Raw genomic sequence first — 57,671 nt, forward strand, 5'->3', positions numbered from 1 at the left:
CGCGGCGAAGATTTCGGATGTCGTTCAATGCGTCGAAGACGCGGAAGACATCCATCCCGTTCTCGGCCGATTTGTCAACGAAGCGGTCGACGACGGTGTCTTCGTAGTGACGGTAGCCGAGCAGGTTTTGCCCGCGGAGGAGCATCTGCAATCGGCTGTTGGGCATAAGTTTGCGGAAAGTGCGCAGGCGTTCCCAGGGGTCTTCGTTGAGGAAGCGGATGCAGGAGTCGTAGGTCGCCCCTCCCCAGCACTCAACACTCCAGTAACCGGCCTGGTCGATGTCTTCGCAAATGGGTGTCATGTCCTCAAGAGCCATCCGGGTGGCCAGGAGGCTCTGATGACCGTCTCGGAGGGCGAGCTCCGTGACCTCGACCGTTCGTGGCATCGTTCGGGGCTCCAATCGAGGAGATGGGGGGTTAATCATTCGGAAGAGAGGAAGGGGGGAGAGCAGCGTCAGGCTCGACGTCGGTCTATAGGCGGGGGGGAGCGCCCGGGAGGCCGAGGGCATCGATCAGCCGATCTGCGGCGGCCGAGGCGGTGAGCTGGCCCTCGCGGACCTCCGACTCAAGCTCCGCCGCCAGTTTTGCGATGCCCGGACCTTCCTTCAGGATACGCTGCAAATGGTCGTTCACCAGATCCCACATCCAGCGAATTGCCTGGCTCTGCCGTCGTTGGTGGAAGACCCCGACACGTTTGAGGGTCTCACGATGTTTGAGCACTGCATTCCAGATCGCGTCGAGTCCGAGATTCTCCAGGGCGCTGCAGGCCAGGACCGGCGGTTGCCAGGGGCTTTCGGGCGGGTGCATGACGCGCAGAGCATTCTGATACTGGTTCACCGCGCGGAGGACATTCGGCCGGTTGCTGCCGTCGGCCTTGTTGACAGCGAGCAGATCGATCATCTCGATCAGCCCTCGCTTGATTCCCTGCAACTCGTCTCCGGCTCCGGCGATCAGGACCGCGAGAAACGTATCAACCATGTCGGCAACAGTCGTCTCGGACTGGCCGACGCCGACGGTTTCGACCATCACAACATCGAATCCGGCGGCTTCGCAGGCGAGCATCGTTTCCCGGGTACTACCGGCCACACCGCCGAGGGTTGCCCCGCTCGGGGAGGGGCGGATGTAGGCGTTCGGTTCGAGGCTCAGGCGTTCCATTCGAGTTTTGTCGCCGAGAATGCTGCCCCCGGTCACTCGGCTGGACGGGTCGATCGTCAGCACGGCGACTCGGTGGCCGGCAAGGATCAGGTTGAGGCCCAGGGCATCGATCAAAGTGCTCTTGCCCGCGCCGGGGACTCCCGTGATTCCCAGGCGGATCGATTGACCGGCGTGCGGCAGCAGCTTGTTGAGAACGCGGCGAGCCAGCTCTCGATCTTCGGCCCGTCGCGATTCGATGAGGGTGATGAACCGGCTGAGCACGCCTCGCGATCGTGCCAGAACCCCCTCGACGTACTGCTCGGCGGTCAGACGTCGTCGTGGGGGGGGAATCGGGGGCTCGGGCGGGAGCGTCATGGTGGGCTCAAGGTCAGGGCGCGGGCCATCGGTCATGGTCCGGATGCGTCAAGCAGCGCCGGCGGGTTCCTCGTGGTCCTGCGGATCGAGCAGGTTGAGCAGCTTGAGGGCCGCGTCGGTGATCACGGTCCCGGGACCGAAGACGGCGACTGCGCCCGAGCGGTACAGTTCCTCGTAATCCTGAGGAGGAATCACCCCGCCGACGACCACAAGAATGTCGTCGCGGCCAAGGTCGTCGAGCGCTTTGCGAATCGCTGGGACGAGCGTCAGATGACCGGCCGCGAGGGAGCTGACGCCGACGAGATGGACATCGTTGTCCACGGCCACTCGGGCGGCTTCCTCGGGGGTCTGGAACAGGGAGCCGACATCAACATCGAAGCCGAAGTCGGCGAAGGCGGTAGCCACGACCTGCTGGCCGCGGTCGTGGCCGTCCTGACCGAGCTTGGCAATGAGAATCCGGGGGCGTCGCCCTTCGTGTTCGAGGAACTGCTCGACCCGCTGCTGCACGCGAGCAACGGCCCCATTCCGCTCGCCGAACTGGCGGGCATAAACGCCGCTGATCTCGTGCATCTCGGCCTTGTGGCGGCCGTAGATCTTTTCGAGGGCGAGGCTGATCTCGCCGCCGGTGGCTCGGGCTCGGGCTGCGGCAATCGCCAGTTCGAGCATATTACCCGAGCCGGAGCGAGCAGCCTCGGTCAGGGCGTTGAGCGCGGAATCGACGACACCTTGATCGCGGTTCGCTCGCAGCTCGGCCAGGCGGCGGACCTGAGCCTCACGGACGGCGTGATTGTCGACCTTAAGAACCTTGATTGGATCTTCGCGCTCAAGAATGTACTTGTTTACGCCAACAATAGTTTGCACGCCCGAATCGATGTCGGCCTGGGTCCGTGCGGCGGCCTCCTCGATCCTCATCTTGGGGATGCCGGCCTCCAGGGCCTTGGCCATGCCGCCAAGCTGCTCGACCTCGTACAGATGCGCCCAGGCCCGGTGGGCCAGTTCGTGGGTCAGACGCTCGATAAAATAGCTGCCTCCCCAGGGATCGACCACCATGTCGGTGTCGGTTTCTTCCTGAAGGAAGAGTTGAGTGTTGCGAGCAATTCGGGCGGAAAAATCGGTCGGAAGCGCAAGTGCTTCATCAAGCGAGTTGGTGTGCAGACTCTGGGTGTGTCCCTGAGTCGCGCCCATCGCTTCAATGCAAGTTCGGATGACGTTGTTGTAGACGTCCTGCGCGGTCAGGCTCCAGCCGCTGGTCTGGCTGTGGGTGCGGAGTGACATGCTCTTGGGGTTCTTCGGGTCGAACCCCTTGACGATCTTCGCCCAAAGGAGGCGAGCCGCGCGAAGTTTAGCGATCTCCATGAAGATGTCTTTGCCAATCGCCCAGAAGAAGGAGAGGCGAGGGGCAAACTCATCAATACTCAAGCCTGCCCGGATGCCAGAGCGGAGATACTCGAGCCCATCAGCCATCGTATAGGCGAGTTCGAGGTCGGCCGTTGCACCGGCCTCCTGCATATGGTATCCGCTAATGCTGATGCTATTGAATTTCGGCATGTGAGCCGAGGTGTATCGGAAAATATCGGAGATGAGCCGCATGCTCGGCTCGGGTGGATAGATATAGGTGTTTCGAACCATGAACTCCTTGAGGATGTCGTTCTGAATCGTTCCAGCGAGTTTTGCCTGAGGAACCCCCTGTTCCTCGGCGGCGACAATGTAGAGCGCCATCACCGGAAGGACTGCGCCATTCATGGTCATCGAAACGCTGATGTCGCCCAGGGGAATGCCGTCGAAGAGGATCTTCATGTCGAGGATGCTATCGACGGCCACGCCGGCCATGCCCACGTCGGCGGCGACTCTGGGGTTGTCCGAGTCGTAACCGCGGTGGGTCGGCAGGTCGAAGGCGACGGAGAGCCCTTTCTGACCGGCCGCGAGGTTGCGGCGGTAGAAGGCGTTCGACTCCTCGGCCGTCGAGAACCCGGCGTACTGCCGGACGGTCCAGGGGCGGACGACGTACATCGTGGTGTACGGCCCCCGGACGAACGGCGGGAGGCCGGGCATCGTCTGAAGGTGGTCCAGTCCGTCGAGGTCGCTTGACGAGTAAAGCGGCCGGACGGGAATTCCCTCGGGCGTCGGACGGGCGAGGGAGTCGATTGGTCGACCGGCCTCGGCCTCGGCGGCGGTTTGCCAACTTCGTCGATCGACCGAAGCTGACGAGCCACCCTGCCAGGGAACGTCCTTGAAGTTCGGGATCGTGCTCATTGCAGGGCCCCTTCCTCACGCAGCAGATCCCGGAGCGTCCCCAGGACATCGCATCGAATGAAAATGAATCGATCAACCCCCGCCGCGCGGTATCGGGCCTCGCCCGCTCCCGGATTGCCCGCCAGGACGACGGTTCGAGCCCCGGCGGCTTTCAAGGACACGGCCAGAGGTTCGGCCAAAGCGTCGTAGTTCACATCGGTTGAGCAGATGACGGCAATCTTCGCTCCACTCTGGGTGAAGGCGTCGACGGCAGCCTGTGGATCCGTGAACCCGCTGTTGTTGACCTCCTCGAAGCCACCGGCCTGGAAGAAGTTGACAGCGTAGGTCGATCGGGCGATGAACTCGGCTGGCTTCCCCAGGTTGGCCAGGAAGACGCGGGGACGCTGGCCGGTCTGCTCGGCGAGCTGGTCTGCGGCCGCCCGGAGTTCTTCGAACGCGGCGGCGTAGGGATGAACAGCCAGGGGAGTGACCTGGGCCGGTTCGCGCCCGGACGAGGCCCCCACGAGGGTCGAGTGGATTTGGCCAAGCGTCGCCCCTTCGAGCGCGGCTTGCACGGCGGCCTCGGTCAGTGAGCCGGGTGCGCGGTTCGTATCGCGAGCGATCTCGGCAACGATCCTCAGCGCATCGCCGCACTGATGGTCCCGACGCCAGGCGACGAGCCGGGTCGAGGCCTCGGCCCGGAGCCGGGCGTAGTCGGGGCGGGTGCGGACGAGCCGTTCCTCACGCACGTCGGGGTGCTCGGTCACGCCAGTCACGACGAGCTTGCGAGTGGCGATGTCCTTGCCTCTCGCGGTTTCAACGGCCGCAATCTGCTCGGCGACCCAGCCGTCGAGGCAGGCGGCAATCATCCCGCCTCGTCCTTCGACCTGCTGAAGAATTCCCCAGGCCGATTCCGCCAGTTGGTCAGTCAGGGTTTCGAGGAACCAGGACCCTCCGGCCGGGTCGATCACGCGGTTCAGATGCGATTCTTCCTGCAGGATGATCTGCGTATTGCGGGCCAGGTGCCGGGTAAACTGGTCACTCAGGCCGATGGCGGCGTCCATCGGCGCCGTGCCGATGGCGTCGGCACCACCCACGGCTCCAGCGAAGCAGCAGACTGTGTTTCGCAAGAGATTAACCCAGGGATCGACGCTCGTGAGCACGCGACGGCTGGTCCGTGCTCGAAGTTGCATTGTACGGCCAGAATCGGGATTGCCCCCGCACTCGGCGACCACGCGGGCCCACATCGCCCGCAGCGCACGGAGCTTGGCGATCGCCCGAAAGAACTGAGTGCCGAGGCTTACCCCGAAGGCGATTTGCCGGGCTGCCGTATTCACATCGAGCCCGGCAGCCGTCATAGCCCTCAGGTATTCGAGCCCCGTGGCCACGGCGAAGGCGAGGTCCTGGGTGCTCGACGCGCCGGCATGGTGGTACGGGCCGGTGCCGACCTCGACGGCCGTGGCGTTCGGATACTTCGACGCAGTCCAGACGGCCAGATCAGCCAGGTCGCTCAACGCCGAGTCGAGCGGGGCACCGAGCCGACCTTCTCGCATCAATGCGCCGATCGGATCGGCATTGAAGGCACATCGGACGGACGCCGGGTTGATCGCTCGCCGTTGGAGTTGAGCGGCCAGCAGGGCCGCACCGGGAAGAAACGCTCCGCCGCAGTCGATCGAGATGGGAGCAATGTCGAGCCGCACGGCTTCAAGGACGCGGTCGAAATCGACGAGGGAATACGCCATCACCCCATCGTGCCCAGCGAGGCCGATGGCAGCGCGATCATCGGCGTCGAGCCCGGCGCAGGCGGCGGCATCGAGCCGAAGCTGAATCGAGCTGACGCCGTGTTCCAGATCGTCGAGAATTGCCCGGTTCGCTTCGACCGGGTCGGGATGCAGGTGCTCCTGGCGAATATCCCAGCCCGAGACGGCATTGCCGAGCACGCGGTCGCCCCGGGTCAGAGGGGCGAAGCCGGGGAACCCGGACGGGTCGCCGTCCGACGACCAGTGGTCGGCGGTATAGAGCGGCTGGATGTCGATGCCTTCAAAGGTCCGGCCGACGAGTTTTTTCTCGAACGGAGCACCTTTGAGTTCGGCTTCGGCATTGGTCCGCCATTGCTCGTACGAGCTGGGGGGAAAATCGGCAGTGATGTTCAGACTTTTCTCGATCATGATCGTTCTCTCCTTTCGGGCCAAAGGGCGGCCCTTGCCGTGTCAGCGAGGCCCGAACTGGGAGAGGTCGAGGTCTGGCAGCATGGCGCCGTGTTCGAGGAAGTTCGTATGCAGCTCGAAGCACCGTTGCAGGTTGTGGCGGATGTGCCCTTGCGGGCTCGATTCGAGATAATGGTGTAAATAATCGCGGAAGGCCGGGTGGGCGCAGTGGTCGATGATCCGCCTGGCTCTTGCCACGGGAGCCAGGCCTCGCAGGTCGGCCAGGCCTTGCTCCGTGACGATGATTTGCACCGAATGCTCGCTGTGATCGACGTGCGAGCACATGGGGACGATGGTCGAGATTTTCCCCCCCTTGGCGACCGACGGGCACATGAAGATCGAGAGAAACGCGTTTCGCTCGAAGTCTCCGCTGCCCCCCAGACCGTTCATAACCTGGGTGCCGAAGAAGTGAGTCGAGTTGGCGTGGCCGTAGATGTCGACCTCGATCGCCGTGTTGGTGGCGATGACGCCGAGGCGGCGGGCGATGCCGGGATTGTTCGAGATTTCCTGCGGTCGCAGGACAATGCGATCGACGAATTCGTCGAAGTGGTCGTACAGCCAGGTCAGTTTTTCGTCGGAGAGAGTCAGCGAGCAGGTGCTCGCACCCAGCACGCCGCCGGCGGCGATCAGGTCGAGCATCGCGTCCTGAAGGACTTCGGTGAAAACCTTGAACTTGGGAAAGTCAGAGCTTTCCGCCAGACCCGCGAGCACGGCATTGCAGACGTTGCCGACGCCGCTTTGCAGCGGCAGGAATCCGCTCGGAATCCGACCGGAGGCCATCTCGTCGAGCAGGAACTGGGAGACGTGCGCCGCGATCCGTCGGCTGGTTTCGTCGGGAGGGGCAAAACCCCGGCCGCCATCGGGTTCATCGTTGTGAACGATCCCGATGACCTTCTTCGGATCGACCAGGGCGTGCGGGGTGCCAATCTTGTCGAGCGGGTCGTGAATCGGGATCGGGCGGCGGTTCGGAGGCGGCGGGAGCATGAAGATGTCGGTCATCTCACGGAGCCTCGGCGAGTGCCGGGCGTTGAGCTCGATGATGACCTTGTCGGCATACTGCAGGAACGTCGGCGCGTTGCCGATGCCAGTCGTCAGGTAGACCTTGCCGTCCGGGGTAATTTCGGTCGCCTCGACCACGGCCACGTCAATCGGGCCGAGGAAGCCTTCGAGCACCACCTGCGAGACGTGCGAGAGGTGCATGTCGACAAAGTCGAGCTTCCCCGAATTCGCCTGTTTTCGGAGTGGCGAGGAGGTCAGGTAGGGAGCCCGCCAGCTTACCGCCTCGGCCAGACCCAGTTCGTCGTCACACGCTTCTCCCGTCGAGGCGCCGCTGAGCAACCGCACCCGGTAGGGTTGTCCCGATTCGTGAAGCGCCCGAGCGCGCCGGGCAAGCGCGCGAGGAACGGCCTTGGGAGAGCCGGCCGGAGTGAAGCCGGAAACGGCGAGCATCGCGTCATGAGGAATCAGTTCGGCCGCATCTTCGGCCGTCAGTTCCGGGAACGGAGTTCCAGTCGTCATCGTCTCACCGACTCTCCGTCGAAAACCTTGGCTCCACGGCGGGGTCCGACTTCACGAGTTGCATCGTGCTGGATCGAGGCATGGAGGCCACGATCAGCTCGATGTATCCCGGTTGCGGTCCCTGGAGGGCTTGCGTAAGGCCGGATCACACGAGATCCGACCGGAAGCTGCCAGAGCCTGACCATCCGGGGGACCGATCGGGCGATCGAGTTCCACTCGATGCCACGTTCCACAGGAGGAGCCTTGAGATCCTGTGGCGAACGATCGGACGCCATTGGCCAATCGGAGTCGAACCTGGCCGGGCCTGGAATCGTTGGTCCCTTGCAACGGTGGCAAGGTCTCCCCCGAGGGTGCCCGGCAATTCCACTCTACCCAGGGGACGGCAGAGGTCTTCGCTCTACCGCAAGGGCTTCTAGTCTACGCTCGCAGCCCGAACTCTCCAAGCAAGATCGCTCTGCTCTCTGGTCGATTCCTCCTCAAGTCCCTCGACCGTGTCGCGCAGTGCAAGGCCGAAACGATCCGGCTCCGAGAATCAATTTCCCGAAGATTCCTGAGAACGAGGCTCCACCGAATGCTTCTGGGACCCGTCCGTGGAGCCGCTTGCCCATCACCGTCGGCGGTCCCGCCCTTTGACCCCACTGCTCGCAGGAGAGAGAATCACTCGTCATCACGGAGCCGCAAACGCAACGAGTTCCAATGAAACGACGCTTCACGGTCGAATCATGATTGGTTGGTCGGGTGTCCTCGTCGGGTGGTCATGGCGTTCCTACCCATGTATACCCTGGAGCTGGGTTCTGGAGGACTTTGGACGTGGCCGAGCCCATCCTGTTCGAATTTCCGATCCGAGTCGATCCCAAGGACATCGACCGGATGGGACACGTCAACAATGTCGTCTACCTCCGATACGCACAGGATGCGGCCGTTGCGCACTGGATCGCCGTGGCCACGCCGGAGTATGCCGAGTCGCTCCTCTGGGTGGTCCGACGCCACGAGATTGACTATTTGCGGCCCGCCCTCCCCGGCGACCAGTTACTTGCGATCACCTGGGTCGGCGAGGCCGATGGGGCAACCTTCGAGCGCTTTGTCACCATCACTCGTCCTGGGGATCAGCAGGTTCTGGCTCGGGTTCGCACCGTCTGGGTCGCGATCGACGCGCAAAGGCTCCGCCCCCGACGGGTTCCCGAAGCCTTGCGACGCCTGTTCGACAACGATGCGTCCCCAGGCGACTGAGCATGTTCCCGAACTTGTGAATGAGAGACACGCCGGATTGAGCGCTCGAGCACCACGTCTGTCGACATGGGAACGGACGCTCCTTTGCTGGTCAGCCCGGCTTTCCCGGAACATCTTCCTGAGGTCTTCATGTCACTTAACCGGTACTCGCAGTCCCAGACGATCCCGCGCGCGATTCTTGCGGTGCTTGGCGTTTTCATGGCCTCGGCCGCTCAAGGGTCCGAAGGCCTCGCTCCCGACCGACCCAACGCCTCCGCGCTTGACGATCGGGTTCACGCCTTACTAGACCCGCTTGGAGCGGGGCTAGGGGTCAGCGTCTGGGTGGGGCCTGCCCAGGGAGCACCCTGGTATGTGATCGAACCGGAGGTCGCCCGTCCCTCGGCCAGTGCGATCAAGACGGCTTATCTGGTTGCCCTGTTCGCACGGTTCGCCGAGGATCTCGACGCCTCGCCCTCGGGCCTCGACGACGCCCTGAGCGACGATCACCCGGCGATGGCTCCCTATTCACCTGCCCAGCGCGACGAGATTCGAACGGCGCTTCTGGGAGCCTCGGTCCGGACGATCGGCGGGGTGATGATGGGATCGATCGACGCGCCGAATCATGTGTACAACGCCGCGGCCAGTGCCTCGACGGCCATCCTTGGCGGGCCGGACGCCCTGACGGCCGCCATTCACGGGATCGATCCGGCGTTTGACGGTATCGTCGCACGACGCTACATGCTCGCACCGCGCGATGTGACCGGAGACAACGAAGTCTCGGCCGCGTCGCTGGCTGCGGTCATGGCTCGCCTGGCCAGTGGCGAGCTTCCCGGTGTGGACGCCGAGACGCTGACCGCCATGCGGAACGCGGTCATCCGTCGCGAGGCGGTGTTCGACCTCCCAGGCCGCCATTTCCTGAAGGGAGGGGCACTGAACTCTGATCCCATCACCCGAGTCAAATCAGGCTGGTGGGAGCGTCCCGAACTCGAGCCGATCGTCTACGTTGTCATGCTGACTCAGCCGGCTCCCGCCCCGGAGTCGCTCACCGAGGCGGCCGACCGGCTCGACGCCACCGCCTCGGCGCTTTCGGCAATGCTGCTTGAGGCCATGAACGCGGCAGACAATCAGCCCCAGCCGTGAACAACGCCCATCATCGGCCCGAGGCTTCGGTCATCTCGCGAAACGTTCGCCAGGTGATGACCCGGATCCCGAGCCGCTCAATCTCGGCAATGGTTTCGGGGTCGGTGAAGACCCTTCGATCACCGTCTCGACGTTCGGCGCTGGTCGTCACGGCACGTAGTTCGTCATCGTTGTAGCCGCAATGGATGATGAGCTGCGAGACCCCGGGGGGCAGGTTTCGCAAGGTTTCGAGATAGTTGTCGACTCGCTCCTCGTGCGAGTCTCCGCCGTAGAACTGGGCCAGCCCATCAAGGACCGGCAGGCGCTGTTGATCGAGCGCGGCCAACCATTGCTTACCTCGTTCGCGGAGGGCGGGATAGGCCTCAACGACAGGCCCTTCCACCTCTCGGACAAAGAGAATGGGCAGGTCGTACTTCAACCCCATCGAAACGTAGACCTCAATCAGGTCGGGCCTGCTCACCAGGGCTCCCATGTGGGTATCAAGGTGAGAGATGGGGATCCCCAGCTCGATTGCACGCTCGATCTGAGCGGTCAGCTCGATTTCCACCTCCTCAGCGACCGCAAGACGGGCCACGGCATCGACGCTCCGATGCAGATAGCCATCCTCATCCACCAGGCTCGGCACACGATCTCGTCCGGCAACCGGACCCCAGCGGTAGTGTACCCACTCGGAATTCAAGGTCAGGTGAACGCCGTAATCCTTTTCTGGGTTTGCTTTCGCATACTCCGCGAATTCCTTCACCCACGGACAGGGGATCATGATGCTGCACGACGAGACAATCCCTTGCTCCATCGCGTCGATGGTCGCCCGATTCACCGAGTGGCACATTCCTGCGTCATCAGCGTGGATGATCAGGTAACGCGTTTCGTCGTCCGCCCACGTCGGCCCCGCCGACACCAGAAGGACACCCACACCGATCAGAGTCGTGAGGCTGGCAACACGCATGGCAAGCGATCTCGTTGAGAACCGGACCTGGCCTGGATTGTACAGGGGACAGCGCCCCTGCTTCCCACATCCAGCATGTGATGGTCTACGCAATCCTGCAAGCGGTGTGGTTTCCTGTTTGGTATCCAATGCGGTGAGGAGCAGTCGGGGTTCGACCGCCCTTGCAAGCACCTTCCACTGCTTCAAGACAGACCGGAATCGCCAGTCGCCTGACCGCCTGCCCGTCGAAGCGCCTATTGGCTGGTCTGTCGGCCCCGAGCGTCCTCAGCCGGCCGAAGCAGTCGCAGATCAAGGAAGAGAAAAGTACCAAAACTCTTCCATCAAAGATACTCTGGATGATTGAGAATCGTGTTCGTTCTGATGAGACATCTGAGGACGCGACGATCGATGGCTTAACGTAGCCGCTTCGATCAAGAATTCGCAGGTGGGTTGTCCATTCGAACGGCTACGTTGGAATGGTACTCTGGGAAGAGGACCATCCGGTCGGATCGGAAAACGGAATGCGCAATTCGAGACAGATTCAGTGCCAAGAGAAAAACACATGAAATTATGTTCGCTTTCCGTTGTTCTGGTCTGTCTTCTGGGAATGGCCATGCCTCAGACCGGTTTTTCCGATGAGCAAGCCCTGACTCTCGACCGTGATCGGGCCTCTGGCTTCGCCCGAATTGCGCTGGAGGCGATCGTCCGCGAGTATCCGAACAAGCCCGAACACGTGCTGAGCGGGCTGGAGGATCTCGATTCCCCACGCGGACTTCATCCCGCGTTTTATGGAGCGTACGACTGGCATTCGGCCGTGCATGGCCATTGGATGCTTGTTCGATTGCTCCGGCAGTTTCCCGACCTTCCCGAGGCCGCCACGATCCGCGAAACCCTCAGCGATCACCTGACGGCCGAGAACCTGCAAGCCGAGGCCGACTACTTCGACCATCCCGATCGCCGGTCATTCGAACGCCCCTACGGCTGGGCCTGGCTGCTCAAGCTGGTCGAGGAACTGGACGGCTGGAACGATCCCGACGCCTCAACCTGGCGGGCGAACCTCCGACCCCTCGAAACGGTGATCGTCAACCGATACCTCGACTACTTCCCGAAACAAACCTACCCGATCCGCACCGGGGTCCATCCCAACACCGCCTTCGGCCTCGCCTTCGCGCACGATTATGCAACGGCCGTCGGTCACGACAGGCTGCGATCGCTCGTCGAGGAGCGTGCTCGGGCCTACTTCGACTCCGATACCGACGCCCCAGGCCGCTGGGAGCCGAGTGGGGCGGATTTCTTCTCCCCTTCCTTGATGGAAGCCGACCTCATGAGGCGTGTGCTTCCCACCGCTGAGTTCCGGCCCTGGTTCGCCCAGTTCCTCCCGAACGTGGCTCAGGGGGAACCTGCCTCCTTGCTCCAGCCTGCCGAGGTGACCGACCGTACCGATCCGCAGCTCGTTCACCTCGACGGCCTGAATCTGAGCCGCGCATGGTGCATGCGGAGCATCGCTGAAGCGTTGACCGAAGCCGATCCCGCACAGGCGGTCCTCCGCGCTTCGGCCGACCAGCACGCCCGCGCCGCCCTCGATCACGTCGCCAGCGGCGACTACGTGGGAGAGCACTGGCTCGCCTCGTTTGCCGTCTTTCTCCTGACGGAGAGCGGAACGCAGTGAACGCCCCTCGTGTCCGTTGGCGATCCCTCTTGAGCGTATTTCTCTGAGGGATCGCCAGCGGATGTGCCAGCCTCTCGATCAATCAGTCGTCTCGCTCGCGGCGTTGGGTGCTTCTTGCGTCGGAAGTGATGCGGCGAGCCCGGCCTTGATTGCAAGGTACTCTGGAGCGTCCGCCAGATTGTGCCACTCCATCGGGTCGGCGTCGTGATCGTACAGTTCTTCCGAGCCGTTGGCATAGCGGATGTATCGCCATCGTTCGGAGCGGACGGCGTGATTCCCGCGTCCGTGAGTGGTCAGGGCCGGGTGATCCCAAGGGCTTGCCGGATCGCGGAGCAAGGGGGCCAGGCTTCGTCCTTCGAGCTCAGGACGTTCGGGCAGGCCGCACAACTCGATCAAGGTGGGGTAAACATCCATCAGGGAAACGGTCCGTCCACAACGAACGCCGAGGGGGCTGACCCCCGGCGCACTGATCAGGAACGGCACCCGCGTGGCCTCTTCCCACAGGGCAAACTTCCGCCAGTGCTGCTTCTCGCCGAGATGCCACCCGTGGTCCCCCCAGGTCACGATGATCGTGTTCCTGGCGATCGGGCTGCGGTCCAGCGCGTCGAGCAACCGGCCGACCTGATGGTCGGTAAAGGCAATGCTGGCCAGATACCCCTGAATTGCCCGGTCCCATTGCTCGTATTCAAGAACGTTGCGGTGGTCTCCCTTCGGCTTCGCCATTGCGATTCCGGCCGGAGGGATGTCGTCGAGGTCGTCGTCGGGAACCTCCGGCCGTCGGATGGTCTCGATCGGGAAGGCGTCGAAATACGCTTTCGGGACGTACCAGGGCAGGTGAGGCCGGTAGAGCCCCACGGCCAGAAAGAGCGGGGTCTCGCGGTCCCTCTCAAGCTGCGTGATGGCCCAGTCGACCACCTGATGATCCCCCATCGCCTCATCTGGTCCCTCCACCGGCCCCCAGTCGAAGTGGGCGGTTCGAGGAATGCCGTTGACCGGAGTTTCCCGAGGTTTCGGGTCGCCCGGCCGCTCGAAGTACTCGTGCCAGGATGCCGGATCATTGAACGGACCGTGGAAGATCTTGCCCCCGCCCAGCACTTCGTAACCGCCGGCCATAAAGTGCTGCGGCAAGGTCATGGCGTCGGGCATCGCCGCTCGCCAAGGTTGCGGATTATGGTACACCCCGCTGGTTGACGGTCGGATTCCGGTCAACAACGCCGCCCGAGACGGATTGCAGGCCGGGGCCGCGCAATAGGCTCGCTCGAAGATCACCCCTCGGCTCGCCAGCCGGTCGAGATTCGGCGTGCTTGCCTGAGGATTCCCCCCGAGGAATCCCGTCCAGTCATTCAAGTCATCGATGGCCAGGAACAACACGTGAGGACGCTCGTCCGCCCCCCGATTCCCGTTCGTCACGGGCGGCGAGGCCACGGATCCTTGAAACGTGAAGCCGACGCCGGCTGTAACAAGCATCCATGCAGTGAGTCGAGGCAGGGGCATGTCGAACCTCCTCCGGATGAGGGGCGTAAGTGCTGTCCTGGGCCTATCTTTCAGAACGGGCCATTGAGCTTACTTCCTCCGGCGTACCTGGGGCCAGTGTCGGGCGGATCAGCCCAAGTTCGATGGGTTCGGTAACGCTCGCAAGCCAGCCTCGGACTTTTTCTCAAAAGTCTGGAAGAACTCTCCGAATGATTTCGGCGACTCGGCGAATCTGTTGGTGGAATGGACACGATCCGACCCTGACCGGAGACGCATTTCCCGGTCTTCGGTGATCGATTCTCAGGAAGGGGTCGGTCGGGTGTCGGATGCGAACCCGCAATTCTGAGCCGAGGTTCAGGGATCGGGAACGAGTGTCGCTGACGATTGAGGTGGTGGTTTATGGCTTTGCACGCACGTCATCGGTCAACGGAGTCGGAGATGAGCAACCCCACGGACGCCTCTCGGTCCCGGTCCGGTTCATGGTCCAGAGGCATTGGCGTTTGCCCAACCCTGGCAGTGCTGCTTGCCCTGGGAGCGGCGGTCGCCGTGCCGCTTCTCCAGCAACCCCAAACGCCCCGATCACAAATTATGTTGCCAGAGAATGGCCTGGTTTCTTCGGTGGCCTTCAACACTCAAGGCGATCGGATCTACTCCGATCACAAGGCCCTTGGCCCGACGGTTCTCCAACTCGGCCAAGAAGGAAAACTGTATCAGGAACCCTCGGTCGGCCTCGGTCGATGTTCCTTGATGACGCTCGACCCCAGCGGCCAATCGCTCTTCGTCGCCAGGGAATCCGGGGCGATTGAGGTCCGCGACGCGGAATCATTCGACCTGCGACAAACCCTTCCCGGTCCCAGCCGAAGCCTCAGTCTGGCCGTTTCAACCGATGGCCAGAGGCTGATCTCGGTCGACCCGTCCAATGTCTGCCGCTGCTGGTCGTTGACTGAGCAGAACGTCGCGTGGCAATACTCCGAGCAGTCCGGAATCAGTCAATGCACCTTCTCCCCCGATGGAAGGTTCGTGATCCTGGGCTTCCGGCACGGAGAGATCGCCGTGCTCGACGCCTCGACCGGCGTCGAACTCACGCGATGGGATGGTCACGGGTATGGTGCGCTCCTCCTCGCACTGGCCTTTACCCCGGACGGACAAACCCTGGTCAGTGTCGGACTCGAAGGACGGCTGCGAACCTGGGATGCCCTGAAAAACTGGGAAATGCATCACGACATCTCGATGCCAGGAGGGACCTCCCGGAGCCTGGCCATCGCTCCCGATGGTCAGACCTTGGCAACCGGGCACAACGATGGCTACGTCCGAGTCTGGGACCTCTCCACAGGATCGTTGCTGGGAGAGGCGGCGATGGCGAACATTCAGCTGAGTTCGGTCTGCTTTGCGCCGGGGGGACAACAGCTGGCTGTCTCTTACGGATCAACGGTCGCATTGATCTCGACGCCGGGGTCGGTCTGACCGACCCGACCTCCGGGTCTTGATGCGCTTGGTCCTCCGAGGCGATCACGCTGAGTTCAATGGCCCGGCCTTCGCGATGTCAGGGCTAATTCCTTCGAAACGCTCAAAGTTCTTCCGGAATCGCTCGGCGAGCTGTCGGGCTGCAATGTCGTAACCCTTCGGGTTCGCCCAGGCCGATCGCGGTTCAAGGATGGTCTGGGGAACTCCCATGCAGGTCTCAGGATGACTGAGACCGAAGACCGGATCGGTCTTCAGCGGCGCCTCGTCGAGGCGTCCTGAGAGTACGGCATCGACCATCGCCCGCGTATACGGCAGCGGAATTCGCCGGCCTTCCCCGAACCTGCCGCCGGTCCAGCCCGTGTTGAGCAGCCAGGCCTGGGTCCCGTGCTGTCGCATCTTCTTCCCGAGCAGTTCCGCATAGCGCTGGGGCGGAAGTACCATGAACGGCTCTCCGAAACAGGCACTGAAGGTCGCCGACGGCTCGGAGCCAAGACCCCGCTCGGTACCCGCAATCTTGGCGGTGTAGCCCGAGAGGAAGTGGTACATGGCCTGCTCCGGCGAGAGCCGGGAGATCGGGGGAAGGATGCCGAAGGCATCACAGGTGAGAAAGATGATGTGTTTCGGATGGCCGGCTCGCCCGCTCGGGACGTAGTTCGGGATGAAGTCGATCGGGTAGGCCGCTCGGGTGTTTTCGGTCAGGCTTGCGTCGTCGAACTGGCAGATCCGGGTCTCAGGATCAAGCACGACGTTTTCCAGCACCGTCCCGAAACGGATCGCGCCGTATATTTCTGGTTCGTTGATCCGATCAAGGCGGATGCACTTGGCGTAGCATCCTCCCTCGATGTTGAACACGCCCGCGTCGGACCAGCCATGCTCGTCGTCGCCGATCAGGTGCCGACGGCGGTCGGCCGACAGGGTCGTCTTGCCCGTCCCTGAAAGGCCGAAAAAGACGGCCACGTCTCCCGAGTCTCCCACGTTCGCCGAGCAATGCATTGACATGACATCGCGTCTTGGCAACAGGTAATTCAAGATCGAGAAGACTGACTTCTTGATCTCTCCCGCGTACAGCGTTCCGCCGATCAGGACCATCCTTCGAGCAAAGTTTACCAGAATAAACACCTCGCTCCGCGTGCCATCACGCTCGGGATCCGCCTTGAAGTCGGGCACGGCGAGGATGGTGAACTCGGGCCGAAACGCACGCTGTTGCTCGGATGATGGCATGAGGAACAGTTGGTGGGAAAAGAGCGCGTGATAAGCACGTTCGCAGATCACCCGAACCGCCAGTCGATGATCCGGATCGGCCCCGGCAAACGTGTCGCTCACATACACCGGCCGTCCTTGAAGATGCTCCTGCACCCGGACGAGCAGGCGATCGAACACATCCGACGGGATCGGCCGATTCACCGACCCCCAGGCAATTTCCCCCTCCGAGTCTGGCTCTTGCACGATGAACTTGTCTTGCGGCGATCGTCCCGTATAGGCCCCCGTTTGAAACACGGTGGCGCCGGAGTGTGCCAGCTGGCCTTCGCCTCGACGTAGCGCATGCTCAACCAGCACGGCTTGCGGAAGATTCCAGAACGTCTCCCCGAGCCCAATCAGCCCTTGATCTTCGAGCGTGACGGTAAGGGACAGGGGGGGCGGTTCGTTCGATGTCTCGAAGCTGGCAGCCATCGGGGCCTCGGCAAGGTAGGGCTCGGGTGGCAAGGTCGATCTCCCTGCCTCCGGACGATCATGGAGAATTCCACAGGTACACGATCGGTAGCGTGTGACCAACAGGTGACTTCCAACAGCAGGCGGCACACGCCATGCCGGGCACCGAAAAGGGCCATCCGGCCTCGGGCCGGCGTCTCGGCAATGACGATCAACGCTCGCGATCACCTCCTGCCCAACGAGACACGCGATCGACGAGCAAACGGGCCAGGTCGCCGTCTTCCGGTCCCAACGTTTCGACCGGAGCATTGGGGCGTACCAGGGCAATTGTATGCCGTCCGGCCCGATAAAGGCGTAGGTCGTTTGCCACGGTCAGGTCCGTCCGGTTGATGCGGTACGCCTCCTCGGCGGCTCGGATCAATTCCGACTCCGCTGATCCCGATAGGAGCTTGAATCCCACCAGAAACGCTTGTGGTGCCCAGTCCCGTACCGATTGGATGACCTTCTGCGTCCTTTGGCAGTGAATGGTCAGCACCTCGGCTTCCGAACCGATCTTGCCCGAGGCGGCGATCGGCTCGTAATCCGAGGCGGCCATGGCCAGCATCACCACATCCACGGGCTTGGACCGAAGCACCTCCTCCAGCGTCCGAGCGTACTCGGCGACGGTTCCCTTCGAGAGCGGTACGAGATGAAGCCGATCACGCTGGACTTGCCAGCGATCGGCCAGAGTCTCCAGGTCATGCCGAAGCTCCTCAACCGGCCTAGCCAGGTCGATCGCACTGAGATGCCGACGGATCGGCAGTTCTGCCATCGGCGCATGCAGGTGCCAGACCGTCGCGCCTCGGTCGAGCCACGCTTCGGTAATGGCTGCCGAGAACCGACCGGTCGAGGCGTTGGCAATGTGCCTCACGTCATCGATCGGCGCGATCGTACCTCCGCCGGTTACGACGACGTTCCAGGGTCTCGATCCGCCTCGCTCACTCACCCTCTCGCCGCTCCTCGCCCCGGACCCGAGGCACCAGCTCGTCCCGGACCCAGGCCCTCAGCCGGAGGAGCCAATGAGACTCGATGACCGAATGGGGCTGATTGATCCATGAGAAGACCTCCGCTGATGACAGAAATGGAAAGGCCGAACTAATCGGTGTTTCAATGGAAGCCCGGTCTCCTCCGAGTCGGAAAAATCGCAATCGCGATTGTGAGCAGACCCAGACCTCGGGCACTCCGAGCCGTCGGTCAATCTCGATGGCCCGTTTCGCGCTGTGCGTCACGATCACTTCGATCGCCAGGTCCGGAGGCGGGTCGACGTTCAGGTCGAGTTCCATCTTGCCGACCATTTGATCCGCGTTCGCGAGGTAGAAGTTCTCGTCCCCCTCAACTGCGATGTTCAGGTCGTCTCGGGAAAGCGTGGTGGCTCCAATCGGAGTACAGGGCATCTCCAGTCCGGTCGAACTCTCCATGACAAAGATCCCAAGCCGCCGCGCCGATCGCTCATGAGGCATTGAGGGTGACACCAGCGTCAATCTCCCGTCGAGATACCAGATCCGGGGCGATCGCCGTTCGCCTCGCACCTTGAGCATCCGCTTGAACCCCGACCAGGACACGTCGATCAGGTCGATTTGTGAGTCCCTTGCCTTCTGCCTCGTCGCGGACGCCATCAACACCCTCCGTTTCGCCGATCGCCTGACCGCCTCTTTGCCGTCCCGAGGGGATTCCGTAAGCTGTGCAGTTCACTCAACGACGCCAGTCTCCGTTTCGAGTCGAGACGACCGAGGTTCCCGCGATGAGCACCACATTCCCCCATGACCCCCAGGCCAAAGCGTTGTTCGAACAAATCGCATCCTGGCCGATCTACGATCCTCACTCACACATCGACGCTCACAGCCCGGCCTCTCGAAACCTCGATGAAGTCCTCGGCTACCACTACTATACCGAACTCGCCCACTCGGCCGGGATGCCAGCTGCCGAGGTCGATCCCGGCCTCGATCCCTTCACCCGGGCCCGCAACCTCTCCCGCCACCTCCACCGGATTGACAACACAGTCCAGTATTCCTGGCTGCTCGAAATTGCCCGGACCTTTCACGGCTTCGAAGGCGACCGCATCGACGCCGACACCATCGACGACCTGTACCGGCGGGCTGACCACTCGCAGGACGGCGAGGCCTGGGACCGCTCCGTCTGGCAAACCTCTCAGCTCGAAGCCGTCTTCCTGACCAACGACTTCGACGACCCGCTCGAAGGCTGGGATACCTCAACCTACGTCCCTTGCCTTCGCACCGACGACCTCGTCCTCAAGCTGCACGAACCGAGGACCCTGCAGCGTCTCATGGCCTCGACAAACGTTGATGTCGAGGACGTGAAGTCGCTCCGCTTGGCGATCGCCTCGCTCTTCGAGTACTTCGTCGAGCACGGGGCAAGAGCCTGCGCGATCAGCTTGCCGCCGGACTTCATCCCCAGAAAAGCCACGCCGATCGCCTCGCAGAATTCCGTCCGACGTGCCTTGAAGCACATGGACCTGCGGCCCGACGAGCACGAGGAGATCCGGTCGCTCGTCTTCTGGACCCTCGCAGAACTCTGCGCCGAGTGGAAGCTGCCGTTCGACCTGATGATCGGCCCGATCCGCAACGTCTATCCCGCCGGCGTGACCGGGGGCCGCGACCTGTTCGATCGCCGCGTCAGCCTGCATGACTACGCCGCGCTGTTTAACCACTTCTCCGAGGTCACGTTCCCCGTCTCAACCCTTTCTCCCGATGCCGGGGCTGAGCTGGTCGCCTTCTCGTGGATCCTGCCGAACGTTGTGCCCAACGGCCACTGGTGGTATTCGAATGTGCCGGCCTTCATCGCCGCAGACCTGAAAGCCCGGCTCCAGGCCGTCCCCAAGACCAAGCAGGTCGGCTATTACTCCGACGCCTACAAGCTCGAATTCATCTTGCCGAAGTTCAACATGTATCGTCGCCTACTGGCCGAGTATCTCGCCGAGGATTGCATCCGAGGCCGCGGCTGGACCGAAGACCGGGCCCTCGAACTCGCCCGGTTGGTCCTGCTCGACAACCCCCGTCGCATCTTCGCCCGCCCCAACGAGAGTTAGACGGAAAGCGAAACCCTCGCCGTTGAGATCGATCTCTCACAACCCTTCGTCAGATCCGCTAACCCCGGGTAGATCGGTTGATTCCGAGGGATCGGACCCGGAAGGTCCTTCCCTCGATTTGACCCGCCGCCGATTGCGAGGAACTCTTAATGATCGACGGGATACGGGCGTTGGAGCGTTCGTATCAAGGAGTCGTCTGTGCGCCCACAGAGGGGCAACGCAGTCCGGTCGTGCACCGGAAAAGGTGGAGCACCCATGTCCAGACAGCGCTACGACTCGCGACGAATCGCAACCCTGGGACTTGGTGTCCTGCTCGGGTCTTCGTTTGGTCTCATTGCCTCAGCCTCGGCGTTTCCCCCTCCTGCCGATCTTGACGTTCCGATCGCCGCGACTGAGTCGTCCGCGGCACTTCTGACTCGACAAGATGTGGGTCGTCCCCCCGGCGGCGTGATGCGGCCTGGCTTCGGTTCCGGATTTCAAGTGCCCGGCACCGAGCTGTCTCGCGAAGAGATCGAAAAGATCGACGCCCAGCTGCTTGAAAATATCCTGCTCATCAGCGATCCGACCGAACGATCCCTCGCTCTGGTTCAGGCCGCTCGTTACAAGATCGTTACCCGAGAGTTGGAAACAGCTCGAAGGGCACTCGACCGGGCCTCCGAGTCGATCGATCAAATGACCGATCCGGTCCGACGCGATCTTCGTCTTATCTCAACCAGCAAGACCTTTGTCGAACTCGCCCAGGAATCGATTAACGCCGCTGTTTCCGGGGTTCCTGGCATCCTCTCGTTGGAACAAGAACTCACCCCTGAAGAGCGGATCAACGCACTGAGAGACGGCCTCGACGCCTTCACCCGGGCCAATCAGTTGGCCGCTCAGATTGGTTCCGTCGGCTATCGACCGCAGACGATGTATTTCGCCGCCGAGCAGCAGGCGATCGGCGGGCAGGCCATCGGCGTCGTTGCCTTCCGCAATCCTGGTCGCCTGGCTGATCAGCCCGATGTTCTTGCCGATCTTCGCCGCATTTCGACCGACTACATCGAGCGGGCCGCCTCCTACGCCCAGACCATCGACTCTCCGGTCTGGCGCGATGTGACCCTCTCGGCTGTCACCTCCGCCGCCGCCAACTCGAACCAGTTCGCTCTGGCTCGTCGGATCGCCCGCTCGGTTCCCGAACTCGAAATTCGCTTCCAGGCCCTGTTGACCGTCGCCGAGGCCGAGGTCCGCCGCGGATCGTCTGACCAGGCCACCACCGACTACGCGGAGGCCGCCCGCACCGTCGCGTCCATCCCGATCGCCGACCTTCGCTCCACGCTCAACAACGTCCTGATCGAGAGTCTCATCGCCGCTGGCCGCTTCCCCGACGCCCGTCGCTGCGTCGTCTTCTACCCGACCGACATCGACCGCCTCGAAGCCCTCGGGGCCGTCGCTGAATCAATGGGCTCTCGCGGCCTCTCCGACGAAGCGCGCGACTGGATCTTCCGCGAGGTACGCCCCGAGTACCGTGACCAGCTCTACCGCCGCGTGAATGACGGTGTCCTGAGTACCCTCGAACGCTACGGCAATGACTCCTACCTCACCAGAGACGCTGTGCCCTTCTGAGTCAATCGCCCGCTCTCCTTCCTCACCGGAACTCCAGGCGGGCTGGCTACGCTTCCGCGACGGCTAGCCCACTCTGTTTGGTTCGAGTTCCTGCTTTCTTCCGATCAGAAATCGTTCCCGCTGATGACTTCGCCCCCCGAGATCGTCGTCAGGGCCTTGAGCACCTCGGGCGAGATCGCCTTGCGGAAGGTGCGAGCGCTCCCGTCCATGAAGAGTGCAATGAAGCCCGCGGGTTGCTGACGGACTAGCACAGCCGGGTCGATCCCTTCCTGCACCTCCCAGTCGTCCGGCTTCGTCCAGACGACGGCGTTTGACGGATGAGCCTCGACGACCATGATCGTGTTCGAGGTCCCATCACGGACATCCCGGAACGTAATCGAGTCGGTTCCAGGGAAGGCAGTCTCGCCCCCACGGGGGACGAGATACGCTGTCATCCCCTCCCCGGAAACGCCCGGCCCGCGATAGGTTTCGGGCATCTGATCGATCAATGCCTTGTTGTGCGGACTGTCCCAGGGCTCGTCGAGGTGGAACTGGTCGTAGAGCGACTTCTGCTCGATGTAAGGGAGAATGTGGACGCGCCAGCTTAACAGCGGGCGACCCTCGGCGTCGGTCGAGTACGCGGGTGGCAACGACGATTGATTCCCCGATGCGAAATTATGCATGGCGAGCCCGATCTGCTTCAGGTTGTTCACGCTCCTGGCCCGGCTTGCCTCGGCCAGGGCATTGCGTACCGGGATACCGACCAGCGCCCCGGCCTGCTCCAGGCTGACGGCGATCCGGAGTTCTTCCCCCTCGACCGAGAAGGCAATGCGGCCGAGTGCCTCGACGAACTCCTGAGCCGATCCGCCACTTCGCAACCCTTCGCCGAACCGATTCAATCCCGTCCGCAACCCCTCGGCGAGTTCCTTTGCCCACTCCTCGGAGCCGGCCTTGACGATCGCTCGGGCCACCGCGTTCGGCTCGGTTTCCAACGCGACCACCGCCCACTTCCCCCGGGTCAACGGCCGGGTGGACAGGCCGCCGAATGATTCGGGAAGCCGTGGCATCAATTCCTCGATCACCCTCCGCTGATTCGCGCTCGGGATGATCAGCACGCGGGCCGGCCCGTCCCCCGAGGCGGCGAATGCCTCGTCCAGTTCCGGCCGCGGGGTGGCCCCGGCCGTTCGAATCCGCTCCAGGGCCGCATCCGACCCCGCGAAGACGGCCCCCCGAAGGATTGCGCAGGTCGGCCACGCCACAGGAGGCTCTCCCTCGGCGTTTCCACAAAGAATCCGGCCGATCGCCTCCCCGTCCGCTCCCTCGACCAGTGGCACGACGACCACCGGCAACCCGGGTAGGTCCTTCGGCTCGACGAGCACATAAAGCGTCTCCGCCCCAGCCCCCCGGAGTGCCTCGACCCAGGCCACGACTCCCGCCTTGGCCTCGTCGATCTCCCCCGGTTCCAGCACCCCCGACAGTACCCGATCGGCCAGGTCGTCCAGGTCGAGGCTTACCAGATCCACGTGCAAGACCGCGAACACCTCCGCCCCCACGAACGGGGCGATCGCCCCCGCCCTCGGGTCCTCCGGAGGCGGGAGCATCGTTGCCGCGAGGATCGTGATCATGGAAAGAACGCTCATATTCGATCGCTCCAAATTGAAGGAGAATGGAATTCCTCTCCGAAAATTCGTAGGGTGCCGTCGAGTCCTCGAAGACGCACCGATCCCTTTCACTCGATCCCGGGTGGCCCCGGTTGCTCGCCAACCGGGGCGGCGCAGCCGCAAGAGGCCACGGGTGGCCGCACCGAGACCGCTCGTCGCTCCGCGACCCCGGTTGACGAGCAACCGGGGCCACCCGGGCAACGGGCGACGCATCTATTTGAAGCGGGAGTAAGGGGGCATCGAGTCCTCGAAGACGCGCCGATGCCTGTCACTCGATCTCAATCTGCCATCCGTAAGCGGTAGTTGATCCGATAGGCCGGGATGTCCGGCCCGCCGGGGATCGGCGGGGCCGTCAACGCCGCCTCCTCCCCCTCGACCTCATAGCCGAACGGCGCTCCCGTGGCCGGGTCGAGCGGCGCGGGGGCCTCCTCGATCGCCTCCAGGCTCGGAGGGAATCGGCCGTCGTGCGCATCGGCGTACAACCGGATCGCCTCCACGCACCGAAGCGCGGCCAATTGCCGATCGGTCCGTGTTTGTGCCATGAGGACGGACTCCAGGGCGGGCGAGATGAGCAGGAACAGCGAAAGGCCCGGCCTGGAAAGCTTTTCCTCAATGGTCGGGTAGGAATACGTCGTTTTGATCCCTAAGGTGGCGTCCCAGGAGGGGAGACTCACCCACTTGTACACATCATCACTCAGGGCGACATAATCGCGCCAGGCGAGGATGCCGACCACCTGAATCGCCGGCATCGCCTCGACCTCGACCTCATCCCGGCCCGATGCGATCAGCTCCCGCTTCGCCTCGGGGTAATTCCGGGTGATCAGGCTGGTCAGCAACAGGGTCATCGAGGACTGGTCGGAGGATGTGGACCCCGTCAATCCCTGGAGCTGGTCGGCCAGTCGGTCGAGGAAGATCCTCCCCCGCTCGGCGCTCCAGGCCGGGCCGTCCAGCTCGAGCAACTCGGGGAACATCCGCTCGACGAGCGATCGCTCCCCTTCAATTGCCTCGTCCAGGTCGATCATCGGCCTCGGCAGGTTTGTGAGTGCCCAGTACAAGGACGGCGTCCCCTCGGCCTGGATCAACTCGATCAGGGCCTCGTTCATGACCCCCGTGATGGCGACCCCCACCAGCCACTGGATCAACGTCGGCCCCCGGCCGACGTGGCGGGCCATGGCGTAGCCGGTTTGCAGCCAGTGAACCGCCCCCTCGGTATCCCCATCAAGAACCGCCATCCGGACCCGAAGCGAGATTAAGCGTGCCAGCGACCGCGATTCCTGAATCTCGGGCAAGAGTAGCTCGATCGTCTCCGGCCGGTTGTCGAAGCCCCAATCGCAATCGCGACGCAGGACGCCGAGTTCCACCTCCCGCAGGATCGATTCATAGCGATCAAGCAGTGCCCGGGCCTCTTCCCGGGGGATTGCGTCGATCGGGCCGTTGATCCAATCGGACATCCCGATTTCCGGGATCTCGGACTGATCCTTCCCCATCCGTCGGGCCTCGCCCCGCTCGGCATTCCGCCGTTCCTGGAGCATCAGCAGAGCCCGATGGTAGAACACCGCCGCATTGCCTGGCACGAGGTCGCGTCGCTTCGGAAGGAGCGTGTAGTTCAAGGCCGGGCTCGGCTCTCCCGCCGGGTGGAGGGTCAGGACGGTCGGCCTCGTGTAGTCCGACTGGCCGAGGGCCACGCCGGGCGAGGGCAGGGCCATCACCCCGGCAATCAACATGAATACCCATCGCTTCATGACGGTTCTCCCCATTCGAGAAGGCGGTTCAGTTCGGCCCGGGACGACCGGGCGGTCGGCATGGTCGATTCCCCCCCGGCCTGCATGGCCACAGGCAGGGGAGCGGGCTCCGGCAGGCCCTCGATGCCGAGCCTGAGCACCCTCATCCGCACGGCCGCAGGCGAGGTGTCAGACGGGCCTGGCAATGGCCGATCGAACTCGGCCGATTCCTTCCGGCTCGATCGGTGCAGGATCACCACCTCGGCAGGCGGCTCGGGAATCGACTGGCGCTCGATCCGAGGTTCCTCTGTGGGCGATGCTTCAAGGACGACGCCCCGCTCGACAATCCGCGGCTCGGCTTCCGAGCGATGGACGAGCATTGCCACCTCCCCCAGCGCCACCACGGCGAAGGCCGCCGCGATCGACGGCCAGGCGAACCGCTCGGCGGGCGATCGCCGCACCGAGGCCCGCCCCGCAAGAAACATCAGGCGGTCTCGGTCGATCGTTCCCCGGGCGGGGGCGAGCGAACCGAGCGCCGCCTCGATCGCGTTCAATCCCCCCTTGGGCGGGAGGTCCGGCTTTGGGTCGGACATGGCACCCCCAATCGTTGTCTCAGGGTCTTCAATCCGGATTGATACAGGCGATGCGCGGCGCTCGACGATCGGCCGCTCATCGCCCCGATTTGCTCGAAGGTCAGGCCGCCCCACAGATGCGCGACGATCGCCTCGCGCTGCTCGATCGGCAGGGTGCGCAATGCGACCTCGGCCGCCTCGGGGTCGATGGCATCGGCGTCTGATGGTGATGCCTCGAACCAGTCGGGCGACTTGAGGGCGGCGTTTGATTCGTGTTGGCGACGGCGTCGGGCGGCCTTCGCCGCGTTGATCGCCCCGTTGCGGACGGCCCGGAAGAGCCAGGCCGCCGGGTTCTCCGGCGTCGGGCGCTGACCGGCCAGGGCCACGAACGCCTCCTGGACGACATCCTCTGGGGTGTCGCACCACTGCCTAGCGAACAGGACCAGGGCATCGGCGTGCCGGTCGATCAGCCTGCCGATCTGGTGCGGTTCCATAGGCCGAGCATCCCGAGGTCCGACGTGTCGTCATTACCCCTTTGACAACAGTCAGACAGTTTCATCCCGGGATTCTTCCAGGTTTTTTTTGGTCCGGTGCGTGCTCAATCCTCCTGGAAGAACGGCTCGTAGCGCCGCTTCATCGTTCGGATCCCTTCGTGCAAGGCATGCACGTCGAAGCCGAAGACGAACATCCGGCAGCCGAGCTTCGCCATCCGCTCGGCGTATTCGGGGCCTCGGGGGACGACGCCCCAGGGCTTGCCGGCGGCGCGGCAGGCGTCGGCGATCCGTTCAATCGTCTCGAAGCACTTCGGGTGCTCGAACTGGCCGGGAACGCCGAGCACCTGACTGATGTCGGCCGGGCCAACGAACAGGAGGTCCACGTCGGGCACGGCGGCGATCTCGGCAATCGACTCGATCGCGCCGGCCGTCTCGATCTGGATGCCGACGAACGTCTCGGCGTTGGCCTTTTCGACGTACTCGGCCAGCGGGGTGAGGCCGAATCGGCCGTCGCGATTGCCGCCGTTCATGCCGCGTTCGCCCCTCGGCCAGAACTTGGCCCATCGGACGGCCTGCTCGGCCTCCTCGGGCGATCGAACCATGCTGACCATCACCCCACCGGCGCCGATCTCCAAGGGCCGCATGATCGAGGCGTAATCGGTCGCCGGCATCCGGACGAAGTGATCGAGGCCATACCCCCGAGCGGCGACGACGGCCGTCTCGATCTCCCGGAGGCTCAGGCCCGAATGCTCCTGGTCGAGCCAGAGGCCGTCGTAGCCGCCGTGCTCGCCGATAATCTCCACGAGCTTGGGGTGAAACAACTGACCGACGCCGAACAATCGGACGGTCTTCCCTTGCGCCAGTCGGTCCTTGATGCGTGGCATGATCGAAGCGAGCCTCGGAAAATGCTCAACGGGTGGAGGTCATCGGACGGTCGAATCGTTTGATTCTAATGCCCTGCGATCCCCGACGCGCGGGGCAAGTGGTTCCGATCGGGCAGGACCCCCTCGTCCCTCTGGATCCGACGCGGCGGGTTGATCCGGGCGAGGCGATCGGGGATAACCGATCTCCTGGCTGATGTCTCACGGCTCCGAGGTAAGAGGTGCGAGGGGAAGGGTGCGGGACGGATCGGTCGAACAGACTGGTGGGCGGATCCGCCTGGCAACCGGCAGGTTCCTTTGGGGGAGCTTCGCCGTCCTTGCCCTGACCGGAGAGTTGGCCCTCTGGGCCGCAATCCACCGCCAGGCCCGTGGATTTCCGGCCGGGCTCCGCCTGGCCTGGCTCATCGGTTACACGCCAAGGACCGTCTTCCTGGCCTTCGTGCTGGCCTCGCTCTTGACGGTCGTCGTCGACTTCCTGGTCAAGATTCTCGTCGATCTCCCGATGCGCCGATGGCTGGCGCCGAGAAACGATCACGAGGGCGACGCGTCCCACGGCTTCGGGTTCCACCTCGGCCCCACCGAACAGGTCCTCGACCAGGTCCCGGGACGCCTGCTGACACGTCCTCGATCCGTGCCGGGCTCCCTCATTTTGACCGATCGGCGCTTCTGGTTTGTTCCCTCAGCCTGGGATGCCGAAACGTGGTCGGTGCCTCGCGATCAGGTCCGGTCGGCGACCATCATGCCTCATGCGGGCTTCCTTGGAAAATTCCTGCGAGGGGTTCCTCCTCAGTTGCTCCTCGATGCCGGTTCCCAGGCCGGTCCCACGACCGAGTTCGAGCGACTCGACGACCTCGATTCCCGCTCCGATCCTCGGATCAGGTTTGCCCTCGCAGAGCCTCGCCGTGTTCGATCCTGGTTCGAGTCCGAACCCTCCGGAGCGTTCCGACGGGTTTGAGCGAGCGTGTTTGATTGGTGTCCTCTCCCCAATTCTGCCGAGTCTCTCCCATGGCCGATCGCTACCGGGTCCTCGTGACCGATTTCCTTCACGATACCGAGGTCGAGCAACCCGTCCTCGATGACCTGGCTCAGATCGAGCTGGCCGGTGCTCATGATGAAACCCAACTCTTCGACCTCCTGCCCAGCGCCGATGCCCTGATCGTCTACCACGACGTTCCCATGCTCACTGAGGCGACCATCAACCGCCTCGATCATTGCCGAGGGATCGTCCGGGCCGGCGTCGGTTACAACAACATCGACATCGAGGCGGCCGGCCGACGGGGCATTCCCGTCTGCAATGTCCCCGACTACGGCGCCGAGGAAGTCGCCGATCACGCCATCATGATGCTCCTGGCCGTTGTCCGTCGCCTCGTCCCGTGTCACACGTCGATCGTCCAGGGAGAGTGGGAGGTGCCGATAGTCTACGGCGTCCCTCGCCTCCGGGGCCGGACCCTCGGCCTGGTCGGTTGCGGTCGGATCGGCACCGCGATGGCCATCCGGGCCAGGGCATTCGGGCTCGACGTGGTCTTTTACGACCCCCACGTTCCCCCCGGATTCGAAAAAGCCCTGGGAATTCGCCGCACCGAGTCGATCGAGGAACTGTTCGAGCAAAGCCAGTTCGTCAGCGTGCACTGCTATCTCGATGCCTCGACGCACCACCTGGTCAACGCCAAGCGTCTCGCTCTGATGCCCGAGCACGGCGTTCTGATCAACACCGCCCGAGGTCCGATCGTCGATCAGGAGGCTTTGCTCTCGGCGCTCGATTCCGAGCATCTCGCCGGGGCCGGGCTCGATGTGGTCGAACGCGAACCGCTCGACGACAATCGCCTTCGCCTCCACCCCCGTGTGCTTCTGACCCAGCATGTGGCCTTTTACAGCGTCGAGGGCTTTATCGAGATGCGCCGCAAGTCGGCCGAGGAGGTTCGCCGCCTCCTTCTCGGTCAGCCGCTCCGATGCCTCGTGAATCAGCCGGCTCCGCGCTGATGTCATGGCAGTTCAAGCGTGCCTTGCGTCTCAGTCCATCGCGTCCGGATCAATCCCCATCGCCCGGAGCTTCTCGGCCAGCCGATCCGCCCGGAGCCGCTGCTGCTCCTCACTCCGGGCCAGAGCGTCGCGTTGCTCGACCAGTTCTAAGGTACGTCAGGAAGCGTCGGCCGTCCGGGCCAATCAGGGCGATCGCGTCCTCCGTGAGCTTGAAGCGGACGCCCAGCCTTGGGCGAATCATTCCGGCCGGGTTCGCAATGGACACCAACCGATCCCCCCTCGCGACGGTAGGCGGCCTAGGTGTTCCGATCGGAGTCGTAAACGGAAGATTCCTCAACGCCGAACCGCTCGTAGAAGTGGACCTTGCGCTGCATCTCTCCGGCTCGGTTGCCGGGAGAGCTCACCTCGAAGACGACCTGAGTGACGATCCCCCCTTCCTCCCACTCCTTTTACGATCCTTGGTAGCCCTTCGGCCGGCCGAAGGCGACCAGTGCGTCTGGCGCGGTCCGGGTCGTGTTGTCCCCTTCGATGGGTACCAGAGCAGGTCGCCAGCCACGAAGACGTCGGGCCGATCTCGGAAGAGCGCATCCAGCCTTTCTTTGATCGTGACAATCCACTGAAATTCGAGCGTGTATTCCGCCATCCGCTTGCCGTCGCTGTCGGGATACTCGACCTGCGATGCAGCGGCCTTCGAGCCGAGGCGGGTCGACATCGGGCCTCCCTCCCGTTCGAAGCAACCGAGACGATGAACACCTGTCATCCGTTCTGGCGATCTAAATCCTGGGTTCGCCTCGATTCGAGCCCCATCCGTGTGCTCCCGGTCAGGATGGCTGCATTGAGCGATTTCTTGGCCTCCGATCCCTTCTCGCATCAATCTTTGATTCTAATCCTGCCGATACCTTCAAGATCACATTGTCCCTCGATTCAGGAGCGGAACCAATCGGGGAAATTCACGCAACCTGGGTAGGCTTCGAGCGGTTTTGACAGTTCGAACGAATTCGACTATCGTGTCTGCCAACGACTTACGCAGGCCAACATCCGAAAGACATTCTGAATGTCTTGCCGGATCGCGAGGGACGCGATCCGAAGGTCGGCCAGCGGCTGGAATCCGTCCATGATCTTCGACCTGATCGCACGACTGGTAATCCGTCGCGGCCTGCTTCTCGTACTGGGCTGGATCGCCCTGGCGGTCGTGCTCAATCGCTATGCTCCGTCCTGGGACGAGGTCAGCCTCGACGACGACGTCCGGTTCTTCCCCGCCGGATCGCTCAGCGTCGAGGGACAGGCCTTGCTTGAGCGCGGCTTTCCCGAGGCAACCGAGTCGACCGCCGTTGTGGCCGTCGAACGGGCCGAGGGGCCTCTGACCGACGACGACCTGGCATTCATCGGCACCCTGGCCGATCGGCTCAAGGGCCTCATTGGCCCCGAGTTCGCCATCGCCACCGTGACCGACTTCCGCGACCGCTACATGGATTCGATCCTCATTGGCGGGAATGGCGTCGATGGCGGCGGCCAGGCCGCCTTGACCCTCGTCGGGATCGAAGCGACCTACGCCAGCAAGCAGGCTCGGCTCACGGTCAACGCCATCGAGGAGGTCATCGACGACCTCGCCGGCGAGGTCCCCTCCGGAATCCGGCTCGCCCTGACCGGCTCGGCCGTCGTCGGCCACGACATGAACGAGTCGTCAAACGCCAGCATCGACACGACGACGTATGCCACCATCGCCCTGGTCATCGCCATCTTACTTGCCGTCTATCGGTCACCCTTGCTGGCCCTGATCCCCCTCGTGACGATCGCCCTCTCGGTCTTCATCTCGCTCAAGGGGTTGCCGACGCTCCGCTGGGTCCCTGGACTCGATTTCCAGGTCATCAACGTCACGAAGGTCTTCGTCATCGTCGTCCTGTTCGGGGCCGGGACCGATTACTGCCTGTTCCTCATCGCCCGATACCGCGAGGAGCGCGCCCACGGCCACGACATTCCCGAAGCCCTCGGCATTGCGATCCGGCAGGTCGGCGCCGCTCTGGTCGCCAGCGCCGGAACGGTGATCGTCGGCCTGGGGATGCTCTGGTTCTCCAGCTTCGCCAAGATCCAGTACAGCGGCCCGGCCATCGCCCTGAGCCTGGCGGTTGCGTTGGCGGCGGCCTTGACGCTCGCGCCGGTCTTGCTCAAGTGGTTCGGCCGGACGATCGACTGGCCCTTTGGGCCTCCTCCCATCATCCGTGCCGAGGTCGAGGCCGAAGCCGACCACCTTCCCGGCGGAATCCCCGATCAGGCCGAGGCCGCCCTACGAGGCCCCTGGGGACGGATCGCCAACCTCGTTGCCCATCGCCCGGCCTCCATTCTCGCCGTCAGTCTGCTGGCCCTGACGCCGCTCGCCCTCTACGGCACGACGGTCACGTCCAATTACGGGCAGCTCTCCGATCTTCCCAGTACCGCCCCCAGCAAGATCGGTGCTCGATTGATCCGAGACTATTTCCCGATCGGCGAACTCGGCCCGACCACCTTGCTCGTGCATGCCCCCGAACTCGATTTCCGGGACGATGAAGGCCGCCAGGCCCTCGCCGATCTCTCCGATCGCCTGGAATCGTTGCCCGAAGTTGCCCGCATCCGATCCCTGGCCCGGCCGCTCGGCGAGCCACTCGAAGAAACCATCCGTCTCTCGGCCGAGGAACAGGCCCTGCCCGGCTTCCTCCGCCGACCGATTGAACAAGCTCGAAGTGCCCTCATCGAACGGGGCTACCAGGCTGCCGAGCCCGTCTACGTGAGCACCCGCCCCACCGATCCGGCCGACCTCGGCTCCATCGCCCGAATTGACATTCTCCTGTCCATTGACCCCTTCTCCGAAGACGGGATGAACGCCCTCAACGCCATTCAGCGCGAGGTCAACGCCCTGACGACCGCCGAGGCCGGGCCGCTCGCCGGGGCCGAGGTCGGCTACGCTGGCTCCACTCCCATGCTCTACGACCTTCGCTCGGCCATCGGCAACGATCAGAAGCGGATGTACGTGCTGGTGACGCTCGGGGTCTATGCCATTCTCGTCCTGCTCCTTCGCCGTCCCGGCATCTGTCTCTACCTCATTGCCACGGTCGTCCTCGGCTACCTCGCCACGCTCGGGCTGACCGACCTCGTCTTCCAGGCTCTGCACGAAGGCCCCGAACCCTGGCAAGGACTCGACTGGAAGGTCAGCTTCTTCCTGTTCGTGATCCTGGTGGCCGTCGGTGAAGATTACAACATCTTCCTCATGGCTCGCGTGCTGGAGGAAGAAGTCGGTCACGGACCAATCGACGGCACCCGGCGCGCCGTCGCCGCCACGGGAGGCATCATCAGCTCGTGCGGCCTGATCATGGCCGGCACCTTCGGTTCCATGCTCACCGGCAAGCTGCTCGCACTCCGGGAACTGGGCTTCGCGCTCGCCGTTGGCGTCTTGCTCGATACCTTCATCGTCCGACCCATCCTCGTCCCCGCCTTCATCATCCTGCTGGAGCGGATTCGATCCCGGTTCTCGTCCGGCAAGCGCCGATCCCTCCCCTCCCACGAGGAACCCGCCCCAGCCGGTGGGGCTCCAGCGGTCCTTCGCGTGGATTACGGGATCGGTTCGCAGCAGACCCCCCGCCGTTGACCGGCCGGCCGGCCCGACTCCTCGATCCTCGGCGCAAGAATTGCTAGAGCCCTGACTGCTGGCTCGATGGTGTGCCGCGAAGCCCTGTCGGCGTTGCACCCTCTGCCTGCCGACGCTGCGGGTGAGTACACTTCGCTTCAAGCTTGAGCACATTCCGACACGTTCCAAGACGGTCGGAACCCGGTTTTTCCCCATCAACACGAACGGAACCCACCGATGAGAGTTTGGCCGGGACAACCCTACCCCCTTGGTGCCACCTGGGACGGCACCGGAGTCAATTTCGCCCTCTTCTCCGAAAACGCGACCAAGGTTGAACTCTGTCTGTTCGACTCGGTCGACGCCGAGCGCGAATTCCTTCGGATTCCTCTGGCCGAGTGCACCGACCTGGTCTGGCATGCCTACCTTCCCGACCTGATGCCCGGACAACTCTACGGCTATCGGGTCCACGGACCCCACGACCCGGCCAACGGACACCGCTTCAATCCGAACAAGCTGGTGCTCGACCCTTACGCCAAGCTCATCGGCCGCCGCTTGAAGTGGGACGACTCCCTTTTCGGCTATCCGATTGGCCAGGACGACCTCGCCTTCGATGATCGAGACAGTGCCCCGTTTGCCCCGCTGGCCCAGGTCATTGACTCCTCCTTCACCTGGGGAGACGATCGCCCCCCCAAAACTCCCTGGCACAAGACCCTCTTTTACGAGGCGCACGTCAAGGGGCTGACCATGCGACATCCTGAGGTTCCCGAGCACATGCGAGGGACCTACCTCGGTGTCGCCACCGAACCGATCCTCCGCCACCTGACCGATCTGGGCGTTACCGCCATCGAACTCTTGCCCGTCCACCACCACGCCGACGACCGTTATCTCGAAGACAAAGGACTGGTCAACTACTGGGGCTACAGCACCCTCTCCTTCTTCGCCCCCCACATCTCGTATGCCGGAGAACATCCCGCCCTCGACGCCGTTCAACAGTTCAAGAGCATGGTCCGCGGCCTGCACTCGGCCGGGATCGAGGTCATCCTCGACGTCGTCTACAACCACACCGCCGAGGGGAATCAGAACGGCCCGACCCTCTCCTGGCGAGGCGTTGATAACGCCGCATACTACATGCTCTCGCCCGAGGACCCCCGCTACTACATGGACTTCACCGGCTGCGGCAACGTGCCCAACATGTCGCACCCCCGCGTCTTGCAGATGATCATGGATAGCCTCCGCTACTGGGTCATCGAGATGCATGTCGACGGCTTTCGGTTCGACCTGGCCAGCACCCTGGCCCGAGAGCTTTACGAGGTCAACCGCCTCGGCTCATTCTTCGACATCATCCACCAGGACCCGGTTCTCTCGCAGGTCAAGCTCATCGCCGAACCCTGGGATGTCGGCCCCGGCGGCTACATGGTCGGCAACTTTCCCCCCGGTTGGGCCGAGTGGAACGGCATCTACCGCGACGAGATCCGCGACTTCTGGCGCGGCCAGGAATGCACCGCCAACGAACTGGCCACCCGCCTCGCCGGCTCCAGCGACCTTTACCAGGACGACGGCCGCAAGCCCTACGCCAGCGTCAACTTCATCACTTGCCACGACGGCTTCTCCCTCCGCGACCTCGTCTCCTACAACGCGAAGCACAACGAGGCCAATCTCGAAGACAACCGCGACGGTGCCGATGATAATCGCTCCTGGAACTGCGGTGTCGAAGGTCCCACCGACGACCCCGAGATCAAGGCCCTCCGTGCTCAGCAAATGCGCAATTTCATCGCCACCCTGTTCTTCTCTCAGGGCGTTCCCATGATGCTCGCCGGCGACGAGATCATGCACACCCAGGGGGGCAACAACAACACCTACTGTCAGGATAGTGAAATCAGCTGGCTCGACTGGAACCTCGACGACGAGCGGCGCGAGTTCCTCGACTTCGTTCGCAAGGTCAGTCACATCTGGCGAGCGTTCCCGGTCTTCCAGCGCCGCAACTTCTTCAAGGGTCGGTCGATTCGCGGCAAAGACGTCAAGGACATCTCCTGGCTCGACCCCTCCGGGCAGGAAATGGGAGACGAAGCCTGGGAGGCCGGCTTCGTGCGCTGCATCGGCATGAGGCTCGCCGGCGACGCCATCGGCGAGGTCGACGAACGCGGCGAGCCGATCGTCAGCGAAACCGTCCTCACCCTGTTTAATGCCCACTGGGAACCAGTCCCCTTCATCCTTCCCGAACACCAGCCCGAACGAATCTGGGAAGTTCTCCTCGACACTGCCGACGCCGACCCCGCCTCCGAAACCTTCGAACAGGGCCATCCCTACGACCTCAAGGGCCGCTCCGTCGTCCTGCTCCGCCTCCGAAACCGCGACGAAACCCCCGCCGACTTCCTCGCTCCGTTGAATTCCGAGTAACAAGCCGCTGAGGGCGACCTGGATCAGCCGGCGGGACCACGCGCCAGTGGCCTCGGCCTCCAGGTCGCCACGCCTTCAGCCCCACCCCGAGCCGACAGCGACCCGGCCCCCTGGAATTCCCCTCTCCGTTCGTCCGTTCGTCGTTGGGAGCACCCTGGCAGGTTCGGTCAACTGTGATCTCATTCATCGCTTTTTCAGGCACGATCGTGGCCAGTTGCCGCCTCGATCCCATTGGAATCGTCGAGAATCACCCCTCGAATACACAAATACGATAATAATTCAGTTAAAATATAAAATTTATCACATAAATAATATAATATTCATTATCGTAACACTTGCCCGATAATAGATACTCTGAGGTTTCTTCGAGGCCGGTGGCCTCTCCGGCTGGACTGACGTCATGCAAAAGGCCGGGAGATTCCCTCCGTCTTCCACAAGGAGATCGTTCTGACGGTGAGTGTTGGCTCCGTTGAACTCAATGACTCGTTCCGCTTGAACGCAATCGTCCTGCCCGAAAGCTGGCCTCGTCATCCGAGGCGTCGTTCATCACCGTCGTTGGGTGTCTGAATCCTCGCTCGTCGACAGGCTGATTCGGACCCGGCGAGGCCGCGAACCGGCGACGGCCCGCGCTTCCTCGCTTGGTCGCGAGCACCTGCGCGCGGCGATCCGTGCAACCCTCATGACCGTCGACGAGGGTCTGAATGCCCTGAATTCCTCGCGATGGGGCAGGGGGGCGGACAAGCCTCCCGAAAATCGCAGTATGACGCCTAAGAATGCTGGATGGGTGCTTCGGCGTGGGATCGCTCGTCTGATCGGCTATGCCTCTGAGGGACGCAGGGTCGGGCAGCGACTGAGTGGGAAACTCCCGAAAAAACCGTCATGAGAGGGGGTGTGATGGCAAGGATCTCGCCATTCTGGCATCAAGGAGGTCGTTGATGCATCACGGTGTCCACTTGCCTAGAATTGCCGATTCGGTCTCTGGACACGAGGCGCTGAGCTACGTTACTGTCGTGCCCGACTCGCCCGGGAGGAGCTTCCGAGCCGAGGTCGAACACATCTCTCTGAATTCCCCAGCAGGACACATCAGGAGCATCCCCGTTGTCACCCATGAAGTGTTGTCTCGCGATGGTTGTCTGTCTGACCTGGACAGCGTGCGAGGTCCGATCCGACGAGCCGATCCCGGTTGGCGCATGGTTCGACTACCACCCCGACCAGTACGTGGTGATCGACAGCGAGACTGGCCTTGCCTGGCCAGCGGGTGAGGCGTTGCTTCCGCCGCCTTATGGGCAGATCTTGCTCAAGGGGAAGTTCCATTGGGTGACGACCACGGGCCTTCGCGACTTCGAGGCGACCAAATACGCCTCTGGCCATACGAACTGGCGGATACCGACCATCGCCGAACTCCGCACCGCCCGACAACACGGTCTGTACGAGGCCCTCGTGGAGGTCGCCAGGCTGGAAGGGTATCCCTACCCCATGCCTGTGGTACGCTTCGGCCTCTTCGGATCCTGGGCCAGCGATGTATCGAGCTCGAATCGGAGGGCGTGGGTCAATCTCCTCGGCCCGCTGCATCAAGAGGTCAGATGGTGGCCGACTCATTGGGGCTCCCGCCCCTACCTCCCCGTCCGAGAAACGGCACAGCCCACTCCCATCCTCTGGGCAGACGACATCCAGGAGGGGCAGCGCCCCTGGGGATTTAGCGGGTTGTTCACCCAGTACGATGGCAAGGCCGTCGAACCGGATGACGCCAACGGCGCGAACATCTCCAGGGTGCCGGACCCGGCCGGCGGCCCCGGCTTCGCAATGCGCCACTTCGCCGTCTTCGGGCCGAAGGTCGGCAGATCGCAGGCAGGCATCTGGAGCTTTAAGAATCCAGTCTTTGCGGAGCAAGCGAAAAGCGAAGAGGGGGTGTATATCGCCCAGGAGTGGTACTTCCCCGAGGCCCTCAGCGCGAACGGGCGTGGCACGCCATGGATCAGCCTCTGGGATTGGCATTCAGTCGGCCCGAACGGATCGAACCGATGGCATACTTCGCCCGGCATGTTCCTGACGAAGGATGGCTCGATGCGTTTCAATCTGAAATGGCATTCCGGGTCTACTGGCAATCCGACCAGTGCACTCTCGACGATTCCTTTACCCGTCGGCAGGTGGTTCGATGTCGAGATGTACTACAAGTGGACCACGGGGCCGACAACCATCAAGGTCTGGATTGATGGTGAGCTTGCCGTTGAGCAAACCGTTCCCTGGACGCGCCACCCTGATCACAACGTCGTGGAAACCTACATGAAGTTCTATGGTGCGGCACCCTCGACCACGCCGTGGTCTCCAACTCCCAGCGTCCGGTACACCCGCAACGTTCGAATCGCGGCCGATAGGATCGGGCCCGGCGGGAATTAAGCAGGCGTTCAGGGTTCCGACCGGTCACGAGCGACGGGCTCTCTGAAGACGCAGAGGTTTTCCTCGTCGAGACCCTCCGTGTTCAGCCCTCAAAAAAACGGGGTGGAGCGCAACTCCACCCCGTTTCGGTTTGGCACGGATCCCCAGGGCGTTGAGGGGATTTACTCCGATCCGCCTTCATCTCCGCTCGGCTGACCTTCGCCTGAGGAGGCCGAGCCGGCACCGGCCAGTTCTTCCTCGCTCTTGGAGGTGGCCTCGAAGACGAGCTTGGGACCGTCTTCGGTATCGCCGACGGTGACGGTCAGGGTGTCCTTGCCCTTGAACTCGCCCCGAAGGATCGACTCGGACATCGGGTCCTCGATCATGTTCTCGATCGCTCGGCGAAGCGGTCGGGCACCGTAATCAGGGTTAAAGCCCTTGTCGATGATGTAATCCTTCGACTCCTCGGTGAGGATGAGCCGCAAGCCCCGGTCGGCCAGGCGCTGGCGGACCTTCGTCAGCTCGATGTCGATGATGTGCTTCAGGTCCTCTCGCGTCAGGTTGTGGAAGACGATGATGTCGTCCAGACGGTTGAGGAACTCAGGGCGGAAGTACTTCTCGATGGCGACCTTCAGCCGCTCCTTCATTTCCTCGTAGTTGCTCGGGTCGTCCATGTTCCGACCGAAGCCGAGGACGTTCGACTGCGAGGTGGCCTCGACGCCCGCGTTCGTGGTCATGATGATGATCGTGTTCTTGAAGTCGACGACCCGGCCGACGTTGTCGGTCAGGCGGCCTTCTTCCATGATCTGCAAGAGCATGTTGAACACATCGGGATGGGCCTTCTCGATTTCATCGAGCAGGACCACCGAGTACGGCCGCCGGCGGATCTTCTCCGTCAACTGGCCACCCTCTTCATACCCGACATAGCCCGGAGGAGCACCGATCAATCGGCTGACGTTGTGCTTCTCCATGTACTCGGACATGTCGATCTGAATCAGCGCCTCAGCCTCGCCGAACATGAATTCGGCCAGACTCTTGGCCAGCAACGTTTTCCCGACGCCCGTCGGCCCGGCGAAGATGAAGCTGCCGATCGGCCGCTTCGGATCCTTCAAGCCGGCCCGGCTGCGGCGCACGGCCTGGCTGATCCGCTTGACCGCCTCGCGCTGGCTGATGACCTTCTTCTGCAGCTCCTCTTCCATCCGGACGAGGCGTTCGGTTTCCTCGGCCTCCAGGCGGGTGAGCGGCACGCCGGTCATCTTCGAGACGACCTCGGCGACGACTTCCTCGTCCACCGTGCCGTCCACTTCCTTGGCCTTTTCCCGCCATTCGCGGGTGATCGTTTCCTTCTTCTTCTTCAGCTTGTCGGCCTGGTCGCGCAGGGCCGCGGCCCGCTCGAAGTCCTGGTTGGCGACGGCCTCTTCCTTGTCCTGGTTCAGCCGTTCGATCTGCTCGTCCAGCTCTTTCAGGTCGGGCGGACGGGTCATCGCCTTCAGGCGGACGCGTGCCCCGGCCTCGTCGATCACGTCGATCGCCTTGTCCGGCAGGCAACGGCCGGAGATGTAGCGATCCGACATCTCGACGGCGGCTTCGAGCGCCTCGTCGGTGATCTGCACCCGGTGGTGCGCCTCGTAGCGGTCGCGTAGGCCTCGGAGAATCTCCAGAGCCTCGCTCTTGCTCGGCGGGTTGACCACAACCATCTGGAAGCGACGGTCAAGGGCCCCGTCCTTCTCGATGTACTTGCGGTACTCGTCGAGCGTCGTGGCGCCGATGCACTGCACCTCGCCTCGGGCCAGCGCCGGCTTCAACACGTTCGAGGCGTCGATCGCCCCTTCGGCCCCGCCGGCCCCGACGAGCGTGTGCAACTCGTCGATGAACAAAATCGTGTTCTTGGCCCGGCGGACCTCGTTCATAACGGCCTTGATCCGCTCCTCGAACTGGCCGCGATACTTCGTCCCGGCGACCATCATCGCCAGGTCGAGCACGACGATCCGACGGTCGCGGAGCAGTTCCGGCACGTTGGCGTCAACGATGAGCTGGGCCAGCCCTTCGACGATCGCCGTCTTGCCGACGCCGGCCTCGCCGAGCAGCACCGGGTTGTTTTTCTGGCGGCGCGAGAGGATCTGAACCACTCGCTCGATTTCATTCTGGCGGCCGATGACCGGGTCGAGCTTCCCTTGACGGGCCAGCTCGGTAAGGTCTCGCCCGAAGCTATCCAGAGCGGGAGTCTTCGACTTGCCGCCCTTGGCCGCGGCGCCGCCGCCACCGCGTTCTGCTTCGCCGCCTGCGTCCATCCCGTGACCGAGCAAGTTGAGTACCTCCTCGCGGACTTCCTCGAGCTTCAAGCCCAGGTTCATCAAGACCTGAGCGGCCACGCCCTCCTGCTCACGCAGCAGGCCAAGCAGCAAGTGCTCCGTCCCGACGTAGTTGTGATTGAGATTCCGGGCCTCTTCGATGGCGTATTCGATAACCTTCTTGGCACGGGGGGTCTGGGGAAGCTTCCCCATCGTGACCATGTCCGGACCGGATTGAACGATTTTCTCCACCTCGACCCGGATCTTCCTCAGGTCGACGTCGAGGTTCTTCAGCACATTGGCCGCGACCCCGCTGCCCTCCTTGACCAGGCCCAGCAGCACATGCTCAGTGCCGACGTACTCGTGGTTGAAGCGCTGGGCCTCCTGATTGGCCAGCTGCATCACCTTCCGAGCACGGTCGGTGAAACGTTCGTACATCAGCGATCGACTCCGACGGCTGTCCGGCCCGGCCGGGGCCGCACCGGTCCGGGGCATCCTCACGGGTGTTACGACGCGGTGCGACCGCTTGTTCTGCCAATCGGTTCGGACCGGCCCGCGGGACGCTTCCCGCGATCCGACAGTCGGCCCGAGGCCCCGCTCCGGTGCCGATGACTGTTCTTACTGCCAATTGTCGGCAGTCGTCCCCCGCTTTTCAACCTCTGCGGGGTGGATTCGGGCCGCTCCGGGGCCCTCCTCCGGTCATGACTCGTCCATCTGGTCCAGGGCTCGGCGGATTTCCCACCCCCATTTCGTACCCCCTTCCAGCTCCAAACACTGGCGAAACGCCCGCCGCGCCTCGTCCGGCTGATCAATCCGCACGAACAAGGTCCCCAGGTGCATGTACACGTCAGCGTCGGTTTCGTCCATCGTCAGAATTTGCTCGAACCGCCGCCTTGCGTCGTTCCAGCGCCCGCGGAGGTAATGTTCGGTCGCCTCACGGTACAACCGTTCGATCTCCGCCCGATACCGTTCCGGGTGGCATCGCCAGACCCACCAGAGCGTGTACGCCAGGCTCGCCAGCCAGGTGCCCACGGCCAGGGCGGTCACGAAGGTTGTCAGGGCTGGCGGTACCGCCTCGGTCCAGATCAGGTGCGTGACAATCGCCAGGTTTAACGTCCCGGCGAAGACGCTCGCCAGGATCAATCCCATGACCTCTTGCCCCGACCAGACCTGCGGCAAGCCCGGCCACAGGCTCAACGCCGCAATCCAGAACCGCCTGGGCATGGTTCGGCTCCTTCCGACTCGATCCCCGAGTCCCCGATCCTTCCGAGAACCCCGGATGCTTCCCTTTTAGTACGATTGGAAGTCTAGCGAATCCTCTTCATCCAGGCAACCGCGCTTCCGTTGGCCCGTCTCCATCAATCCTTTCCTCCGATCGCGAGGGAGCCGGACGCCTCCTGTCCTGGCGAGTGGGCCAGCCCCCCCAAACCCTCGCCCCCGCTCGCGGGGGAGAGGGTGGCCGCAGGCCGGGTGAGGGGGTTCCCTGCTCGAACGCCACGCCTGGCAATCGCGCCAACGCCCCCCCCTTCCCGACGGTTTGGGAATGTCCTGGCCCTCGTCACTCCAACGTCACGGTCATTTCCAGCGTTCCCCCTTTCTCCGCCTCGAACCGGATCGTTGCCTCGCCCGAACCCTGTACGAACCAGCGAACCCGTTCGATCGACCGCCCGCTCACGCCATCTGGCAGCGTGACCCGCTCCGGAGTGTGCTCAACCGGATCGAGTCTCCCAAAGTCCCGGTCAAGCAACCGACCGCCTCCCAGCACCGTCAGCTCGTCTCCCGAGATCGTCGCCCGATCCGGCAGGCCGATGTTCCGTCTCCTCGCCTGGGCCGACCGGGTCGGCAGCACTCGGGTGTTCTCGACCTCGGCCGTGATCTGATACACCCCCTCGCCGATCGCCTCGACCTCCACATCCGCCCACCTCAGCAACGGCATCTGATCGGCGTGATAGAGCACGAATGCCGAGTTCCGGTGGCACAACTCCTCCATCATGAACGGCGGCGGCACCCGCTGCGACTCCTTCACGAAGCCGCCAATCTCGATCGGTCCATACGTCGGATGATCAAACGGCGCCCACTCCACGAAGTTCGCCCCCAGCATCAGGCGATCGTTCGCAAACAGTTGTGCCTCCTGACCGGTCGCAGCGAGCGCCTGCTCTAGGGCTGACCCCCCTTCCGGGCTCGGGCCGAGCAACTGCGAATTATTCCACAGCTCATTCGTGTACGAGAAGATGCCGAGATGCTCGTACGTCCAGTTCACAAACCCGCCGCGCACCGCGTACAGATCCTTGTAAATGATCCAGTTCCGATAAAACGGCAGGAGCCGCGACCCGACCTCGCCAATGGTCCGGGCCAGAGTCTCGTCCTCGCGCGGATACTCCGATTCCCGGCTCGGGTGGGCCGGCCCTCGCAGAATCATCCCCCCGGCGTTGTGGTACGACTGCACCCCGGCAATATTCGGCCGCTCCAAAATGAATTCCGCAATCGCTCGGGTTTCCGGCCAGCAGAGCGGATACGGACCCGCCCCGCCCTGAATGTGGTTCGGCTGCCAGTCGGCCGGCCAGTTGCGATTCATGTCGTAGCCGCCCGGCGTGTCCTCGTTCACCCGACCGTCGCCGTCGTTGTCGATCCCCTCGTTGCCAAGCAGTTCGTAGCGGTCGCTCCGAACCTCCTGGTCCGGGCGAATCGGCACCAAGGCTCTCGGATCCAAGGGAGACACGACGTACGGTCCGTCCGGGCTCTTGCGGCGCATCTGGGTGATCTGCCCGTCCCCGTTCAAATCATCATATCCATCCTCGTCGAGCAAGCCGTCGCGGTCGTCATCGGTCGGTGCCTTGCCGCTTCGTGAGCTATTCGTCGTGTTCGGTCCGTTGAACCACCAGGCGCGGCCATCAGGATTCACCGTCGGAACCACATAAAAGGCCCGTTGATCGACCATCTCGGTTACGCGGTCAAGCCTGCCGTAGTTCTCCGCCAGATACCAGACCATGTACAGGCACGCCTCCGCCGCCTGCACCTCGTTGCCGTGGATGTTCCCCTCGCAATAGAATGCCGGCTTGCTCGTATCTGGACCCGTTTCCGGGTTGTTGATCGTGATGTACCAGAGGTCCCGACCCTCGAAGCTCTTACCGGCCGACGCCATCGAGAGCAACTCCGGATGCCCCTCCACCAACGCCCGCATTGCCTCGACCAACTCGGGATAGTCGTACAGCCGATTGAACGCCAGCTGCACCTTCGGCTCGAAGTACGGGCTCGACGCCTCGTCGGCCCGGCAACATCGGAAGGCCAGGACGTTTCCGGTCAGCACGATGGCAATCAGGATCAGGTGTCTCATGAAGGTCGAGCCGCAAGTGGTGAAAGAAATCAGGATAAGTGAATGAGAACGAATGGGTCGGTCTTCCGAGTCAGCCGCATGCCCAGCCGAAGGCCAGCATGTCCGGGTGATCCGGGCACTGGGTCAGGTGGCCGCACCCCACGTCGCCGAACATGAACGCGAGGTTGTCTTCCGAATCGATCTGGAAGACCAGTTCCATGCGGCGTCCGCACGTCAGGCAGTTGGGATACTCGGCTGACTGGATCCAGAAGGGCCAGCCGCCCAGCTTGTCTCTCTCGGCGCAGCGATTCAGGCCCGGGTCGCTCCAGTACGCCACCGGGAGATTCGATTCGAGCAGCCCGACCTCCGGGCATTCGATCGTGATCCGATCATAGGTTCTCGACGACGGGTCATCGAAGCGAATCGAAAGCCCCAGGGATCCGAATTCCTCGGCGTGGGGAAAGTCGTCGATTGGCTCCCAACCCGTGATGACGCGAGCAGGCAAGGTCGACTCGAACCGGGGCGTTAGTTCCTGCCGGGCCGGCCCGTCCGGCCGGATGATCCGGATCAGATGGGCGTCTGAGAAATGGGACCATCCATCGCACTCCTGTACACAGTCCGGCGCAGTGTTGACGCAATAGAAGAATTGCAAGAGCCCCGAGCCGGACGGCTCGGCCTTCCCCTCCGGCAGTTGGCTCAGGTCCAGTTGCAGGAACAGGGCAATCGGCTCGCCGCAGTGCGCGCAACGGGGCCATTCCTCCCCCTCGGGGACCCAGGGTATGCCCGAGAACTTCGAGCACGGCATCGGGCTGTCGCACGTTTCGGTGATCGGCCGCCACGCGAGGCGCCGATGGCGATCGAACCAGGGGCCGAGCCGCTGGAGCAACGCTTCGAGTTCCATCGGATCACCTCCGGGGTTCGCGAGGCAGTTCGACCTCTGCCACCGCCTTCCCTGCCCTGGGTGACGACGCCTCGATCGCGATCGTATCCACTCCTTCGGGAGCCAGGATCAGCCAGCGGTACTCCTGCGAGTCTCCCGAACCGGCAAGGCGGTTGATCCGATCGACGACCGGTCCGCCAAGGAGCTTCGCCTCGCCCAGCACCGGACGCACGACCACCGGGGCCGCCTGGCGGGTCGTCACTCCCTGCGCCAGCGCCGTCGGGAAGTACCCCGGATTCTCAACGCGGGCCGACACCTCGAACACGCCACCGCCGCGCGGCTCGGCCTTTGTATCGACGATCTCTAGCATCGTCATTCGTTCGGCCACGTCGTTGAGGAAGCGGTACTGAGCCTCGGTGATCGCCTCCACCTCCTCGATCGGAGGGTTCACCCGCACGCCAGGCAGCCAGCCGCCGATCTCGACGGTGCCGAGCGTTGGGTGCTCGACCTCCTCGAAGCCCTTGAAGGCGCGACCGCCCATCACGGTGTCGTTCCAATACAGCCAGCGTTTCTCAACGTCGGTCGGGGGTTTCTCCTCCCCCTCCGCTGGTTCCGGCAAGGTCGGGCCGGGCCAGAGGGATGAGGCGATCGCCACGGTTCCAAAGTGATGATAGGCCCACTCACTCATCGCGCCGTCGGTCGTCGCTCCAAGGGCCGAAGCGTTGTTCGGCGTCAGCCCTCCGCTCGTTGTCTTCGCGTCCTTTGAAGGTTCCGGCTCCTCTGGATCTTCGTTGAGACTGGCGATGAACTGGGCGAGCATCCCGGCCCGTTTCAGGGGAGATGCATTCTCGAAGTCTGACATCAACCGAGTTTGCTCATCCTCCGGAAGGGCCTCGAAGGCTTCGAGCACTCGGTTGCGAAGGCCTTCCGGCAAGCCGGCCAGCGGGTCGGCACCGTCGGGGATCGGGGCCGGATCGGCGCCCTCGTCCGGTGTCTCGGCCTTGGACTCCTCCGTCGGCTCCTCGTCTTGCTTCGGTTCCTCGCCGTCCTTCGGCGGGGCGATTACATCGCGATATGCCTTCGAAAGGGCGACGAAGTACGGCAGGTCGGCGTCGGCCAGCTTCGTCTCGGGCTTCTTCGGCTCGGTCCGGAGCGAGTCGTGCAAGGTATAGGTCCAGACGACGCTGATCTCGGGGTGGTCGTAGCAGAACTGGATCAGACCGCGCACCTCCGGCTCGCTGGCGGGACTGTAACCGGTTTGGTCGTTCAGCTCGGTCCAGTTGTGGGGCCAGTTGCGGTTGAGATTCACGCCGCCGATCGGGTCATCGTTCCGCTCACCGTCCCCGTCGAGGTCGGTCCCCTCGTCGGTTTCGGAATACACGGCCCGCTCGCCGTCGGCCGCCTTGGCGGGTCGAAGGATGCGCGGGTCGTCCGGGTCAGGGACGAGCGTCGCCTCGGCGTCCTTGACCCTCATCCGAAGGATCAGGCCATCGCCGTTCACGTCGTCCGGGCCGTCCTCGTCGGACGAGCCGTCGCGGTCCTCGTCGGTCGGGGTCAGGTTCGTTCGGATCCCCTGCCGAGGGGTTTCAAACAGCCGCTCGGCTCCGTCCGGGTTCAGCCGAGGGACGACGTAAACCGTGTACCGATCGAGCAAGCGCGCGATCGCCTCGTCCTCCTCATCCGGATCGGCCAGCCGCTCGATCAAGCCGAGCGCGACCTGGCTTCCGACCAGATGATCCCCCTCCAGGTTGCCGACGATCAAGACGGCCGGCGGTCGATGGGCCTCGTCCTTTTCCTCGTCGGGGCGGACCCCCAGGGTCACAAGCCAGACGTTCCGACCTTCCCTCGACTCGGCGATCGACCGCACGGCCAGGGCATCGGGATGGGCCTCGGCCAGGTCTTGAAGGCGAGTCGTCAGGCTGTCGGCGTCGAGATACCCTTCCGGCACAAGCGACAACGCAGGAAGGTCGTCGGCCCGGCTCGGGCCAGACACCGAGAAGACGACGAGCACGAGTAGCAGGAGCGTCAGAGGCGCTCCGATCCGTTGGGTGATCACGGTGCGTTCTCTCAGGGGCAAATGCGGTCGATCGTCGGTGAAACGAACGAGTTCGGAGACAGACTCTACCCGGACGACCGCGTGGGAACCAGCCCTGAGAGTCGCGAGGATCGAACAGGACGGACCGGGCGGCCTCAAGGGGAGATTCGCGAGGTCTCCCCGAGGCCGCCCAATCCCGAAGGGCGACCGACCGACGCACTCGCATCTCGGGTCGCGGCCGAGGGCGTGTCACGTCGAGAGTGTCGCCGGAGACCGTCCAGGGCGTTCAGCTTCGTTCAGCGTCGGGTCGCGGCCGAGCCGATCGAATCTGCAAGTCCGGCGGTCGTTTGGGGTGGACGAGGTTCCCGAACCGATCGGGATACGGTCATGCGTCCGATCTGGTGGGGCTCTGGGCAGATGAGGGTCGCGGGAGCAGGACGGTCGATCGTGGTGCGAGGATGTGGAGGTTTCACAACTCTGAGGATGTGGGTTCCTGTCGTCTGCGAGTTCGGAAGAAGCCCCTTGGTCTTCAACCGGGGCAATCGTCAGGCGGGTGCCCGGTCTCAGGAGGGGCAAACCGATCGCCTCGTCCGGATTCGACGGGGCAAGGTCGTGGCCGATGCGGTGCGGGTCGTCTGGGGGGCGGTGTTCCGGGTCGGATCGATCAACAGAGGCGATCGCCTCGGGATCAGGTTCGCGTCGGTCGGGTGGAGTGGTTGACCCTGCCGCGTCGTCGTCATCATCGGAAGCGCTGGTTCGTTCGCTTTCGGACGAGGCGGCTTCCGGTTCTCGGGGGGTCGGAAACTCGGGGCCGGACGGCTCGGGAACCAGGGGAGGAGCAGGTCGATACGGGGCCATCGGCGGCGGCGGCGCGGTCGGAGCGGGTGTGACCCCAACGCCACCAGACATGTTGATCAAATCGTTAAGATAGCTTTGTAAGTCCTGGCCATAGCCGACGATTCCTCCCTGATCCGGCTCGATGAAAGCCGAGGGTGGCGTTGAAGGGGACGGCTCGGGGGGAGGTGGCTCGGGAGATCGGTAGGCGTCACCCACGATGGACTCGGCCAGTTCTGCGGCGCTGGCTCCCCAGCGATCCTCGTCGTCCTCGTCGCTCCAATCGTCGTCCTCGTCGTTGGCGTTGCTCCAGTCACTGGACTCGTTCTCGTCAAGTGGACGGTCGTCGTGTTCGAGATGAGTCTCGGAGTCGAGGTCGTTCCAGTGCTCCTCGTCCTGGAGGTTGTCGGGACCGAGGGCGTTGGGGTCCTCGGCTCCAACCGCGGGCGACTCCTGGTCCTCGTCGTCGTCGTCAACCTCATCCGAGTCCCATTGGTCACCGATCGCCTCGTCGGGATCATCGTCGGGCGGGAGGTCGTCGTTCTCGGGATCGTCGTCATCGGGCGGGAGGTCGTCGTCCTCGTCGTCGTCCTCCTCGGGATCGGTCTCATCCAGATCGTCCGGGATGTCGTCGATCTCCTGGCCAGACAGTTCGGCCTGGGCGTCGTCATCGTCCGGGGTGTCCTGAGGGGAGTGATCCTCCTGGGGATCGAGGGCGTGGAACGAATCGGACTCAGGGTCTCCTCCCTTGGGTTTGGGATCATCGGGCTCGTCAAGGCGATCGAAGGTGTCAGTGTCGGGGGAGTGAGGCTTGTCGAGGGTGAGGGCTTCAAGCGGGGCCGGTTCGGGTTCCGGGAGCGTCTCGGGATCGGGAACGTCGGCGTGCTGAGCCTCAAGGGCTTCCTCTGGCGGCGCTTCGGTGAGGGCCGAGGGATCGGGAGCGGCAGGTAGGGGAGGCGGCTCGGGATCAAGACTCGGGGCGTCGAGGCTCCTCGACTCGATCGGGATCGAGCCATCCGTCACTGAGGAATCGTCTGGCGAGGCGTTCAGATCGGGGTTCGGTTCGGGGGAAAGCGGGGTCTCCTGCCGGACGAACTGGTTCGGGCCAACGCGGACCCAGGCAACCTCAGTCGGCGGTTCGGGCGTTGGCTCGACCTTCTTGCGGCGCCGTCGGCGGGTCTTCGGAGGAGTGGTCAGGGTCGCGGACTCGACCGAGGACTCGGGCGATTCAGGGGCTTCGGCTGATCCTTCGGTCGTCGGCTCAGGATCGTCAAGGGTGACGGCTTGCTTCCGGCGAGCGAACCAGCCTCGGACGGCGGACGGTTGGGCCTCCTTCGGATCGGCAGGTGAGGCAGGGGTCGAGAGCTCAGGGACCGGCTCGGCCTGGGCGGGGTCGACCCGGCGTCGGAAGCCGAAGCGGCCTCGCGGTTTCGAACGCTCGGGGGCGGACGTCGGGGTCGAATCTGGCCTGGCCGAGGGTTCTGGAGGGGGGATCAACCGGTCGGCGGTCGGCAGGCTCGCTCCGGAGTCAGCCGCGCCGCGGGATCCGCCGCGGGGGCCAAGCAGAATCCAGGCCATCAACAGGAGGTAAGGGGGGACGAACCAGCCATTGACCCGGGCAACGGCCAGGCTGGTCACGGCGATCAGAGCCACCAGGCCTGCCACCGCCACCCACCGTAGTCGCCTCGTCGAGACCGTCCGGCCTCCCGCGTTGGGAGCCGTCGGCCCGGCATCAAGCGCCGGATCATCGCCGCGTCGTTCGGCTTCCAAAGTCCTGACCGCTCCCTCGGTTCGGTCCGGGAGCCCGGCAACGGGGCTCCCCGGACGACGCCTCCGCGTCTCGTTCGTCCGAGCGGGCATGATGGTCAAGATGCCCCAGATCGTCCAGGGAGGTTTCGGGCGTTGGCTCCTTTGTTAAGACAGGGGAATGGGTTACGTCACGATTCGGGACGGGCCGCATGCAGCAGGCGATCGGCTCCGAGGGCTCGCAGGTCGGCGGCGACCTGCAGGGCGAGTCCTTCGGGATCGTCCCTTGGGCCGGTCCGCGAGGCGTCGAGCCGTTCCCGGCCGTCGGGGTCGAAGACGCTGACATCGAGGGCCAGGGCGTCGCCATCGACTTCCCGGCCCCAGGCGGCGAGGGGGACCATGCAGCCTCCTTCCAGCTCGGCCAGGCAGGCTCGTTCGGCCAGCACGGCGCGTCGGGTGGCAAGATGATCGAGGGGGGCCAGCACGGCCAGGGTTGTCTCGTCGTCGCTCCGGCACTCGATGCCGAGCGCCCCCTGACCGACGGCCGGCAGGAAGCTCGGAGGGCCGAGCCGCTGGGTGATCTGCCCCTCAAGCCCCAGGCGGTGGAGGCCTGAGGCGGCCAAGACGACCGCGTCCAGCTCGCCGCTTGTGGCCTTTGCCAGCCTCGTCTCAACGTTCCCCCGGATGCCGATGACGTTCAGATCGGGCCGGGCGTGGCGGAGCATCGCTTGCCGACGGAGCGATCCGGTGCCGACGGTCGCGCCTTTGGGAAGGGCGTTGAGGGTCTGGTGGCGAGGGGCAATGAGGGCATCAGCCGGGTCTTCGCGTTCGGGGATCGCGCCGAGCGTCAACGCGTCGGGGCCTCGGGTGGGAAGGTCCTTGAGGCTGTGGACGGCGAGTTCCACCTCACCATCGAGTAAGGCCCGCTGGATCTCCTTCGTGAACAGGCCGGTGCCGGAGGAGCCGCCGGCGATCTGGGCCAGGGGAGAGTTGCGGTCGCGGTCGCCTCGGGTCCGGATCTCGATGAGCTCAACGACCAGGCCGGGGTGAGCCGCTCTCAGGCGATCGGCGACCCACTCGGCCTGCCAGCGGGCCAGGGCGCTGCCTCGTGTTCCGATTCGTACCACCGATGCCCCGTCCATCGCTCACCCTTTCCCTTCGACCCGACCGATTACGACGGCCATCACTGGGCCGACACCTGCTCGCTTCAAGGCCCGACTGGCGGCGGAGCAGGTGGCGCCGGTCGTCAGGATGTCATCGACCAGCAAGACCGGCACGCCGAGGATCGCCTCCAGGGACTTCTGGTTGGTCTGGAAGACCCCCTGCATTTGCCGGTGCCGCTCGACCCGGCCGACACGCCAGAGGGCCGAGGTCGGTCTTACGCGTCGCAAGGCCCGGACCATCGGCAGGCCGAGCCGGTGGGCGAGGGCCTGGGCCAGTGCCTCCGACTGATTGTACCGACGTCGCAGGCGTCTCCAGGGGTGCAGCGGGACCGGGACGACGGCCCGAGCCTCAGCGTTGGCCAGTTCCTCGGCCCGAGCTTCGGCCAGCACGTCGATGAGCCGGGGAGCAAGCCAGGCCCCTCGAACCGATTTCAGACGGAGGCAAAGGTGGCGGATTGGCCCCTCGTACGGCCCGATCGCCACGGCGGCATCGAACCCGTATCGACGGCCCGAGCAGTCTCCACATCCGGAGGCCCGGTCAGCGAACGGCCCGACCGGCAGGGCGCAACGCTGGCAGGCCGGGCCGGCGGCGTCGAACAACTCGTCGCGGCAGTCGAGGCAGAGCCCGGCGCGAGCGTCCTCGATCCAGGAGTCGCAGATCAGGCAATCGCCCGGAAAGGCCAGATCGCCAACCGCTTCGGTGAGTCGGCGGGGGACGATTCGAGACCCTGGCAGGTTGATCGGCAGTCGGGTTCGATCGTCCATCGCAACGCGGCTCCGACAGGGATCGAGAGGGCCAGGCTCGTGGTCTTGCCTTCGCAACAGGCTCCGAGGACCGACCCCGGATTTCCAACCTGTTCTGGGTTTTCGAGCGGTGCGGGGATCAGGAGGAAGCCGGGCGATCGCCGGAGCGGAGGTACGGTTCGAGCTGGGAACGGAGCTCCATGCGGGCTCGGGCAAGGAGAGACTTCACCGCGGCCTCAGAACGGTTCATGACGGCGGCGATTTCGGCGTAGCTCATCTCCTCGAACTTGTTGAGCAGGACGGCCAGACGTTGGTCGTCGCCGAGGGTGCCGACAGCCTCACGAACGACCTCGCCCAGCTCTGACTGGCGAAGCTGGCCCGAGGCGGTTCCGCCAGGGGCGGCCACGCGTTCCGAAGCGGGCAGGCTGGGCCGGCTGTCGGTGCCGGTGTCGAGCGACCCGGCCGGGCGTCGGCCCTTGCCGCGGAGGTGGTTGAGGGCCAGATTGTTGGCGATGGTAAAGAGCCAGGTCGAGAACTTGGCTTGCGGCTTGTACCCCTTTCGGGCGCGATAGATGCGGAGAAAGACCTCCTGGGCCAGATCCTCGGCGTCGCTCGCGTCGCCGACCAGGTGGGTGAGCACGGCGATCAGACGGTCCTGGTAGCGTCGGACGAGGACTTCAAACGCTCCTTGCACGTCGTCTCGGACCTGGAGCATCAGGCGCGTGTCGGGATCTCGGGCCAGGAGCTGCTGTTCAAGGGCCTGGGGCTGGGTCGGGCCGCCGTTGGATGCCACGGGGTCGGTCCCTCCGAAGGTCCGGTCGCGGTGAAGGGAGAGCCAAAGGCCCCTTGGGGCCATCCGAAATCCAGAACGAGCCGACCTTGCCAGCTCGCCAGGCCCATTGAGCCGGCGGGCGGGCGGGTCGGGGCGAGTCACGACGGGCTCAGGGTCACCAGGCTGGGACGAGGCGATTCGGGCTGCAAACGTCGGCGAAGCTGGCCGCACGCGGCGTCGATCTCGCGGCCCTTGGTTTTGCGAACACTGACGCTGACCCCTCGATCGCGGACGATCCGCTCGAAGCGGCGCACCGCCTCGCCTGACGGCCGCTGATAGGGCAGGCCGGCAACCGGATTGTACGGGATCAGATTGACGTGAGCCTTACGGCCGCTCAAGAGCTTGCCGAGCGCCTCGGCATGCTCGGGACGGTCGTTCAGGTCGGCCAGCAAGACGTACTCGAAGGTCACCTGGCGGCCGCTCCGATGGAAATAGGCGTCGGCGGCGTCCATCACGGCATCCAGTCCGACCCGAGCATTGATCGGCACCAACAGGTCGCGCAGCTCCGGCGTCGGGGCGTGCAAGGAGACGGCCAGATGGTACTGGCGGTCCAGCTCGGCCAGCTTTCGCATTTTCTCGGGCAGGCCGACGGTTGAGATCGTGACCCGGCGCTGGCCGAAGTTCAACCCCTCGGGAGAGCAGAGGCGGTCGAGGGCCGGGATCAGGTGGTCAAGATTGGCCAGACTTTCTCCCATGCCCATGACAACAAGATTCGTCAGGCGGTCGTTGGGCGGAAGGAGGTTTCGCAGGCGGAGAACCTGTTCCAGGATCTCGGCCGTCGTCAGGTTCCGCTCGACCCCTTTCAAGCCGCTGGCGCAGAAGACGCAGCCCATACCGCAGCCGACCTGAGAGCTGATGCAGACGGTCCGACGGTCGGACTCGGCCATGAGGACGCATTCGATCGTCCGTCCGTCCTGGCAGCGGAGCAGGAGCTTGTCGGTGCCATCGGGCGAGACGTGCTGGTGGGCGATCTCGGTCCCGAAGACGGTCCACTCGGCGTCGAGTTCGGATCGCAAGCCCTTGGGCAGGTCGCTCATGGTCTCGAACGACTCGGCTCTGCGGTCGAACACCCAGCGCACGACCTGGCGGGCCCGGTAGGTCGGGTGGCCGCGGTCGGTCATCCAGGCGCTGAGGTCGGCGGTGGAGGCGTCGAGCAGGGGGCGTTTCATGGGGACTCGCTGGGACAACTCGCAGGGCGCGGAACTCGGGAACGTTGCCTGGATTATCGCACGGCAAAGGCTCGGCGAGAAGGTGGGACGTCGGCTGGACCCGGCTCGGAAGGTATCCGGTTGAGCGCGGGGAGTCGGTCAGGGGGAGGTTCGGCCTGGTCGCGGCGGTCGACCAGGGTCGGCGTTCGCTCGATCCCCAGGCGGTTTCACCGGCGATTGGCGGTCGGGAAGGGGATCGGTGCGCTGATCGTCGCCGGGAGGGAGAGAATTGGATTTGTCTTGTAAGTGTCGATTTGGGTTTGAGTTGTGGTGTAAGTCGGGAGCGGCGGGGGGGGGGGAGAAATGGGTTCGCTCCGTCGCGTCGTGCCGGGCGAGCGATGAGGCTCAGAATCAGGTTCGAGGGGCACGTGAGCGGACCGATCCGCGTGACGATTGGGGGGCTGATGCAACGAGAGCTCCCGAGGTGAAGACCATGAACCCTCGCCGGGAGCAGGCGTCGCGGAGGGAGGAAGAGGATTGGGATGGGCGTAAGAGGGCGAATAGAATGCGTAAGTGGGCGTAAAGCCGGAGGTTGGATCGGGGTGACCTTCGTGGAACGTTGGGGCGAGGGCTCCCTCACCCGGCCTGGCGGCCACCCGTTCGCCTGCGAGCGGGGGAGCGGGTTGAGTGCTGGTCTCCTCGCCAGGCGAGCGGGGAGCGGGGTCGAGGTCGGGGAGGATGCGGGTGAAGCCGGGGGGGGCGGGGGCGCTGTCGGGTTCACGCCACCAGCCGAAGCCGACGGGGGCGCGGGGGGTGTCGCACTGGCGGGCCTCGCGGGCGATCGCGAGCAGTTCGCGGCGGCGGCGGTCGCGGAGGTTCAGGTAGAGCCGCACGGCGGCGTTGCAGGAGCGGTCGGCGTCGCGGGCGTAGCGGTGGCGAAGCTGGCCGTCGCTTGAGGTGTCGGCGGCCGAGGAGCGGACGAGCAGGGCCTGGTACTCGGGGCCTTCGACCGCGTCCCAGGCCTCGGCGCGGAGGGAGGAGAGCCGGTCGATCTGCTCGGCGATCAGGAGGCGGAGCGCCTGGCGGGCGGTGGCGGGATCGGAGGGCAGGGGAGGGTCGTCGCCGCGAAGGGGCAGCGGGGCGAGTCGGGTGGGAGCCAGGATCGAGGCCAAGAGCCAGAGGCGTCGGACGGGGTCCTCGGCGTCGGGGCCGGGGTGCTCGGCGGGCAGGCCGAGCAACAGCTGGGCGCGGAGCAGGGTCTTCACGGTCCAGGCATTGCCGAGCCGCAGGGGGGCGTCGAGCTGGTCCCACTGGCGGATGAGCCAGTCGCAGCCGAAGGCGGTGGCTTCGAGGTCGGCGACGGTGCCGACGGGGTCGCGGGGAAGGTTTTGCCCTTTGCGACGGGCGCGGGCCTGGCGTCGTCGTTCCCAGGATTGAACGGCGTCGCGGGCCGAGTCGAGGCGGGTGGACTCGCGGGCGTTGTCGAGGCGATCGAGCGTGACGGAGGCGACCGCGGCGCGTCGGACGAGGTGCTGCTCGACGACGTTGTCGGGACCGGCCTCGCGTTCCCAGCGTTGCAGGGCACGCTCGAGGTCGAGCCCGAAGTCATCAGGAACGACGACCTGAGCGGCCAGTCCGTGGGTCAGGCCGTTGCGTCGGGAGCGGGCCTTGCCTTCAACGGTTTTCGGGCCGGTCGAGTTGCGGGCGTTGCGGCGATTGGCGTCGAGCTGCTTGGAAGAAAGGGGCTTGGCCATGATGGAGCATTTCCAAAGGGTGTGGATTCTGGAAGTGTGGATTCAAGAAGTTGCGTTGCTGTGATTGGTTCGGGATCTTCGGTGTTGGGTTTGAATCAAGATGTCGAACACGCATGCGGGGGGGGCAACAACCAAAGGAACAGTTCGCGCAGGATTGAACGAATCGTCATTGATAGCATCGGGAAAGAGAGATAGGTGCAGTCACTTTTTCCCAGGGTTGATGGTTGTACGGCCTCGATTGGCGTCGGGAATCGATGCGGCGAGGGTGAACGCCACGAGTTGAGCTGGGGAAGGACAATTCTGGAAGCGGGTGAATTGATCTCCAGAGCGCAATGTCCCTGGTCACGGCTGGCGTGTCTGATCCGTGGTCACTTCGGCGGGGGCCACTGGATTTCCTTTCGAGGGGAGCATCCTCGATCGGTGTCGCTGCTGGCAGGGGGGCGGTCGGAGTTCTTGGGTGAGAGGATGCCGATGGCACTCGGGGCTGCGTTTGCGACCGCAACGGTTCCCTGATCGCAGAAACACCCGTGAGAATGCGGCTCAGAGTCGTCTTGTCGGAGACGAGAACGATGCTCAATACGTCCGGTTCGCAAGAAGCGAAGGTTTCATGTTGAGGCGTGAGGCAACCTGCCTGCGCGAGGGCCAGGAATGCAAAACGGACGGGACGCCGGGATGAGCGTCCCGCCCGAGGGGGAAGGCGGAGGAGGTCGAAGTCGGGGAAGGGATCAGACGTCGATGCCGAGTCGGTAGCGGAGTTCGTCGAACTGCTCGCGGTAGACGTCGTCGGTGGAGTGGAGGTGTTCGGCCTCGGAGATGAACTTGATGGTATCGTCGCGCTTCAGGCCGTGATCCTTGAGGATTTGCTCGAAGGGCTCAAGGTCGTGGGCGTAAACGAAGAGGAGCTTGTGCTCGTCGAACTGGACCTCCATCGGTCCGTCGGGGTTGAGCGCGGCGATGCCGGTGCAGCCGTCATGCAGGAGCAGGTCCTCGTAGTCGTAGAGGGTGCTCTGGAGGATGACGGTGTCCATGTGCTCGCGGTAGAGGTCGGCGTGGCAGCCGGGTTCGCTTTCGTGGCTCGACTCCATGACGACGTCGACCTCCTCACCGAGGGGGCCGAGCAGGTCCATGAAGACGTCGAAGAGCGACTCGGACGAGACCGAGGCGGCGAGCACGGGCATGGTGTTGCCGCTCTCGGGGTCGCGGTACAGGTCGCGGCGATACCCTTCGCGAGGGATGATCTCCAGGCCGAAGGAGGGCCGGATGGCATCGGTCAGCGCGAATTGGCCGTAACGTCCGACCTGGAGGTGAGCATCAAGCTCTTCCTGGCTCAGGTCGTCAAAGCTGGTTCGGGGCATGCGAGTGGAATTGGTTCGCAGCACGCGTTCAATAAATCGTTGCAGAAAGCTCATCGGTAGGGTCCCCCTCCTCGCGAGCCGGATTCTTCACGGATCCGGGACCGACCTCGGACCGCGTCAGCCGGGCAGTCTTCGGGGGCGAGCCCCGAACCAGCCATCCCGTGCACCTGCCCGGCGCCGCTTCCGAAGAACGTGGGTCGGTATGACCCTTTTCCCCGGGAACGGCCGCCCTCCCGTTGGCACCGCTCGATTGCCGTTCTCCTATATATACCATGCAGAACGATCGAAAACCGACCCGGTGATGAAATCTCATTGAAGGGGACCCAGAGGTCGGGCCGATAAGAGCAAACTCATCGAGATGCTCCGCCGCATGGCTGAGTTCGGCACCGAACAGAATGGGATGAATGCAACCGCAGTGCCAATTGGGAACACCGAGCGAGTGGATGGGCCGCTCGGTCTGATTCGTGCTGGACTTGAGTCAAATTTTGGGCGATTTTGTTCCCGATTGGTGGTCGGCGGAATTTGTACAAAGTTCAGAACAGTCGCACCTTGATGGCCGAGTGTGCACGTTTCTTCCCAGAAGGATCGTAGGATCCGGCGGTCGGGAAGTGCATGTTTCAGGGTTGGGGTGATCGAGGCTGGGGGGATTGGGGCGCCTCGATCGATTCGCCGGGCGGGTCGTCGCGGATCGACGCCTCGGGCGATACAATGAGCGTTTTCTGAATCCCGTCGTTCGCGACGATGCCGGGCGAAGGGTTCGTCCACCGCCTGCCTTGAGCTTGCCTGCCTGCCTCCCGGGACTCGAAGCCCGAGAGGATTCTTGCACCGAGAGAGACGAAAAGGACGCGACCGATGGCCATCGAACGGGTCGACGCTTATCTGACCGAGCACGGCAAGCGATTTGAGGAGCAGCTCAAGGATCTGATCCGGATTCCGAGCGTCAGCGCCCAGCCGAATCACGATGACGACACGAGACGGGCGGCCCAGTTTGTGCTTGACGATCTGAAGGGGATGGGGGTCGAGGCCGAGTTGATCGAGTTTCCGAACGGCCACCCGATCGTCTTCGGCCAGAAGCTCGACGCTCCGGGCAAGCCGACCCTCCTTGTTTATGGTCACTATGATGTGCAGCCTCCCGAGCCGCTCGAACCGTGGCTGACTCCTCCGTTCGAGCCGACCGAGAAGAACGGGAACCTGTACGCTCGGGGGGCGACCGACGACAAAGGGCAGATGTTTACGCACCTGAAGGCGGCCGAGGGGTGGCTCAAGGGGGTTGGCGAGCTTCCGATCAACGTGAAGTTCGTGATCGAGGGGGAAGAGGAAGTCGGCGGGGCGAATCTGGAAGCCTTGATGGCCGAGCAGCCGGATCGCCTGGCGTGCGACTTTGCGGTGATCTCTGACACGAGCCAGTTTGCTCCCGGCATGCCGGCGATCACGTACGGGTTGAAGGGGCTGGCGTACTTCGAGTTGATTGTCGAGGGGGCGAACCGCGACTTGCATTCGGGGACCTTCGGCGGCGCGGTGCAGAACCCGCTGAATGCACTGGCGACGATCCTGGCAAGCTTGAAGGACGCCGAGGGACGGATTGCCATCCCCGGTTTCTACGATGATGTCCGGCCTCTGGAAGACTGGGAGCGGGCCGAGTTCGCGAGCTTGCCGTTCTCGGAGGAGGAGTTCCGGGCGGATCTGTCGGTCCCGCACGCCTTTGGCGAGGCCGGGTACTCGACGCTGGAACGGAAGTGGGCGCGGCCGACGTGCGACATCAACGGTATCTGGGGGGGATATTCCGGCCCCGGGCCGAAGACGGTGTTACCTCGACTGGCCGGGGCGAAGTTCAGCTTCCGCCTGGTGCCCGATCAGACTCCGGGACGGGTCCACGAATTGCTGGAAGCCCACCTGAAGACGGTCTGCCCGCCGGGGGTGACGTACACGCTCAAGGCGATGCACGGGGCGCCCTCGGTCCTGGTTGAGGCGAAGGGGAATCCGGGGGTCGAGGCGGCCATGAAGGCGGTCGAGGCTGGATTCGGCACCAAGCCGGTCTTGATCCGCGAAGGAGGCTCGATTCCGGTCGTGGGTCTGATCAAGCAGCACCTGGGGGTCGATACGCTCCTGCTCGGCTGGGGACAGAACGACGACAACCTGCACGGCCCGAACGAGAAGTTCTCGCTGGCCGACTTTCACCGGGGGATCAAGGCGTCGGCACATTTGATGGCGGAACTGGCGAACGCCAAGTGACGCTTG

39 protein-coding genes and 1 pseudogene (1 of these 40 only partly in view) are annotated in these 57,671 nt (G+C 64.0%); 12 read left to right on the top strand and 28 right to left on the bottom strand.

Annotated elements, in window-relative coordinates:
- The 5 genes from HG800_RS14795 to HG800_RS14815 form a co-directional block, all read right to left on the bottom strand.
- Positions 1 to 385, bottom strand: partial view of a methylmalonyl-CoA carboxytransferase subunit 5S gene (locus HG800_RS14795; RefSeq protein ID WP_169977399.1) — the start only. It extends 1,130 nt beyond the left edge of the window; the window shows 385 of its 1,515 coding nt (coding positions 1-385); its start codon is at positions 383 to 385; the stop codon falls past the left edge of the window.
- 85 nt (positions 386 to 470) lie between these two features.
- The gene (gene meaB / locus HG800_RS14800) at positions 471 to 1,508 is read right to left on the bottom strand and encodes a methylmalonyl Co-A mutase-associated GTPase MeaB (RefSeq protein ID WP_169977400.1); all 1,038 of its coding nucleotides are present in this window, start codon (positions 1,506 to 1,508) and stop codon (positions 471 to 473) included.
- Between the two features lie 48 nt (positions 1,509 to 1,556).
- A complete protein-coding gene (scpA, locus tag HG800_RS14805) occupies positions 1,557 to 3,761 on the bottom strand; it encodes a methylmalonyl-CoA mutase (RefSeq protein ID WP_169977401.1) in 2,205 nt (734 codons plus the stop codon).
- A complete protein-coding gene (locus HG800_RS14810; RefSeq protein WP_169977402.1) occupies positions 3,758 to 5,908 on the bottom strand; it encodes a methylmalonyl-CoA mutase family protein in 2,151 nt (716 codons plus the stop codon). The genes scpA and HG800_RS14810 overlap by 4 nt, the downstream gene beginning before the upstream one ends.
- 42 nt (positions 5,909 to 5,950) lie before the next feature.
- Positions 5,951 to 7,465: a succinate CoA transferase gene (locus HG800_RS14815; RefSeq protein ID WP_169977403.1), complete on the bottom strand. Its 1,515-nt coding sequence runs from the start codon at positions 7,463 to 7,465 to the stop codon at positions 5,951 to 5,953.
- A gap of 810 nt (positions 7,466 to 8,275) precedes the next feature.
- On the opposite strand from HG800_RS14815, the gene HG800_RS14820 reads away from it, so the two are divergent.
- The gene (locus tag HG800_RS14820) at positions 8,276 to 8,695 is read left to right on the top strand and encodes an acyl-CoA thioesterase (RefSeq protein WP_206352274.1); all 420 of its coding nucleotides are present in this window, start codon (positions 8,276 to 8,278) and stop codon (positions 8,693 to 8,695) included.
- 129 nt (positions 8,696 to 8,824) lie between these two features.
- A complete protein-coding gene (locus tag HG800_RS14825) occupies positions 8,825 to 9,814 on the top strand; it encodes a hypothetical protein (RefSeq protein ID WP_169977404.1) in 990 nt (329 codons plus the stop codon).
- Positions 9,815 to 9,824: 10 nt separating this feature from the next.
- Here the strand turns inward: HG800_RS14825 and HG800_RS14830 are convergent, their stop codons facing one another.
- Positions 9,825 to 10,760 carry a polysaccharide deacetylase family protein gene (locus HG800_RS14830; protein WP_169977405.1) on the bottom strand — a complete coding sequence of 312 codons (936 nt, stop codon included), beginning with the start codon at positions 10,758 to 10,760 and terminating at the stop codon, positions 9,825 to 9,827.
- Between the two features lie 586 nt (positions 10,761 to 11,346).
- Here HG800_RS14830 and HG800_RS14835 point away from each other — a divergent pair.
- Positions 11,347 to 12,408 (top strand): DUF2891 domain-containing protein, encoded by a 1,062-nt coding sequence (locus HG800_RS14835; protein ID WP_390622635.1) that lies wholly within the window; start codon positions 11,347 to 11,349, stop codon positions 12,406 to 12,408.
- A gap of 78 nt (positions 12,409 to 12,486) precedes the next feature.
- Here the strand turns inward: HG800_RS14835 and HG800_RS14840 are convergent, their stop codons facing one another.
- Entirely contained in the window at positions 12,487 to 13,902 is a 1,416-nt protein-coding gene (locus HG800_RS14840; RefSeq protein WP_206352275.1) for a sulfatase, read from the bottom strand.
- Positions 13,903 to 14,319: 417 nt separating this feature from the next.
- Between HG800_RS14840 and HG800_RS14845 the strand changes: the two genes are divergently transcribed.
- Positions 14,320 to 15,345 carry a WD40 repeat domain-containing protein gene (locus tag HG800_RS14845; protein ID WP_169977406.1) on the top strand — a complete coding sequence of 342 codons (1,026 nt, stop codon included), beginning with the start codon at positions 14,320 to 14,322 and terminating at the stop codon, positions 15,343 to 15,345.
- 45 nt (positions 15,346 to 15,390) lie between these two features.
- Here HG800_RS14845 and pckA read toward each other — a convergent pair whose 3' ends face one another.
- The 3 genes from pckA to HG800_RS14860 form a co-directional block, all read right to left on the bottom strand.
- On the bottom strand, positions 15,391 to 17,016 hold the full coding sequence (gene pckA, locus HG800_RS14850) for a phosphoenolpyruvate carboxykinase (ATP) (RefSeq protein WP_169977460.1): 1,626 nt from the start codon (positions 17,014 to 17,016) through the stop codon (positions 15,391 to 15,393).
- A gap of 190 nt (positions 17,017 to 17,206) precedes the next feature.
- The gene (locus tag HG800_RS14855) at positions 17,207 to 17,980 is read right to left on the bottom strand and encodes a phosphopantothenoylcysteine decarboxylase domain-containing protein (RefSeq protein WP_169977407.1); all 774 of its coding nucleotides are present in this window, start codon (positions 17,978 to 17,980) and stop codon (positions 17,207 to 17,209) included.
- Complete coding sequence (locus HG800_RS14860) at positions 17,973 to 18,650, bottom strand: Uma2 family endonuclease (RefSeq protein WP_169977408.1); 678 nt, start codon at positions 18,648 to 18,650, stop codon at positions 17,973 to 17,975. Before HG800_RS14860 ends, HG800_RS14855 begins: the two co-directional genes overlap by 8 nt.
- A gap of 125 nt (positions 18,651 to 18,775) precedes the next feature.
- On the opposite strand from HG800_RS14860, the gene HG800_RS14865 reads away from it, so the two are divergent.
- Positions 18,776 to 20,080, top strand: a complete 1,305-nt coding sequence (locus tag HG800_RS14865) for a glucuronate isomerase (RefSeq protein WP_169977409.1) — start codon at positions 18,776 to 18,778, stop codon at positions 20,078 to 20,080.
- A 255-nt stretch (positions 20,081 to 20,335) separates the two neighbouring features.
- Positions 20,336 to 21,679: a hypothetical protein gene (locus HG800_RS14870; protein ID WP_169977410.1), complete on the top strand. Its 1,344-nt coding sequence runs from the start codon at positions 20,336 to 20,338 to the stop codon at positions 21,677 to 21,679.
- A gap of 104 nt (positions 21,680 to 21,783) precedes the next feature.
- Here HG800_RS14870 and HG800_RS14875 read toward each other — a convergent pair whose 3' ends face one another.
- From HG800_RS14875 to HG800_RS14895, 5 genes are all read right to left on the bottom strand, one after another.
- Positions 21,784 to 23,283 carry a DUF1559 family PulG-like putative transporter gene (locus tag HG800_RS14875; RefSeq protein WP_169977411.1) on the bottom strand — a complete coding sequence of 500 codons (1,500 nt, stop codon included), beginning with the start codon at positions 23,281 to 23,283 and terminating at the stop codon, positions 21,784 to 21,786.
- A gap of 314 nt (positions 23,284 to 23,597) precedes the next feature.
- Complete coding sequence (locus HG800_RS14880) at positions 23,598 to 25,061, bottom strand: hypothetical protein (RefSeq protein WP_169977412.1); 1,464 nt, start codon at positions 25,059 to 25,061, stop codon at positions 23,598 to 23,600.
- Positions 25,058 to 25,633 (bottom strand): hypothetical protein, encoded by a 576-nt coding sequence (locus HG800_RS14885; RefSeq protein ID WP_169977413.1) that lies wholly within the window; start codon positions 25,631 to 25,633, stop codon positions 25,058 to 25,060. Before HG800_RS14885 ends, HG800_RS14880 begins: the two co-directional genes overlap by 4 nt.
- Positions 25,591 to 26,106: an RNA polymerase sigma factor gene (locus tag HG800_RS14890; protein WP_169977414.1), complete on the bottom strand. Its 516-nt coding sequence runs from the start codon at positions 26,104 to 26,106 to the stop codon at positions 25,591 to 25,593. Before HG800_RS14890 ends, HG800_RS14885 begins: the two co-directional genes overlap by 43 nt.
- Before the next feature lie 104 nt (positions 26,107 to 26,210).
- A complete protein-coding gene (locus HG800_RS14895) occupies positions 26,211 to 26,990 on the bottom strand; it encodes an HpcH/HpaI aldolase family protein (protein WP_169977415.1) in 780 nt (259 codons plus the stop codon).
- A 232-nt stretch (positions 26,991 to 27,222) separates the two neighbouring features.
- Between HG800_RS14895 and HG800_RS14900 the strand changes: the two genes are divergently transcribed.
- Both HG800_RS14900 and HG800_RS14905 read left to right on the top strand, forming a co-directional pair.
- Entirely contained in the window at positions 27,223 to 27,942 is a 720-nt protein-coding gene (locus HG800_RS14900; RefSeq protein WP_169977416.1) for a hypothetical protein, read from the top strand.
- A gap of 50 nt (positions 27,943 to 27,992) precedes the next feature.
- Positions 27,993 to 28,967 carry a C-terminal binding protein gene (locus tag HG800_RS14905; protein WP_169977417.1) on the top strand — a complete coding sequence of 325 codons (975 nt, stop codon included), beginning with the start codon at positions 27,993 to 27,995 and terminating at the stop codon, positions 28,965 to 28,967.
- Between the two features lie 30 nt (positions 28,968 to 28,997).
- Here HG800_RS14905 and HG800_RS28435 read toward each other — a convergent pair.
- Positions 28,998 to 29,679: pseudogene (locus HG800_RS28435) on the bottom strand (Uma2 family endonuclease).
- A gap of 402 nt (positions 29,680 to 30,081) precedes the next feature.
- On the opposite strand from HG800_RS28435, the gene HG800_RS14915 reads away from it, so the two are divergent.
- The 3 genes from HG800_RS14915 (at position 30,082) to HG800_RS14925 (ending at position 37,359) form a co-directional block, all read left to right on the top strand.
- On the top strand, positions 30,082 to 32,586 hold the full coding sequence (locus HG800_RS14915; protein ID WP_169977418.1) for an MMPL family transporter: 2,505 nt from the start codon (positions 30,082 to 30,084) through the stop codon (positions 32,584 to 32,586).
- Between the two features lie 216 nt (positions 32,587 to 32,802).
- On the top strand, positions 32,803 to 34,962 hold the full coding sequence (glgX, locus tag HG800_RS14920; RefSeq protein WP_169977419.1) for a glycogen debranching protein GlgX: 2,160 nt from the start codon (positions 32,803 to 32,805) through the stop codon (positions 34,960 to 34,962).
- Positions 34,963 to 36,069: 1,107 nt separating this feature from the next.
- Positions 36,070 to 37,359 (top strand): heparin lyase I family protein, encoded by a 1,290-nt coding sequence (locus tag HG800_RS14925; RefSeq protein WP_235963711.1) that lies wholly within the window; start codon positions 36,070 to 36,072, stop codon positions 37,357 to 37,359.
- Between the two features lie 161 nt (positions 37,360 to 37,520).
- Here HG800_RS14925 and HG800_RS14930 read toward each other — a convergent pair whose 3' ends face one another.
- The 12 genes from HG800_RS14930 to HG800_RS14985 form a co-directional block, all read right to left on the bottom strand.
- Positions 37,521 to 40,067: an ATP-dependent Clp protease ATP-binding subunit gene (locus tag HG800_RS14930; RefSeq protein ID WP_169977421.1), complete on the bottom strand. Its 2,547-nt coding sequence runs from the start codon at positions 40,065 to 40,067 to the stop codon at positions 37,521 to 37,523.
- Between the two features lie 261 nt (positions 40,068 to 40,328).
- Positions 40,329 to 40,853, bottom strand: coding sequence for a tetratricopeptide repeat protein (locus tag HG800_RS14935; protein ID WP_169977422.1), 525 nt, complete (start codon positions 40,851 to 40,853; stop codon positions 40,329 to 40,331).
- Between the two features lie 334 nt (positions 40,854 to 41,187).
- Positions 41,188 to 42,963: a M14 family metallopeptidase gene (locus HG800_RS14940; protein ID WP_169977423.1), complete on the bottom strand. Its 1,776-nt coding sequence runs from the start codon at positions 42,961 to 42,963 to the stop codon at positions 41,188 to 41,190.
- Between the two features lie 70 nt (positions 42,964 to 43,033).
- Positions 43,034 to 43,843 carry a DUF1963 domain-containing protein gene (locus tag HG800_RS14945; RefSeq protein WP_169977424.1) on the bottom strand — a complete coding sequence of 270 codons (810 nt, stop codon included), beginning with the start codon at positions 43,841 to 43,843 and terminating at the stop codon, positions 43,034 to 43,036.
- 4 nt (positions 43,844 to 43,847) lie between these two features.
- Positions 43,848 to 45,878, bottom strand: coding sequence for a M14 family metallopeptidase (locus HG800_RS14950; protein WP_169977425.1), 2,031 nt, complete (start codon positions 45,876 to 45,878; stop codon positions 43,848 to 43,850).
- 228 nt (positions 45,879 to 46,106) lie between these two features.
- Positions 46,107 to 48,461 (bottom strand): hypothetical protein, encoded by a 2,355-nt coding sequence (locus HG800_RS14955; RefSeq protein ID WP_169977426.1) that lies wholly within the window; start codon positions 48,459 to 48,461, stop codon positions 46,107 to 46,109.
- A gap of 167 nt (positions 48,462 to 48,628) precedes the next feature.
- The gene (gene hemC, locus HG800_RS14960; RefSeq protein ID WP_169977427.1) at positions 48,629 to 49,579 is read right to left on the bottom strand and encodes a hydroxymethylbilane synthase; all 951 of its coding nucleotides are present in this window, start codon (positions 49,577 to 49,579) and stop codon (positions 48,629 to 48,631) included.
- Between the two features lie 3 nt (positions 49,580 to 49,582).
- The gene (locus HG800_RS14965) at positions 49,583 to 50,365 is read right to left on the bottom strand and encodes a ComF family protein (protein WP_169977428.1); all 783 of its coding nucleotides are present in this window, start codon (positions 50,363 to 50,365) and stop codon (positions 49,583 to 49,585) included.
- A 118-nt stretch (positions 50,366 to 50,483) separates the two neighbouring features.
- Positions 50,484 to 51,278, bottom strand: coding sequence for an RNA polymerase sigma factor (locus HG800_RS14970; RefSeq protein WP_315852153.1), 795 nt, complete (start codon positions 51,276 to 51,278; stop codon positions 50,484 to 50,486).
- Complete coding sequence (gene rlmN / locus HG800_RS14975) at positions 51,275 to 52,345, bottom strand: 23S rRNA (adenine(2503)-C(2))-methyltransferase RlmN (RefSeq protein WP_169977429.1); 1,071 nt, start codon at positions 52,343 to 52,345, stop codon at positions 51,275 to 51,277. Before rlmN ends, HG800_RS14970 begins: the two co-directional genes overlap by 4 nt.
- Positions 52,346 to 52,551: 206 nt before the next feature.
- Entirely contained in the window at positions 52,552 to 54,078 is a 1,527-nt protein-coding gene (locus HG800_RS14980) for a hypothetical protein (protein WP_169977430.1), read from the bottom strand.
- A 725-nt stretch (positions 54,079 to 54,803) separates the two neighbouring features.
- On the bottom strand, positions 54,804 to 55,487 hold the full coding sequence (locus tag HG800_RS14985; RefSeq protein WP_169977431.1) for a hypothetical protein: 684 nt from the start codon (positions 55,485 to 55,487) through the stop codon (positions 54,804 to 54,806).
- A 798-nt stretch (positions 55,488 to 56,285) separates the two neighbouring features.
- Between HG800_RS14985 and HG800_RS14990 the strand changes: the two genes are divergently transcribed.
- Entirely contained in the window at positions 56,286 to 57,665 is a 1,380-nt protein-coding gene (locus HG800_RS14990; RefSeq protein WP_169977432.1) for a dipeptidase, read from the top strand.
- Positions 57,666 to 57,671 lie beyond the last annotated feature (6 nt).

Origin of the sequence: Tautonia rosea (genome assembly GCF_012958305.1) — a bacterium.
Lineage (GTDB): Bacteria > Planctomycetota > Planctomycetia > Isosphaerales > Isosphaeraceae > Tautonia > Tautonia rosea.

Bases quoted from the DNA above. Each gene is read 5' to 3' on its own strand.
- meaB (WP_169977400.1), bottom strand. From the start codon at position 1,508: ATGACGCTCCCGCCCGAGCCCCCGATTCCCCCCCCACGACGACGTCTG.
- scpA (WP_169977401.1), bottom strand. From the start codon at position 3,761: ATGAGCACGATCCCGAACTTCAAGGACGTTCCCTGGCAGGGTGGCTCG.
- HG800_RS14810 (WP_169977402.1), bottom strand. From the start codon at position 5,908: ATGATCGAGAAAAGTCTGAACATCACTGCCGATTTTCCCCCCAGCTCG.
- HG800_RS14815 (WP_169977403.1), bottom strand. From the start codon at position 7,465: ATGACGACTGGAACTCCGTTCCCGGAACTGACGGCCGAAGATGCGGCC.
- HG800_RS14825 (WP_169977404.1), top strand. From the start codon at position 8,825: ATGTCACTTAACCGGTACTCGCAGTCCCAGACGATCCCGCGCGCGATT.
- HG800_RS14830 (WP_169977405.1), bottom strand. From the start codon at position 10,760: ATGCGTGTTGCCAGCCTCACGACTCTGATCGGTGTGGGTGTCCTTCTG.
- HG800_RS14835 (WP_390622635.1), top strand. From the start codon at position 11,347: ATGGCCATGCCTCAGACCGGTTTTTCCGATGAGCAAGCCCTGACTCTC.
- HG800_RS14840 (WP_206352275.1), bottom strand. From the start codon at position 13,902: ATGCCCCTGCCTCGACTCACTGCATGGATGCTTGTTACAGCCGGCGTC.
- HG800_RS14845 (WP_169977406.1), top strand. From the start codon at position 14,320: ATGAGCAACCCCACGGACGCCTCTCGGTCCCGGTCCGGTTCATGGTCC.
- pckA (WP_169977460.1), bottom strand. From the start codon at position 17,016: ATGGCTGCCAGCTTCGAGACATCGAACGAACCGCCCCCCCTGTCCCTT.
- HG800_RS14860 (WP_169977408.1), bottom strand. From the start codon at position 18,650: ATGGCGTCCGCGACGAGGCAGAAGGCAAGGGACTCACAAATCGACCTG.
- HG800_RS14865 (WP_169977409.1), top strand. From the start codon at position 18,776: ATGAGCACCACATTCCCCCATGACCCCCAGGCCAAAGCGTTGTTCGAA.
- HG800_RS14870 (WP_169977410.1), top strand. From the start codon at position 20,336: ATGTCCAGACAGCGCTACGACTCGCGACGAATCGCAACCCTGGGACTT.
- HG800_RS14875 (WP_169977411.1), bottom strand. From the start codon at position 23,283: ATGATCACGATCCTCGCGGCAACGATGCTCCCGCCTCCGGAGGACCCG.
- HG800_RS14880 (WP_169977412.1), bottom strand. From the start codon at position 25,061: ATGAAGCGATGGGTATTCATGTTGATTGCCGGGGTGATGGCCCTGCCC.
- HG800_RS14885 (WP_169977413.1), bottom strand. From the start codon at position 25,633: ATGTCCGACCCAAAGCCGGACCTCCCGCCCAAGGGGGGATTGAACGCG.
- HG800_RS14890 (WP_169977414.1), bottom strand. From the start codon at position 26,106: ATGGAACCGCACCAGATCGGCAGGCTGATCGACCGGCACGCCGATGCC.
- HG800_RS14895 (WP_169977415.1), bottom strand. From the start codon at position 26,990: ATGCCACGCATCAAGGACCGACTGGCGCAAGGGAAGACCGTCCGATTG.
- HG800_RS14905 (WP_169977417.1), top strand. From the start codon at position 27,993: ATGGCCGATCGCTACCGGGTCCTCGTGACCGATTTCCTTCACGATACC.
- HG800_RS14915 (WP_169977418.1), top strand. From the start codon at position 30,082: ATGATCTTCGACCTGATCGCACGACTGGTAATCCGTCGCGGCCTGCTT.
- glgX (WP_169977419.1), top strand. From the start codon at position 32,803: ATGAGAGTTTGGCCGGGACAACCCTACCCCCTTGGTGCCACCTGGGAC.
- HG800_RS14925 (WP_235963711.1), top strand. From the start codon at position 36,070: ATGAAGTGTTGTCTCGCGATGGTTGTCTGTCTGACCTGGACAGCGTGC.
- HG800_RS14930 (WP_169977421.1), bottom strand. From the start codon at position 40,067: ATGTACGAACGTTTCACCGACCGTGCTCGGAAGGTGATGCAGCTGGCC.
- HG800_RS14935 (WP_169977422.1), bottom strand. From the start codon at position 40,853: ATGCCCAGGCGGTTCTGGATTGCGGCGTTGAGCCTGTGGCCGGGCTTG.
- HG800_RS14940 (WP_169977423.1), bottom strand. From the start codon at position 42,963: ATGAGACACCTGATCCTGATTGCCATCGTGCTGACCGGAAACGTCCTG.
- HG800_RS14945 (WP_169977424.1), bottom strand. From the start codon at position 43,843: ATGGAACTCGAAGCGTTGCTCCAGCGGCTCGGCCCCTGGTTCGATCGC.
- hemC (WP_169977427.1), bottom strand. From the start codon at position 49,579: ATGGACGGGGCATCGGTGGTACGAATCGGAACACGAGGCAGCGCCCTG.
- HG800_RS14965 (WP_169977428.1), bottom strand. From the start codon at position 50,365: ATGGACGATCGAACCCGACTGCCGATCAACCTGCCAGGGTCTCGAATC.
- rlmN (WP_169977429.1), bottom strand. From the start codon at position 52,345: ATGAAACGCCCCCTGCTCGACGCCTCCACCGCCGACCTCAGCGCCTGG.
- HG800_RS14980 (WP_169977430.1), bottom strand. From the start codon at position 54,078: ATGGCCAAGCCCCTTTCTTCCAAGCAGCTCGACGCCAATCGCCGCAAC.
- HG800_RS14985 (WP_169977431.1), bottom strand. From the start codon at position 55,487: ATGAGCTTTCTGCAACGATTTATTGAACGCGTGCTGCGAACCAATTCC.
- HG800_RS14990 (WP_169977432.1), top strand. From the start codon at position 56,286: ATGGCCATCGAACGGGTCGACGCTTATCTGACCGAGCACGGCAAGCGA.